The 57671-nt window shown below is 30.8% G+C and carries 46 protein-coding genes, 1 pseudogene and 1 riboswitch (1 of these 48 running past the window's edge); of the genes and pseudogenes, 10 read left to right on the top strand and 37 right to left on the bottom strand.

What is annotated here, in order from left to right; translation table 11 throughout:
* From nifJ to B3B03_RS11215, 3 genes are all read right to left on the bottom strand, one after another.
* Positions 1-1239, bottom strand: the beginning of a protein-coding gene (gene nifJ, locus B3B03_RS11225) for a pyruvate:ferredoxin (flavodoxin) oxidoreductase (protein ID WP_346877346.1). The gene continues 2274 nt to the left of window position 1, outside the view; only the first 1239 of its 3513 coding nucleotides appear in the window; it begins with the start codon at positions 1237-1239; the stop codon falls past the left edge of the window.
* 224 nt (positions 1240-1463) lie between these two features.
* Complete coding sequence (locus B3B03_RS11220) at positions 1464-2864, bottom strand: MBL fold metallo-hydrolase (RefSeq protein ID WP_346877345.1); 1401 nt, start codon at positions 2862-2864, stop codon at positions 1464-1466.
* Between the two features lie 215 nt (positions 2865-3079).
* The gene (locus B3B03_RS11215) at positions 3080-4153 is read right to left on the bottom strand and encodes an undecaprenyldiphospho-muramoylpentapeptide beta-N-acetylglucosaminyltransferase (protein WP_035129182.1); all 1074 of its coding nucleotides are present in this window, start codon (positions 4151-4153) and stop codon (positions 3080-3082) included.
* A gap of 373 nt (positions 4154-4526) precedes the next feature.
* On the opposite strand from B3B03_RS11215, the gene B3B03_RS11210 reads away from it, so the two are divergent.
* Both B3B03_RS11210 and B3B03_RS11205 read left to right on the top strand, forming a co-directional pair.
* Entirely contained in the window at positions 4527-4730 is a 204-nt protein-coding gene (locus tag B3B03_RS11210) for a small, acid-soluble spore protein, alpha/beta type (protein ID WP_150845036.1), read from the top strand.
* A 128-nt stretch (positions 4731-4858) separates the two neighbouring features.
* Complete coding sequence (locus B3B03_RS11205) at positions 4859-5050, top strand: alpha/beta-type small acid-soluble spore protein (protein ID WP_035129176.1); 192 nt, start codon at positions 4859-4861, stop codon at positions 5048-5050.
* 150 nt (positions 5051-5200) lie between these two features.
* Here the strand turns inward: B3B03_RS11205 and recJ are convergent, their stop codons facing one another.
* From recJ to B3B03_RS11150, 11 genes are all read right to left on the bottom strand, one after another.
* The gene (gene recJ / locus B3B03_RS11200; RefSeq protein ID WP_346877344.1) at positions 5201-6976 is read right to left on the bottom strand and encodes a single-stranded-DNA-specific exonuclease RecJ; all 1776 of its coding nucleotides are present in this window, start codon (positions 6974-6976) and stop codon (positions 5201-5203) included.
* A gap of 15 nt (positions 6977-6991) precedes the next feature.
* The gene (locus tag B3B03_RS11195; RefSeq protein WP_346877343.1) at positions 6992-8311 is read right to left on the bottom strand and encodes a pitrilysin family protein; all 1320 of its coding nucleotides are present in this window, start codon (positions 8309-8311) and stop codon (positions 6992-6994) included.
* Between the two features lie 21 nt (positions 8312-8332).
* Positions 8333-11248: a DNA topoisomerase IV subunit A gene (locus B3B03_RS11190; protein ID WP_346877342.1), complete on the bottom strand. Its 2916-nt coding sequence runs from the start codon at positions 11246-11248 to the stop codon at positions 8333-8335.
* An 11-nt stretch (positions 11249-11259) separates the two neighbouring features.
* Positions 11260-13215 carry a DNA topoisomerase IV subunit B gene (locus B3B03_RS11185; protein WP_346877341.1) on the bottom strand — a complete coding sequence of 652 codons (1956 nt, stop codon included), beginning with the start codon at positions 13213-13215 and terminating at the stop codon, positions 11260-11262.
* Between the two features lie 399 nt (positions 13216-13614).
* Complete coding sequence (gene mnmH, locus B3B03_RS11180) at positions 13615-14649, bottom strand: tRNA 2-selenouridine(34) synthase MnmH (RefSeq protein WP_035129166.1); 1035 nt, start codon at positions 14647-14649, stop codon at positions 13615-13617.
* A 181-nt stretch (positions 14650-14830) separates the two neighbouring features.
* Positions 14831-15772, bottom strand: coding sequence for an alpha/beta hydrolase (locus B3B03_RS11175; protein WP_346847840.1), 942 nt, complete (start codon positions 15770-15772; stop codon positions 14831-14833).
* A 148-nt stretch (positions 15773-15920) separates the two neighbouring features.
* Positions 15921-17321, bottom strand: coding sequence for an MATE family efflux transporter (locus B3B03_RS11170; protein ID WP_346877340.1), 1401 nt, complete (start codon positions 17319-17321; stop codon positions 15921-15923).
* 204 nt (positions 17322-17525) lie between these two features.
* Positions 17526-18800 (bottom strand): serine dehydratase subunit alpha family protein, encoded by a 1275-nt coding sequence (locus B3B03_RS11165; RefSeq protein ID WP_346847838.1) that lies wholly within the window; start codon positions 18798-18800, stop codon positions 17526-17528.
* A gap of 185 nt (positions 18801-18985) precedes the next feature.
* A complete protein-coding gene (locus B3B03_RS11160; RefSeq protein WP_346877339.1) occupies positions 18986-19855 on the bottom strand; it encodes a radical SAM protein in 870 nt (289 codons plus the stop codon).
* 200 nt (positions 19856-20055) lie between these two features.
* The gene (locus B3B03_RS11155) at positions 20056-20853 is read right to left on the bottom strand and encodes a rhomboid family intramembrane serine protease (RefSeq protein WP_414632835.1); all 798 of its coding nucleotides are present in this window, start codon (positions 20851-20853) and stop codon (positions 20056-20058) included.
* A gap of 209 nt (positions 20854-21062) precedes the next feature.
* Positions 21063-22238: an FprA family A-type flavoprotein gene (locus tag B3B03_RS11150; RefSeq protein WP_346877337.1), complete on the bottom strand. Its 1176-nt coding sequence runs from the start codon at positions 22236-22238 to the stop codon at positions 21063-21065.
* Positions 22239-22698: 460 nt separating this feature from the next.
* On the opposite strand from B3B03_RS11150, the gene B3B03_RS11145 reads away from it, so the two are divergent.
* On the top strand, positions 22699-23277 hold the full coding sequence (locus B3B03_RS11145) for a sigma-70 family RNA polymerase sigma factor (protein ID WP_346877336.1): 579 nt from the start codon (positions 22699-22701) through the stop codon (positions 23275-23277).
* A gap of 207 nt (positions 23278-23484) precedes the next feature.
* Here the strand turns inward: B3B03_RS11145 and B3B03_RS11140 are convergent, their stop codons facing one another.
* The gene (locus B3B03_RS11140) at positions 23485-24300 is read right to left on the bottom strand and encodes an SGNH/GDSL hydrolase family protein (RefSeq protein ID WP_346877335.1); all 816 of its coding nucleotides are present in this window, start codon (positions 24298-24300) and stop codon (positions 23485-23487) included.
* A 363-nt stretch (positions 24301-24663) separates the two neighbouring features.
* Between B3B03_RS11140 and B3B03_RS11135 the strand changes: the two genes are divergently transcribed.
* Positions 24664-26688 (top strand): methyl-accepting chemotaxis protein, encoded by a 2025-nt coding sequence (locus B3B03_RS11135; RefSeq protein ID WP_346877334.1) that lies wholly within the window; start codon positions 24664-24666, stop codon positions 26686-26688.
* Positions 26689-26861: 173 nt separating this feature from the next.
* Here the strand turns inward: B3B03_RS11135 and B3B03_RS11130 are convergent, their stop codons facing one another.
* Positions 26862-29672 (bottom strand): M4 family metallopeptidase, encoded by a 2811-nt coding sequence (locus B3B03_RS11130; protein ID WP_346877333.1) that lies wholly within the window; start codon positions 29670-29672, stop codon positions 26862-26864.
* A 289-nt stretch (positions 29673-29961) separates the two neighbouring features.
* Between B3B03_RS11130 and B3B03_RS11125 the strand changes: the two genes are divergently transcribed.
* Positions 29962-30390 carry a CBS domain-containing protein gene (locus B3B03_RS11125; protein WP_035129150.1) on the top strand — a complete coding sequence of 143 codons (429 nt, stop codon included), beginning with the start codon at positions 29962-29964 and terminating at the stop codon, positions 30388-30390.
* 65 nt (positions 30391-30455) lie between these two features.
* Here the strand turns inward: B3B03_RS11125 and B3B03_RS11120 are convergent, their stop codons facing one another.
* Positions 30456-30581, bottom strand: coding sequence for a hypothetical protein (locus tag B3B03_RS11120; RefSeq protein ID WP_346847830.1), 126 nt, complete (start codon positions 30579-30581; stop codon positions 30456-30458).
* Between the two features lie 419 nt (positions 30582-31000).
* On the opposite strand from B3B03_RS11120, the gene B3B03_RS11115 reads away from it, so the two are divergent.
* From B3B03_RS11115 to B3B03_RS11100, 4 genes are all read left to right on the top strand, one after another.
* Positions 31001-31348: a zinc ribbon domain-containing protein gene (locus tag B3B03_RS11115; protein WP_346877332.1), complete on the top strand. Its 348-nt coding sequence runs from the start codon at positions 31001-31003 to the stop codon at positions 31346-31348.
* 144 nt (positions 31349-31492) lie between these two features.
* Positions 31493-31879: a DUF2085 domain-containing protein gene (locus B3B03_RS11110; RefSeq protein WP_346877331.1), complete on the top strand. Its 387-nt coding sequence runs from the start codon at positions 31493-31495 to the stop codon at positions 31877-31879.
* A 29-nt stretch (positions 31880-31908) separates the two neighbouring features.
* Complete coding sequence (locus B3B03_RS11105) at positions 31909-32772, top strand: zinc ribbon domain-containing protein (protein WP_346877330.1); 864 nt, start codon at positions 31909-31911, stop codon at positions 32770-32772.
* Between the two features lie 20 nt (positions 32773-32792).
* A complete protein-coding gene (locus B3B03_RS11100) occupies positions 32793-33137 on the top strand; it encodes a zinc ribbon domain-containing protein (RefSeq protein ID WP_346847825.1) in 345 nt (114 codons plus the stop codon).
* A 157-nt stretch (positions 33138-33294) separates the two neighbouring features.
* Here the strand turns inward: B3B03_RS11100 and B3B03_RS11095 are convergent.
* The 20 genes and pseudogenes from B3B03_RS11095 to B3B03_RS11000 form a co-directional block, all read right to left on the bottom strand.
* Positions 33295-34401 (bottom strand): annotated as a pseudogene (locus B3B03_RS11095) (UDP-N-acetylglucosamine 4,6-dehydratase family protein); the annotation flags it as partial.
* A gap of 40 nt (positions 34402-34441) precedes the next feature.
* Positions 34442-35587 (bottom strand): non-hydrolyzing UDP-N-acetylglucosamine 2-epimerase, encoded by a 1146-nt coding sequence (gene wecB, locus B3B03_RS11090; protein ID WP_346877329.1) that lies wholly within the window; start codon positions 35585-35587, stop codon positions 34442-34444.
* Positions 35588-35669: 82 nt separating this feature from the next.
* Complete coding sequence (locus B3B03_RS11085; protein ID WP_346877328.1) at positions 35670-37952, bottom strand: polysaccharide pyruvyl transferase family protein; 2283 nt, start codon at positions 37950-37952, stop codon at positions 35670-35672.
* Between the two features lie 2 nt (positions 37953-37954).
* Complete coding sequence (locus B3B03_RS11080) at positions 37955-39475, bottom strand: polysaccharide biosynthesis C-terminal domain-containing protein (protein ID WP_346877327.1); 1521 nt, start codon at positions 39473-39475, stop codon at positions 37955-37957.
* A gap of 20 nt (positions 39476-39495) precedes the next feature.
* On the bottom strand, positions 39496-40770 hold the full coding sequence (locus tag B3B03_RS11075; protein WP_346877326.1) for a glycosyltransferase family 4 protein: 1275 nt from the start codon (positions 40768-40770) through the stop codon (positions 39496-39498).
* Positions 40771-40806: 36 nt separating this feature from the next.
* Complete coding sequence (locus tag B3B03_RS11070; protein WP_346877325.1) at positions 40807-42036, bottom strand: glycosyltransferase; 1230 nt, start codon at positions 42034-42036, stop codon at positions 40807-40809.
* The gene (locus B3B03_RS11065) at positions 42033-43391 is read right to left on the bottom strand and encodes a hypothetical protein (protein WP_346877324.1); all 1359 of its coding nucleotides are present in this window, start codon (positions 43389-43391) and stop codon (positions 42033-42035) included. Before B3B03_RS11065 ends, B3B03_RS11070 begins: the two co-directional genes overlap by 4 nt.
* Before the next feature lies 1 nt (position 43392).
* The gene (locus tag B3B03_RS11060) at positions 43393-44481 is read right to left on the bottom strand and encodes a hypothetical protein (RefSeq protein ID WP_346877323.1); all 1089 of its coding nucleotides are present in this window, start codon (positions 44479-44481) and stop codon (positions 43393-43395) included.
* A gap of 20 nt (positions 44482-44501) precedes the next feature.
* A complete protein-coding gene (locus tag B3B03_RS11055; protein WP_346877322.1) occupies positions 44502-45716 on the bottom strand; it encodes a glycosyltransferase in 1215 nt (404 codons plus the stop codon).
* Between the two features lies 1 nt (position 45717).
* Positions 45718-46842: a non-hydrolyzing UDP-N-acetylglucosamine 2-epimerase gene (wecB, locus tag B3B03_RS11050; RefSeq protein WP_346877321.1), complete on the bottom strand. Its 1125-nt coding sequence runs from the start codon at positions 46840-46842 to the stop codon at positions 45718-45720.
* A 2-nt stretch (positions 46843-46844) separates the two neighbouring features.
* Positions 46845-47954: a capsular polysaccharide biosynthesis protein CapF gene (locus tag B3B03_RS11045; RefSeq protein ID WP_346877320.1), complete on the bottom strand. Its 1110-nt coding sequence runs from the start codon at positions 47952-47954 to the stop codon at positions 46845-46847.
* Positions 47955-47982: 28 nt separating this feature from the next.
* The gene (locus B3B03_RS11040) at positions 47983-49026 is read right to left on the bottom strand and encodes a nucleoside-diphosphate sugar epimerase/dehydratase (RefSeq protein WP_346877319.1); all 1044 of its coding nucleotides are present in this window, start codon (positions 49024-49026) and stop codon (positions 47983-47985) included.
* Positions 49027-49040: 14 nt separating this feature from the next.
* On the bottom strand, positions 49041-50246 hold the full coding sequence (locus B3B03_RS11035; RefSeq protein ID WP_346877318.1) for a glycosyltransferase family 4 protein: 1206 nt from the start codon (positions 50244-50246) through the stop codon (positions 49041-49043).
* 58 nt (positions 50247-50304) lie between these two features.
* Entirely contained in the window at positions 50305-51153 is an 849-nt protein-coding gene (locus tag B3B03_RS11030) for a GNAT family N-acetyltransferase (protein ID WP_346877317.1), read from the bottom strand.
* The gene (locus B3B03_RS11025; RefSeq protein ID WP_346877316.1) at positions 51098-51733 is read right to left on the bottom strand and encodes a sugar transferase; all 636 of its coding nucleotides are present in this window, start codon (positions 51731-51733) and stop codon (positions 51098-51100) included. The genes B3B03_RS11030 and B3B03_RS11025 overlap by 56 nt, the downstream gene beginning before the upstream one ends.
* Positions 51734-51753: 20 nt before the next feature.
* The gene (locus tag B3B03_RS11020) at positions 51754-52959 is read right to left on the bottom strand and encodes a DegT/DnrJ/EryC1/StrS family aminotransferase (RefSeq protein WP_346877315.1); all 1206 of its coding nucleotides are present in this window, start codon (positions 52957-52959) and stop codon (positions 51754-51756) included.
* 175 nt (positions 52960-53134) lie between these two features.
* Positions 53135-53218: riboswitch (cyclic di-GMP riboswitch) on the bottom strand.
* A 120-nt stretch (positions 53219-53338) separates the two neighbouring features.
* Positions 53339-54109, bottom strand: coding sequence for a tyrosine-protein phosphatase (locus B3B03_RS11015; RefSeq protein ID WP_346877314.1), 771 nt, complete (start codon positions 54107-54109; stop codon positions 53339-53341).
* Positions 54110-54145: 36 nt separating this feature from the next.
* Complete coding sequence (locus B3B03_RS11010) at positions 54146-54799, bottom strand: CpsD/CapB family tyrosine-protein kinase (protein ID WP_346877313.1); 654 nt, start codon at positions 54797-54799, stop codon at positions 54146-54148.
* Positions 54800-54849: 50 nt separating this feature from the next.
* Positions 54850-55524, bottom strand: a complete 675-nt coding sequence (locus B3B03_RS11005) for a YveK family protein (protein ID WP_346877312.1) — start codon at positions 55522-55524, stop codon at positions 54850-54852.
* A gap of 50 nt (positions 55525-55574) precedes the next feature.
* Positions 55575-56249 carry a YveK family protein gene (locus B3B03_RS11000; RefSeq protein ID WP_346877311.1) on the bottom strand — a complete coding sequence of 225 codons (675 nt, stop codon included), beginning with the start codon at positions 56247-56249 and terminating at the stop codon, positions 55575-55577.
* 429 nt (positions 56250-56678) lie between these two features.
* Here B3B03_RS11000 and B3B03_RS10995 point away from each other — a divergent pair, with 429 nt between their 5' ends.
* A complete protein-coding gene (locus B3B03_RS10995; RefSeq protein WP_346877310.1) occupies positions 56679-57650 on the top strand; it encodes an LCP family protein in 972 nt (323 codons plus the stop codon).
* Positions 57651-57671: the final 21 nt, after the last annotated feature.

The raw sequence follows: 57671 nt of genomic DNA, 5'->3' as shown, positions 1-57671 counted from the left end.
TGCTGGTGTAGTAGCTATAGTTCTTGTAATGTCTAGTGATGTATTTGTAACATCATCAACTATTCCTATAGTGAATCCATTTTTAAGTTCTTTTTCTTTTAAGTGATCGAATACAGTAACTATTTGAGATGGAGTAGTATCTTTTGAACCTAATCCATATCTTCCACCAATAATAACTGGTCTTTCAGCTCTATCATAGAATGCATTTCTAACATCTTGATATAGTGGCTCTCCAGCAGATCCTGGCTCTTTTGTTCTATCTAATACAGCAATCTTTTTAACTGTTGCTGGCATATGTTTAAAGAAGTGTTCTAATGAGAATGGTCTATATAAGTGAACTTTAACTAGTCCAACTTTTTCTCCCTGAGCTGTTAAGTAATCAACTGTTTCCTCAGCAACATCACATACTGAACCCATTGCAACAATTACTCTCTCTGCATATGGTGCTCCATAGTAATTGAATAGGTGGTAATCAGTACCAATTTCTTTATTGATCATTTCCATATATTTTTCTACAACTCCTGGAATTGCATTGTAGAATGGGTTTGAAGCTTCTCTAGCTTGGAAGTATATATCAGGGTTTTGAGCTGTTCCTCTAGTTACAGGATTCTCTGGGTTTAAAGCACTTGCTCTATATGCATCTACTGCATCCCTATTTAAGAATTTTCCTAGAGTTTCATAGTCCCAAGTTTGAATTTTTTGTATTTCATGTGATGTTCTAAATCCATCGAAGAAATGTAAGAATGGAACTCTACCTTCAATAGATGCTAAGTGAGCTACTGGAGCAAGGTCCATAACTTCTTGAACGCTATTAGTAGCAAGTAAAGCAAAACCTGTTTGTCTTGTAGCCATAACGTCTTGATGATCTCCAAATATGGATAAAGCTTGTGCTGCTAATGCTCTAGCACTTACATGTAAAACACCTGGAAGTAATTCTCCAGCAATCTTGTACATGTTTGGAACCATAAGTAATAATCCTTGAGATGCTGTGAAAGTAGTTGTTAATGCACCTGCTTGTAGTGAACCGTGAACTGCTCCAGCTGCGCCTGCCTCTGATTGCATTTCCATTATCTTTAGCTTTTGTCCGAATACATTTTCTCTACCTTGTGCTGCCCACTCATCACAGTGTTCAGCCATTGGTGATGAAGGAGTAATTGGGTATATAGCTGCTACATCAGTATATGCATAGGCTACGTGAGCTGCGGCGGTGTTACCGTCCATAGTTTTCATTTTTCTCATTGTAAGCAACCCTCTTTCTTCTATAAATATTTTATTAGCAAACTCATAATCTTATTTTTTCTTTGTGAAAATGCTATCATGAATTCACTTATATTTAGCTATTTCTCTAAGACATATTAATGCCAAACTAAAGGTTTGGTAATGTTTAACATGACCTTACATTTAAATTATACCTTAATTTTATTAAAATTCAACCCTAAAAATTAACACACTTTGTTAAGTTTTTAATTAATTTCTAAGGGAAATTCATCCAAAAAATCCGGTATAACCACGGAATAATTTTCACTTTTTAATTTATTAGTGAAGGATTCAATATTTTTTCCTTCACCATGAACTAGAAATATTTTCTTAGGTTTTTCCTTCATACTACTTACCCAATTATATAGTCCTGCCTTATCTGCATGACCTGATAGTCCATCCATATAAAAAACTTTTCCTTTAACCTCAATGTTCTCACCTTGGAGTTTAATTCTTTTATTTCCTTTTAACAATTTATTTCCAATGCTCTGGTTCCCTTGATAGGAGGTAATTAATACGCCACACTCTGGTCTAGGAAGATTATTTCTTAGATGGTTAGCTATTCTCCCCCCATCATAAACTCCTCCAGCTACAATAATTATGGATTTTGACTTAACTTCATAAACCTTTTTTCCATCATCACTACTTTCAACAAAATGCAGTCCTTTAAAGTTCAATGGATCATCACCTTTTTCTATAAGAGCCTTAGCCTTCTTATCAAAGTATTCTTCATACTTTCTAAATATTTTGGTAATTCCTGCTGCCAAAGGACTATCTATATATACATTACAGCCCTGCACCTGTCCACTTTCTATAAAAGTATTTAGCATGTATATAATCTCCTGGGTTCTTCCTAAGGAAAAACAAGGAATTATTAAATTTCCGTCACCCTCCATGATATCCTTTACAATTTCTAGGAGTTTTGCATAATTATCTTTTTCTTCATGCATCTTATCTCCATAAGTACTTTCAAGGATTAAAAAATCTCCCTGGAGTTCTTTTTCTGGATTATTTAAAATATCTCTATTAATATTTCCTATATCTCCAGTATATATCAATTTAATCCAACTTTCACCACAATTTTTGATTAAAATTTCACATATTGCAGAACCTAATATATGACCTGCATCTCTAAAAATAACTTTTATATCCTCTTCCAATAGGATTTCCTCATTATATCCGTAGGTATAAAAATTTTTTAGAGCTAGTTCAACATCCTCTTCATCATATAGTGGACTTAAAGCTTTAACTCCCTTACCATGTCTAGAAAGATTTTCAAAATAAGTTTCCTCCTGTTGAATCCTAGCCGCATCCTTAAGTAAATACCCACATAATTCCTTAGTAGGCTCAGTACAAATTACCTTCCCTTGAAATCCTAACTTAAAGAAAAGAGGTATCCTACCACTATGATCCACATGACTATGAGATAACACAATATAATCAATTTCCTTAGGATCCACATTCAATATATCATTACTATAAGACTTCAAATCATTACTTTGAAATAAACCACAATCTAAAAGTATTTTTTTATTATTAACAGTAAGTAAATGACTAGAGCCTGTAACACACTTAGTAGCTCCTAAGAACTTTAACTTTATCTCCATTGAAACTTCTCCTATCTTTCCTATGTTTAATATATTTACTATTATTCACTAATGCTATAGGATTTTATGTATGGACTATTTATATATTTATCATTTTCACTATATAAAAATATCCCTATATAACTATTTATATAGGGAAAATTTTATATATTTAACTATAAAACTATTTAACTAGTTAACTAGTTGTTGTCATAGTGCGGGTTTCAGGGATTTTCTTATTTTCTTTTACAGCTTTCAATTAGATCTATTATTTTTCCAAGGCTGTCCCTTTGTTTGCTTTTGCTCATGTTTTTAATATAAGTTTCTTTATCTCTATTAACTTCATCAATAGCTTCTAAAAGAGTCAATGCATTTAAATTTTCTTCCTCTATAACTTTACTATATCCTGATTTATTAAAAGACTTGGCATTTAAAATTTGATCTCCTCTACTTGCCTTAGCTGATAGGGGTATTAAAATATTTGGTTTCTTTAAAGCTAAAAGCTCAAATATAGTATTAGACCCAGCTCTAGAAACTACGATATCTGCCAATTGCATTAAATCTGATAACTGTTCTTTAATATAATCAAACTGAGCGTATCCCTCAACTACATTTAAACTCTTATCTAAATTACCTTTTCCACATAGATGTATTACATTAAAAGTTTTAAGTAAGTCCTGTAACGCTTCTCTAACACATTCATTTATAATTCTTGAACCTAAGCTGCCACCAGTAACTAAAATTACAGGCTTATCATCTTTAAATTTACAAAATTCCTTAGCCTTTGTTTTGCTGCCCTTAAATAGTTCACTTCTAATTGGTGAACCTGTAAGTACAGCTTTCTTTTTATTAACATGATCCATAGCCTCTTCAAAGGTAACACAAATCTTTGTTGCATAGGGCATGGATATTTTATTTGCTAGACCAGGTGTAATATCTGACTCATGTATTATAATTGGAATTTTATTAAAATAAGCTCCTAACACCACTGGAACTGATACAAATCCTCCCTTTGAAAAAACTATGGCTGGTTTTTCTTTTTTTATAATTGACTTTGCTTCAAAAACCCCTTTAATAACCTTAAAAGGATCTGTAAAGTTCTTTACATCAAAATATCTTCTTAACTTACCACTAGAAATACTATGATATTTAATTTTTTCTGCTTCTATAAGTTTTCTTTCTATTCCATGTTCAGTACCTATATACTGTATTTCATATCCTAGCTCCTTTAGCTTGGGCACAAGTGCGATATTGGGAGTTACATGTCCAGCTGTTCCTCCACCTGTCATAATGATTTTTTTGTTACTCAATTTAAAAGTCCTCCTAAAATTACCTAGTAAAAGCTTTAATAGCTTTGAAATATTTAAAATAAAAATATCTAAGCCTTAGACGAGTATATGTAATCTCGCTAAAGCTAAAAATAATGTTATTACTATATAGATTTTATAGATTTTTATTATAATATGTTTTTTATTATATTAGATATATTATGCTCCTTATTAAGTTATGCCACATATGAAGACAAATGTAAATATAAAATATGAATTTTATATTAAAAACTATTGAATATATACATAAAAAGGTAATTGCTCATAATCTTTCATATGTTTCCACCCATTCTCTTAAATAATCTTCTTATATCCGGGTACAATACTATTATCAAAACAAAGGAGGTGAAAATACATGTCAAACAATAATAATAATTCTAATCAACCAGCAGTACCTCAAGCTAAAGCAGGTTTAAACAAATTTAAAATGGAGGCTGCTCAAGAAGTAGGAGTTAATCTTAAAGAAGGATATAACGGAGACCTAACTTCTAGAGAAGCTGGATCAGTTGGTGGTCAAATGGTTAAAAAAATGGTTGAAGCTTACGAAAAAAATCTTTAATCAAACATTTGTAAGTAGCGTGTGGTAAGTTTATTATTTAAGAAGTTAGCAAAATTTGTTTAAATAATAAGAGGTTCACATTAATATGTTTGTTGACTTCTACTAATTTATTGGAGGAGGAATATAAAATGACAAGCAAAAGTAGATTATTAGTACCAGAAGCTAAAGCAGGTTTAGACAGATTTAAGATGGAAGCAGCTCAAGAAGTTGGAGTTAACCTAAAAGAAGGATATAATGGTGATTTAACTTCTAGAGAAGCTGGATCAATCGGCGGACAAATGGTTAAAAAAATGGTTGAAGCTTACGAAAGAAATTTATAGGATATATTAATATCTGAATAAATTATTTAATAGTAAGTAAACCCTAAATAGGAGATGCACCTTATAGGTGCATCTCTTTATTAATGGGATTTTAACTTTTAATTGACTTTCTTATATAAAACTTTTAATTACCTTTTACATCTTATACTTTTAGTTGCATTTTATATCTTTAAGTTTTAATTGCACACTTCTTCTTCCCATATATTCATTTATATCTGGCTGAAATAATATATTTAGAAATAGACCCTTCGGTCTTATATACCCACTTCCAATATCTCCATATTCATCTCCATAGACATCTTTTAAAATCTTAATAACTTCATCTCTTTTATTGAAATATAAACCATCTATCAGATTATTGGTACTTTCCACATTAAATCTAAATTTAACATGCTGATATTCACTTCCTAAAAATCTTATATCTGCCACTAAAACTCTATTAGCCTTTAGAATTGGCGTTGGATTTCCCTTTCCAAAGGGCTCTAATAACTTGAATTCTTCTACAACCTGTTCTGTTATATAATTTAACTTTATGGGAGAATCTACTCTCATTTTAGAAGCAAGATCTTCCTCACTTAAATAGCAGTTTTCATTTAATAATTGTCTAAACTTTGAAATATTTTTTTCTTCTATGGAAAGTCCTGCTGCCATTGGATGTCCACCAAACTTGCTTAGTAAATCCTTACATTTTAGCATTTCTTCAAACATATTATATTCTTCAATGGACCTACCTGAACCCTTTGGCATATCTTTTCCCTGGGTTAAAATAAAGGTTGGCTTACCATACCTTTCCTTAACTCTGCCTGCTACAATTCCTGCAATACTCTCATGGATATGCTGGTTATATACTACAAGTACTCTATCATTTATCAAAGAAGACCCTTCTATGTCAGCACAAACTTGTTCCACACTTTCTGTGGTAAGGTCTTGCCTTTCCTTATTAAGATTAAAAACCTTTGTAGCTATATCCATAGCCTGACCCATATCTTCACAAAGTAGTAGATCTAAGGATAGCTCAGCAGTTTCTAGCCTTCCTGTAGCATTGATACAAGGACCAATGTTAAAGCCAACATTATAACAAGTTACCTCATCCTTTATATCAATTATATGTTTTAAAGCTTTTATTCCTAAATTTCTTGTATTAGAAAGTATCTTTAGCCCTTCCTTTGCAATGATTCTATTTTCATCCATTAAATCTACCACATCGCATATAGTGCCAATGGCAGCTAATTCTAGAAGATCATCAGTATTTTTATCCTTCATATTCATAGCTCCATATAAAGCTAAAGAAAACTTATAAGCCACACCGGCTCCACATAAAAGTTTAAAGGGATAATTACAATCCTCCTGCTTAGGGTTTATTAAGGCATCACTACTTGGAATTACCATCTTTCTTTCTCCATCTATCTCCTCAAAGGGAAGTTCATGATGATCTGTGATAATAACCTTTAATCCAAGTTCCTTAGCTCTTTTTACCTCTTCTATAGCAGAAATCCCATTATCGCAACTTATTATAAGATTAAAGCCTTCCTCTGCTATGGTCTCTATTCTAGAAATACTCATACCATAGCCTTCATTTTCCCTATGTGGTATGTGATAAGCTACTATTCCACCACAGCTTTTTATAGCCTTATAAAGAATGGCAGTACTAGTAACTCCGTCTGCATCATAATCTCCGTAGACCATAATTTTTTCCTTATTATTTATAGCATCCACCATAATTTCTATGGCCTTATCCATATCCTTCATAAGATAAGGGTTATATAGCTTATTCAAAGAAGAATTTAAAAATTCATCTGCCTTTTCCTTAGTATCTATTCCTCTATTCATAAGCACCCTAAGAGTAATAGGAGTAACCTTTATATCCTTAAGTAGCTCCTTTAAAACCTCCATCGAGCACTGACTATCTTTCCAAACAGTATTCACCAAATCACCTTACCTTTAATTCCTTATGATTCCTATTGTTTCCTTAATAAATACCTTATCTATTACACTAAGGATTTCTTCTTCTGTGCAATTACTTAGGTTATAAAACTCATTTAAAAGTAATTCTCCACCACTGTGCATTATTTCATAGACAGCTAGGTGCATAGATAAAACTATGGATTTCTCTAGAGCTAACATTCTCTTTAAATTTTGACTCTTTATATATTTTTTAAAGAAATCTTCAGTAAATATGCCCTTTAAAGCTTTTACTTTATCAATGTTTTCTTTAATTATCTCTCTAACCAAATCAATATTTTCCTTAGATGTAGATAAAGTTATGGTATATAGTTTTATGCCCTTTTCTCCTTTAACCTTTCCTTGAATATCATATACTAAACCTCTCTTAGTTCTGATTTCATCATAGAGCAATGAGCTAGTGCCCCCTGCAAAATATTCATTAAATAATTGAAGTAAGGTAACTTCCCTTTCACTTAGGTTATGAATGGGAAATATATATTGAACCTTGCATCCATTAATTGAGAGATTCTCTTCAATATACACTCCAGCCTTGGGATTCTCGTAAAGGGAAAAAGTCTTTTCTTCTTGACTTTCCCTTGATGAAACTCTTTCAGAGCTCCTTTGGGTGAAGGATGATTTTACCCCTTCCAGGACTTCTATTTCACAGGTGTTATGCGTTAATAAAGGTTTTGTCTTATTCAAGGATGCTATTTCACCTTCAATAATTTCAATAACCTCACTTAGGTCTAAAGAAGTTACTACAGAAACTACACAGTTATCTAGGATGTAAAACTTCTCATGGTACTCCCTTATCTCTTCTAAGGTTAGAGCCTTTATAGTTTCTTCTCTACCTATGATTAACTCCTTTATTCTTCTTTTTTCAAAGGTTTCATAGAATAAAAAATCTTCACAGTGCTGAACTACATCATCACTCCACTCCTTAAGTTCCTCTATGATAACTGCCATTTCTTCCTTAAAACCTTCTTCTCTAAAGGCCGGATTAAATACTATATCAAAATATATATTAAAGGCATTTTTAAAATCTTCCTTTAAGGAGCTTCCATAATAAACTACATAGGGATAATTAGTCATAGCATTATGAAATCCTAGGTACTCATTGCATATCTCATTGATTTCCTTCTCGCTTTTACTATGGGTACCCTTAAATACCATGTGTTCTACAACATGGGCAATGCCCAGATTATTAGAATGTTCACTATTAGCTCCTGCTTCTAACCCTATGGTAAAAGAAGTTATATTTCCTGGAACTCTTTCATAAAGCAACCTAACTCCATGTTTTAAAAATATCTTATCCATGCTACCCCCACTTTACTTCTATTACTTAATTAGCTCTACCTTTTCTATAAAGTCATCATCCATAAATACAATGACATTTTTACCTCTACCAGCTCTATTTTGAATTGGTAAGGCTCCTAAATCCACTATGTTCTCTTGACCATTTTGGGTAGTTATTTTCAGGTTTTCTTCAAATAAATCTACGCATAATTCATTATTTTTATTTGAAATAGCACCGCTTCTTGCTTTTGCAAAGATAACTTTATCATCATCCTTTAAGCTAATTCCCATAACTCCAGTAGCATTTTTCCCCATGACATTTATAGCTTCTAAATCAAATTTAAGGCACATACCCTTTCTTGTGAAGAGTAACCCTTCTCCTTTGTCAGCTTCAACTTCTACTTTAATTAGCTTATCCTCCGGAGTCTTAAATTTATATGCTGAGATATTAGTAAACTCACCAGCGAATTCTTCTATACTAGTTTTCTTTACTACACCTTTTTCAGTAAAGAAGTAGAAATTTTCTTTAGAGCTTCCTTCATTATCCACAGATATTATTGCGATCACTGGATCCTTAGAATTATAACCTTCAAATAGCTTTTCCAGTTCAATACCTTTTTTATCTATGTTTTGTATCATTAAGGCTGACATTTTAAATAACTCTCCACCAGCTGTAAATAGGAATAACTCACCGTTAGAGTTTGATGTAGTTATAACCGGTTCTCCGCTTCTTCTACTGGAAGTTCTTAAGATCCCCTTTTTATTAACAGTTATATAGAACTCTTTATAATTAAATTCATCTACATAACTACACTGAGTTATACTATCTCCATGGGTTAAATTAACTATAGGTTTTCCAACTATACCTCTATCCACTGGCTCAACCTTAGGCTCCTGTGCAATGAAGTTTAATCCCTTAGCAGTAGTTATTTCAATAAATCTTTCTTCTCTATCTTTATCCACTAATTCAGCACTTATCAATTCTTCATCCTTTTTAAGCTTAATACCTTGAAGTCTTGAATTATTAGTAATAAACTTGCTAAGTTCAGTTTTCTTGATAAGACCTCTAGAGGTCATAAGAAGCACATCCCTAGTAATAGAGAAATCCTGTACTACAAAGGCATTTACTATGAGTTCCTTATCTAAATCTAGAGTTCTAATAAATCCTTGAATTCTCTCACCCTTATCTCTCCACTTAAACTCAATTAAATTTGCAACCTTACATTGATACATATTTCCCTGATTTGTAAAGATACATAGGGTATCTCTGGTATTACATTCAAAGAAGAATCTATTAAAGTCTCCTTCTCTATATTCTATATCCTCAGTATTTTGTGTTGTTCTAATAAAGGATTTTAAAGCAGTTCTCTTAACATATCCATCCTTAGACATGGTTACTACCACATCTTCCTCTACTATAAGTTCTTCTAATTGAATATTAGCATCACTATCATCTTCTAAAATAGTAGTTCTCCTTGGGTCATCATATTTTTCCTTAACCTCTAGAAGCTCCTTTTTAATAACTTTAATAAGCTCCTTTTCACTACTTAATACCTTCTTAAGTCCCCTAATCTTAGTCTCTAATTCCTTATGTTCCTTTTGGAATATCTTAATTTCAAGACCTGTAAGTCTATAAAGCATCAACTCTAAAATAGCTTCTGCTTGAGGGTTAGTAAATCCAAATTTGCTTATTAAATTTTCTCCTGCATCCTTTTTAGATTTAGATGCCCTAATAGTTTTAATTATTTCATCCATGATTCCAATAGCTTTAATAAAGCCTTCTACAATATGGAATCTCTTTTCTGCTATTTCTAGCTCTCTTTTTGTTCTTCTTGTAATAACTTCCTTTTGATGTTCTATATAGTATTTAATTATAGTCCTAAGTCCCATGGTCCTAGGCTTTCCACCAGCTAAAGCCACCATGTTAAAGGATATATTACATTGAAGCTCCGTTCTCTTAAATAGATATTTAAGGACTCTATCCGCCGTTTCCTCTGTAGTGTTTTTCTTAAATTCTACAACGGCTCTAATACCATTTCTATCAGATTCATCTCTAATATCCGCAATGGCTTCCACTGCTTTGCTGTGCTTTTTATCCCCTGTTAAATCAGATATGGCTTGAAGAAGCTTAGCCTTATTTTTTCTATAAGGAAACTCTGAAATAACAAGACCAAGTCTACCACTTTCCAAGGTTTCAAAATGAGTTTTAGCTCTTAAAACCACTTTTCCTTCCCCAGTTTCATAGGCAGCCACTAAAGAATCCTTTCCCATTAATATTCCACCAGTAGGTAAATCCGGTCCCTTTATGTATTCCATAAGTTCTCTAGTGGTTATTTCCTCATTATCTGCATAGGCAATGGCTCCATCAATAACCTCTCCTAAGTTATGGGGTGGAATATTGGTAGCCAATCCTACAGCAATACCAAAGGCTCCATTAACTAAGAGGTTTGGATATTTTGCAGGTAAAACTGTAGGTTCCTTTTCTGTATCAGAGTAGTTATCCATCATATCAACTACATCTTTATCAATATCTTTAAGCATTTCTAAAGCAATGCCAGATAGTCTAGCTTCTGTATAACGCATGGCAGCTGCACTATCTCCATCTATAGATCCCCAGTTTCCATGACCATCTATAAGGGGCTTTCTTGTAGTAAAATCCTGAGATAAAATTACCATGGCATCATAAACTGATGTATCTCCATGGGGATGGTACTTACCTAGAATATCTCCTACTATTCTGGCAGACTTATAATATGGCTTATCTGGGAATGCCTTAAGCATATAAGCTCCATATAAAATTCTTCTATGAACAGGCTTTAGTCCATCCCTTACGTCTGGAAGAGCTCTATCCTTTGATACTTCTACAGCATAGGGAAGATAGTTCTCTGGCATAGCCTCATCTATAGAAACATCTATAATATTATTATCTATTGGAATTGGTTCTTTTTTCTTTGCCATTGTAACACCTCCTAAAATTCACCGTGATTGTACATATAGTTTCTTCTTGGCTCTACCACATCTCCCATGAACAAGGAAATCATCTTTTCAGCCTTAGCAGCATCCTCAATGGTAACCCTTTGAAGAGTTCTAGTAGCCGGATTTAATGTAGTATCCCAAAGTTGGTCTGCATTCATCTCTCCTAACCCTTTGTACCTTTGAATCAATGCACCCTTACCAATTTCCTTCTTAGCCTTATCTAGCTCTTCATCATTATAAACGTACTTACTAACCTCACCATTTTTAGTGATTTTATAAACCTTATAAAGAGGTGGTAATGCAATAAATAAATTTCCATTTTGAATAAGTTGTCTCATATATCTATAAACATAAGTCATCCAAAGGGTTCTGATATGATATCCATCCACATCGGCATCACTTAGTATAATTATCTTTCCATACTTTAATTCCTCTGGTTTAAAGTTTTCTAAAACTCCAGTTCCTATAGCAGTATTAAAGATTCTAAGCTCTTCACTAGCAAGAACATTTTCTAATTTTTGTTTTTCCGTATTCATAATCTTACCCTTAGAAGGCATTATGGTTTGGAATCTTCTATCCCTTGCTTGTTTTGCAGAACCTCCCGCAGAATCTCCCTCCACCACTATAAACTCAGTAAATTCTCTGTCTTTTAAAGTACAGACAGCTATTTTTCCTGCCAGTGGTGCAGTACCATTTCCTATCTTTTTCTTCTCTGCCTCATTTATTTTCTTAATTTTCTCTCTTCTAGCTGCAGCTGAAATGGCATTATTAATAATTACAGTAGCTAGTTCTTTGTTATCCTCTATCCATTCACCTAGCTTAGTATAAGCAAGGTCATTCATTGCAGAATAAGCTTCAACATTTCCTAGCTTAGTTTTAGTTTGACCCTCAAAGACTGGATTGGTAATTCTTACCTTTACAATAGCAGTCATACCTTCTCTAATATCGTCCCCTTCAAAGTCCTTATCCTTTTCCTTTAAAAGATTTAACTTCTTACTACCTTCTTTAAAGGCTCTAGTCATACCAGTCTTAAATCCTGTTTCATGAGTACCAGCTTCCTTTGTGGGAATATTATTTACATAGCTAGCAATATGCTCTGCCGTAGAATCTGTAAACTGTATGCATATTTCTCCCGATACCATAAGTCCATTAATTTCTCTTTCTCCTTGGAAAATTATTGGCTCTTTGTGAAGGACGGTTTTACTTTCATTTAAATAATCTATAAAGTCTAAAAGGCCTCTCTCTGAATGATATACTTTTTCTACAACATCATCTTTCCTTGCATCTCTTAGAATTAAGGTAATCCCTTTATTTTGAAAGGATAGCTCCTTTAATCTTTCATCAATTATTTCAAACTTATAATCTACATTTCCGAAAACTTCACCATCTGCTAAAAAAGTTACTTTAGTACCAGTTTCATTAGACTTTCCTACAATCTTCAAAGGTGTAGCTGGGGTTCCCGGCATGTCCCTTTTAAGTTCTTTGTCATATCCATAGTGAAATTTTTGCAGATAAATATTTCCTTTTTGTTTAACTTCTACCTCTAACCACTTAGACAGAGCATTTACAACAGCAGCTCCAACTCCATGAAGTCCTCCTGAGGTCTTATAGTTATTATTATTGAATTTACCTCCTGTGTGAAGTTCTGTATAAACCATCTCCACCCCAGATTTATTTTTAACAGGATGTATTCCTGTAGGTATTCCTCTTCCATTATCTTCTATAGTAACGGTTTTATCCTTACTTAAAGTAACTATTATCCTGTCTCCAAATCCATTGGCAACTTCATCAATAGAGTTATCTAGTATTTCCCATATACAATGGTGCAGACCCTTAGTACCCGTTGAGCCAATGTACATTCCAGGCCTAACCCTTACTGGCTCTAATTTTTCAAGAGATGTGAGATCTGTAACTTCATAAGTACCTCTATTATTCTCCTTTTGCGCCATATTATCCCTCCTTAAAAGTTGAGTTACATTTGTTATTGTATAACTTTATTCCAAAGGAGTAAAGTTTTTTCTTGAAATTCCAAAACAAACGTTCTTATTTTTGCGGTATTTTTTTATTATTTTTCTAATTACTTGAATAAAATTCTATCCCTTTAATGAACCGCAAAGTTCCTTATTTAAAATATAGTAAATATTAAAATTTTACATGAAAAAGCCTATAATTACTGTTCTGCTATGTTTTCGTAAAATATATTACTAATCTTATATGGAATATATAGCATGTGCTTTAATATTATTGTTAGGGAATAATATTAGTACGTGCTTAAGGTTTATTTAGATTAGTTTATTTTACAAAAGTCTCATAAACATTAATTATAAGCTTTACTTAATATACATATTTTATTCTTCACATTTTAAATTATCTATAAAGCTTTTTAATTCTTCTACTCCTTCATCTATGGAGTTTATCATAAGCTTTTTGTCATATTCATACTTATCAGAGCTGTGAGTATATAGTGGGTCATAGTACCTTACCATAAGTTCCTTAACCACTTCTTCATACTGATCATTATTAACCATATCACAATATATTTCTATGTTTTTTTCACTGATGTGTTTCTTTAATCTTCTTAGTGCATCACAAATTTCTTCATTACAGCTATTATTTTTAGTGTATTCATCAATTATTATCTTACTTCTAAAATCTATTGGAGCATCTACAAATATGTGAAGTCCCCTTTTCATATCAGAATGTATATATTCCGGAATTAAAACCCTTCCTATCCTTCTACTTTCTGCTTCAATGAATACATATTTACCCTTAACAGCCTTTAATTCCTCATAGATATTAGATTCAAACTGCTTTTGGCTAGTACCATCTCCAAGGCCTACAGCACCTAATATGGAGCCTCTATGATTAGCACATCCTTCTAAATCCAATACATCATATCCATCAGCTCTAAGTTTTTTTAAAATCTCAGTTTTTCCAACTCCCGTATTACCATGAAGTACTATATAGGTAACTTTTTCATTAACCTTAGGCAACTCCTCATTTATGAAGGCTCTATAGCCTTTATAACCATCCTTTATTCTGCTAACTCTCATGCCAAGGGCACCTAAAAGATCTGTAATAGATGCACTTCTCATGCCACCTCTAGCACAAAATAATACTACATTTTTATGTTGTTTTTCAAGCTCATGAATTTTATCATATATATAAGGTAGTTTTTTAGATACTGTCTCTACCCCTAATCTCTTTGCTTCCTCAGTACTTTTTCTAGTATATATGGTTCCAATAATTGCTCTTTCTTCATCATTAAAAAGAGGAATACTTACTGCACCGTTAATAGTAGCCTCATTAAATTCTCCTGTACTTCTCACATCAACAAGGACATAGTCTCCAGTTAGATCTTTATATTCTATGGTTTTTGACATAATCATTCCTCCAAATTAAGTAACATCTTTCCATAAGAAGTCATTTGTTTTACAATGGCAAAACTTCCTATAATTTTCTCATAAACAACACTTGCAAACCATAGTAAATTCAAATAACTACAACTCTATCTATTCTATATTGTAATGATTAATATGTCAAACTAGAGATAATCCTACTAATCTAATTATCCCCTTTAACCCAGCTATTTAAACACGCCTTAATATCTTCTGTAACCATATCCCTATTTATTTCATTTAATATTTCATGTCTTCCACCTTCATATAGTTTATAACTTAAATTTTTAATACCTAAACTTTTAAAAGTATCAACTAGAGATAATATTCCCTTGCCATAGTTTCCTACTGGGTCCTTATCACCACTAAACATGGTTATAGATAAGTTCTTTGGTATGCTAGCAAGATTGTCCTTTTTATGTATTGCCTTCATTCCCTTTAAAAAATCATAGAAAAAGGATACCGGAAACACTCCTCCACAATAGGGGTCTAGAATATATTTTTCTACTTCCTCCTCGTCCCTACTTAACCAATCATATTTAGTTTTTTGATTTTCTACTAGCTTATTGTAATTTCCAAAGCCTAAATCATCCATTAACTTTCCACTAGATCTTCTACCCCTAAGATTCATTATAACCTTTGACAAAAATATTCCCATATTCATTGAAGTATTAGGTTTACCACCAGTTCCAGATAAAATTACACCCTTAACAGTGTCTCCATATATCTCCATATACCTTTGTGCTATGAAAGACCCCATACTGTGACTAAAAATATAAATATCTAGTGATGGGTTTTCTTCTTTTATAAAATTATTTATTTCACGTTGATCATGAACCATGTCATGGAATCCATCATTATCGCTAATATATCCTAAAGCACTTAGGCTTTCTGCAGATTTCCCATGGCCTCTATGGTCATCAGCATAAACTATAAAACCATCCTTAACCAATTCCTTTGCAAATCTATCATATCTGCTACCATATTCAGCCATACCATGAATAAGTTGTATAACTCCCTTAGGTTTAACACCTTCATCTAGCTCCCATTTGTATAAATAAATCTCTTTTCCATCTCGCATTTTTAAATTCATTTCTTTATATGTCATAATATACCCCACCCAAAATATTTTATTTAAATAATTTTCAAATAATTCCCTTATAATAAATTATATATAAATTTTTTTCGGCTGACAACAGTTCACTAAAAAAATCGGTATGATAATTGCTAAGCAACACATACCGATACACAAAGAATTATATAACTATTTCTACACTTTCCTTAGAAACTTGATTTACTATATTATTTATCCACTTGTTACTTCTATATCTTCTAACTACAATAATACATTTTACAATTTCCTCTGCTGCAGTAACTGAAACCACCAAATATATTGGTAGATGTAATATAAAAGCTGCCACAAAAGATAATGGGATTCCGATGCCCCATAGAGTTATACCCTGTACAATAGCACCATATTTAGCATCACCGCCTCCTCTTAAGATTCCAACTACCAAAATTACTGTAAATACTCTAAGAGGCATTAGAGCAGAGTATACATATAGAATCCTTAAAGAATTTCTTAGCACTTCCTCAGAAACTTTAAACACAGTTAAAACTATTGGTGAAGTTATAGCTAAAACTACAGCTAATATAACTCCTGTAATCAAAGAAATTACACATAGTCTTCTAGCATAAAGTAATCCTCGCTTTTCTCTTCCAGCTCCAATTTCCTTACCTATAACTACCACCGCCACATTGGCAAGTCCAAAGGTTATAATCATAAATAGATTAAAGATGGTTGTACATATTTGTATAGATGCCGTAGCTTGAGTTCCTATTCTTCCATAAATTACTGCATAGGTTAGGTTCCCCAACCCCCAACAAGCTTCATTTAAAAGCACTGGTATCATAGTTACAAATACACTTTTAGTCAGCTCTCTTGTAATATTAAATAAATCTTTAGCTTTGGCAGCTAAAATATTCTTAGAAGTATAGGTATATAAAACTAAAAGTGCACATTCTGAACCTCTAGCTATTATGGTGGCAATAGCTGCCCCCCTAACTCCCATTGCTGGAAAACCTAATAAACCAAATATAAGGACAGTATTAAGAACTCCATTTACAACTAACCCTAAAAAACTAGCTAGCATTGGAAGTACAGTATTTTCTACACTCCTTAAAGCAGCTGCATAGTTAAAAGATATAGCTGTAAAGATATAACTAAAACAAACTATTTTTAAATAGCTAGCCCCTATCTTAATAACTTGAGGATCTATGTTGAAAATTGAAATTATTTTCTCTGGAAATAATACTCCTACTAAATTAAAAACACTGGTTATAAGAACACTACTTATAATTCCTATACCTAAAACCTTCTGTATATTATTTTTATCTCTCTTCCCCCAAAGTTGAGCTATAAAAACTGCACATCCTGAACTTATTCCCATTATAAATAAGCTAAATATAAAATAAAATTGATTAGCAATACCTACTGCTGCTAACTCAACTTCTCCAACTTTTCCTATCATCAAAGTATCTAGCATATTTACTGAGGATGCTATTAGATTCTGCAATATAATTGGTAAAGCTAGAAATAATACCATCTTATAAAATTTCTTATCATAAAATAATTCTTTTAAAGTTTTCTTAGTCATAGATATTCTCCTTTCCGGCAAAAAAAAATACCACTTTGAAGGTTATCAAAGTGGTTTGCTTCAGCACTTGTATAATTTTAAAAATTACACTTCTATTTAGTTTTACAAAACTTAATTTCCTATAAAATTATAGATAATTTAAACCATACTGTCAACTATTACGAGTTAAAAATTTATCCCTTACAAGTTAAAAATTCATCCTTTTTACTTACACATCATCAAATTAAGGATAACTCTGTCTGCATCAGCCATTCCAACTACCCCTAAATCTGCCATATTCTTTATAGTTCTCTCCACATCCTCATGAACAATTCCATCATGAGATGATACTTCTACCCCTTCCAATGCAAGGGCTGCACATAGCACTGATGTACCTACTGCTGTAGAAATTTTTAGAGCACATCCTGGCTTTGCTCCATCACATACCATACCAGAAACGTCTGCCACCATATTTTTTATAGCTTTATTTATAGCACATAGTTCTCCTCCTAGCATATAAACAATGGCACAACTAGCTCCAATTGAAGCTGCAACTCCACATCCACATAGAGCTGAAAGTCTTCCTATAAAGCTTTTTACATGAATAGTTATAAGATCACTAAGGGCTACGGCTCTAACTAAAGTATCATCACTAACTCCTAGTTTTTCTGCCGCTGCAATTACAGGTAAAGTAGCTGTTAATCCTTGGTTTCCACTACCTGCTGTACTCATTACTGGCAGTGTACATCCATCCATTCTAGCATCAACGCCTGCAGCAGTTAATCCCATGGCATAGGTTTGAAGTGAATCTGCAAACATTTTACTGTTCTTTCCATCTAATAAAATTTTTCCTGCTTTAAGTCCATATTCTTCTTTTCTTCCAGCCTCTGAAACTCTACGATTCATTTCTATACCTTCCATTAAGAACTCTATATCCTCATAGGGTACAGTTTTTATGAATTCATATATATCTTTAACAGATAACTGTTCCTCGTCTCCATTATCCTCTGTAGCTACAGTTTTAACCTCTTCGATTTCAAACAATATCTCTTCATTTCTAGTAATTAAAACTATATTGTTATGTTTATTTTTAATTATTACAGAAGAGCTATCATGGCCCTTATGTCCAATAACCTCTACATAAAGTTTTTCCGGCGCTTTAGTAAGGTCTATTGTAACCTTGCCCTCTGCTAAATATTCCTTTGATTTATCAATATCTGACTTAGTAACATCCTTTAAAACCTCTAATCCTGCCTCTGCATTGCCACCAATAGCTCCAAGGGCTGCTGCAATATTTAAACCAACCATTCCTGTACCAGGTATTCCTACTCCCATACCATTTTTTAGAATATTACAGCTAACAAGAACCGTAACCCTATCTGGAACTCCTCCTAAAGCTTGACTACATTTCGCCGTTGCAAGGGCTAGAGCTATGGGCTCTGTACATCCTAAGGCTGGTATAACTTCTCTCTTAAGAATATTTATGTATGTATTTTTCATTATTAACATCCTTCCTTAATAGACTGTTTTTAATTTAAACAGCTCTTTAATTTAAATAGTACATTAATATTTAGGCTCTGTTGAAATTAGGTAATGGTTTACATTATGTGCTAACCTTCTCCATTAGGTTTTAAAGTTTTTTAACATCCTAATTATATCAAAGGGAGGGCTTTATTTCAATATTATTAAAGCCCTCTAAAATATTCTGGTTTAAAGTTATTTTGTCCTGCTAAAAAACCTTCTATATCTGAAAGTAATCTTTCCTTTTCTTTACCTAATACTGCAGCTAGTGGTGCATAGTTTGATGCATGATTGCTTCTAAATATGCAGTTTGTAAGATCTAGTTCTTTAACAAGGTGATAAACCTCCTCCATTACTTCCCTAGGATTTAAAAGCATAAGAGCTCCTCTTTTTATTTCTTCATATATAGGTGCATCTTCAGGAGTCATAAGAGTTAAAAGGCCTAGATAATCTGGATTTATGGCATTAATAACCTTTGCTGAGTTTAAAGCATGATTTTTCCAGTTTTCTAACCCACCTAAGCCACTTATTAGAGTGCAAGATAGTTTTATTCCACTATCCTTAATTTTTCTTCCAGCCTCAATAAGTTCCTTTGAGGTTGCTCCCTTATTCACTTTAAGCAGAACCTCATCATCTCCGCTTTCTATACCTAGATATACCATTTCCAAACCCTTACTTTTTAAAAGCTTTAGTTCTTCTGGAGTTTTAAGTAAAATAGACTTGGGACTAGCATATACAGTAATGCTTTTACATTCTGAAAATAATTCTTTAATTTTATCCAAAATTGTAATAAGTCTTTCTGTAGGCATAATAAGAGCATCACCATCAGCTATAAATATTTTTTCTATATATCCATACCTCTCCCTAGCCCAAACTAAATCCTCAATTACTTCTTCTAAATCCCTCATTCTAAACTGCTTTGCCTTATACATATTACAAAAACTACATTTGTTGTGAGAACAACCAATGGTAGCTTGAACTATTAAACTTCTTCCTTCACTAGGTGGTCTATAAACTGCACCTTCATATCTCATAAATTTTCCTCCTTCATATATAGAAATCCTTATCCTAGGATATAGAAGCTCTTTCCTCCACCTTTAAATAAGATGGGAATACTAGAGCTGGTAGTCATGGAATAAAAAAGGAATACATCAAAATTTAACTAACCTTAATAGTTAGCATTTAATTCTGATGGATCCCTTAATTTTTTAACAAATAGTCATGGTATACACTACTAATCATTAATATGTTCATGATTTTTCAAGTGATTCATGCAATATTCCTTATGTCCACTACATTTTGAACAATATCTAAACTCCATATTAGGGTCATCTCTTTCAGTTATTCCACATACAGTACATCTATGACGTACATAATCTTTCATCTCTATGACTTTAAATTTTTCCTTATTCCTCTTAACTTTCTTCTTAGTTTTAAATAACTCTATAAAGTCTTTTCCAAAGAAAATAAAGTAGTTAGCTAAGGATGCAAGGATCATGAGTTTTATTCCAACTCCACCCATTATAAACTGTTGTGCCAAAAGCACTGCATTTAAAATTCCTAAATACTTAACTTTAACTGGTAAAATGAAAAATAGTAAAACTTCATGGTTAGGATATATGGATGCAAAGGCTAAAAATAAAGTTAGATTTATAAATACCCCTGTAGCAGGACTACCTCCAATTAAAGATACAATTATGGTAGCAATCATCCCTACTAAATAATATATATTAAATTTAAAGCTTCCCCAAGCCTGTTCTAACCCCATACCTATAATATAATAGAAATAAAGGGTAAAGAGTATCCAAAAGGCACTAGTTGCTGGTGGAATTAAAATAAAGGTAACTAACCTCCACACTTGACCTGCCATTACTGCCTGAGGTATTAACATTAGGTTTGCCTCTAACCCTGGATTTATAACCTCTAATAAAAATACAGCCAAATTAGCTGCTACAATGTATTTCATCAATCCACTAATGGCATCCCTGCCATATTTTCTCTCTAATTTATTTAACCACTTCAATATAATCACTCCTATAAAAATGCAATGAAATTTATCAGCTTTCTTACATTTTACCATATTTTCTCTCTATAGCCTATTCCCTAATAAAATCTTTCATGTAAACATATTATTAAGTTTGTAATTAGTATTGGCTATGAAAAAAGGTATGGAATATAACATTTTTTATATTATATCTCATACCTTAATAATATACCATAATCTATTATTATATACTAAATTTATTTTAACATTCCAAGGAAGTTATCAGCAAATTCATCTGCTAGCTTAAGTTCTTCTTCACTTGGTACAAAGTTAAATTTAAAACCTGGATCAATTACATTAAATTTAAGGCTCTTTAATCTCTCTGAAAGCATAGGCACACTTTCTCCACTCCAACCATAAGATCCAAAAGCTCCAGCAATTTTACCTCTATTTACAATAGCACTAACATGAGCAAGTAAATTCCAAGCTGGCTCCACTGCATCTTGATTTATAGTAGGAGAACCTACTAATATACCACTTGACTTTTCTACAAGAGATACAAGTTCCTCTAAAGGTGTAGTTGTAATTTCATGAACTCCAGCCTTAATTCCTCTTTTTTCAATGGCATCCTTTAAATGATTTGCAACCTTTTCTGTATTTCCATAGGCAGAAACATAGAATATTTGGATGTTTTTTTCTTCAATAGCAGCTTCCTTAGCCCAAGTTTTATATAAATTTTTATAATACTCTCTATCATCAATATGAATTGGACCATGGCTAGGAGCAATAATTTCAGTTTCTATATTTTCAATCTTATCAAGGGCCGTATTAATAAATTTTTTGAAAGGTCCCATGATAACATCAAAATAATACTTCATTTCAGTTTCATAGTTTCCAGAACAACTATCAGTAATGCACCCACTTGGTGAATAGTGACATCCCATAAAATCACATGTAAATAATATCTTTTCATCTGCTAAGTAAGTAAATATACTGTCAGGCCAATGAAGATTTGGTGCATTTACGAATCTTAATGTCTTCTTTCCTATAGATAGCTCTCCTGAAGCATCTATAGACTTAAATTCCATGTTTATAATTCCTCTAAGATATCTTACTGCAGCCTTTGATCCAACAACCTGAGCTTCTGGATATTCCTTTAATAGTTCCTTTAATGAACCACTATGATCAAGTTCTGTATGCTGAACTACAATATAATCTATTTTTTTATCACCAATAATAGATTTAATATTCTTTAAATATTGTTCAAAGTATCCATCCTTAACTGTGTCAACAATAGTGATTTTTTCATCTTCAATTAAATAGGAATTATATGTAGTTCCCATTTTTGTTTCCATTATTATGTCAAATACTCTAAGTTCAGGATTATTAACCCCAACCCAATGAACTGAATTAGTTAATTTTAAAGGTTCCATTTCATTACCTCCGCATTCATATTATCTTCCATACTTACATATTAACAAACAATTATTATCTATTGCAAGATATTCTGCATTATTTTAAAATTTTTTTATAATACAGAAAGAATATATTCAAACCATTTAAATCTCTTATCTTTTGATAATATATATTATTCTGTTTTAATTATCAACTAATACAGTATATCAATATCCTGTATATTTCTCCCTTGTATATTTCCCTTATATATATTGTTCCTCTTTCACTATATATTATAAGAAAACATATAAATATAAAATTAAAATTTTAATCCAGATATTTTTATTCAAATATTTTGTTCAGATATTTTTTATCCAAATATCTCAATTGTATATTTACACAAACTAATGTTTGTGTTAAAATTTTTTTATCAGTTATATTTCCACTTTTTCAAAAAAATGCATATATATTATTAAAGTATTTTAGGGGGTTATATCTATGGATTATTCCAATTTAAAGAATCTTATATTAAAAGCAAAAAATAAAGACCAAAGTGCAATGGAAGAATTGATTAATGAATACAAATACCTAATAATTAAAGAAGCTTCAAAGGTTCATGTCCGAGGCTATGAAATGGAAGACTTAATTCAAATGGGAAACATAACCTTAATGCGTTGCCTTGAAAAATACACTCCGGAAAAAGGCAATTTTACAGCTTATATATCCTATGCAATAAAAAATAACTTTAATTACCTAATAAGGCAAAGAGCAAAAGATAATGAAGTACAAACCATCGAAGCTCCAATTGAAACTAACCTTAGAATAGAGGATACTTTAATAGCTGATGCATCAACTGAAGATAGTTTTATAGAAAAAGAAATGTATAAACTTATAAAAAGAGAAGTGGACAACCTCCAAGATAACTTAAGAGATCTAATAACCTTCATATACATAAATTGTGAAGGCAACCTAAAAGATTATTCAAAATCCAGAAACCTTAACTATTCAACAGCAGCAAAAAGAAGAACCGTAGCTCTTAACAAGCTAAGGTCCTCACTTAATTCTTTATGTGTATAAATACTTTCAAAATAATAAGCAATTTAAATAATTCCTATTGAAAATTCTTATTCATGACAAGTTAATCATTTGAAACCAAAATTTAATGGTTTCTGCATTGATTAACTTTTGTCATTTCTAAGAATTTTCATCTATATCACAAAACTACAATATTATTATGCATATCTACTTTAGCATATCTACTATGTGTATCCACTTTAGTATATCCTACTTAAATATCTCCTTTAAACCTTCGCTGATAGTCTTGGCTACTTTTTCATTTCCAGCTTCATTTAGATTCATATTATCTACAGTATAATCAGCTATGTTTTCTGCTTCTATGCCACTTTCATTAAATAAGTCTATTACTGGTATAGAATTTTTATTACATACTTCTTTAATTGCCATGGAGTAATCCTCTAGACCAAGATCAATATTGTTTTTATCAGGATAGCTTGGCTGTCCTTCAATATATCCATGCTTTAATGGAGTTAAAAATACAAGTTTTGCCTCAGGCTTAGCCTTTTGTGTTGTATTTATAACCGCTTGCACATCTCCGTAAAAAGATTCAACTTCTCCCCCATCATCTTTAGTTCCTAGAGCTCTTCCTTTAGTGTAGTCATTAGTACCTACCATAATAATTATAATATCTATATCCTTGAGGGCTTCTCCATTAATTAAGTTAAGCATACTACTCATAACTAAGCCATTATTAGAGTTATTTGTTACACTTTTTAAATTCAAAAGAGTTTTTACCTTTTCTTGATATGTACTTCCTTTTGAAACTCCATCTCCAAGAGAAAGTAGAGTTTTTCCTTCCAAAATGAACTTTTCTTCACTTCCTTTGGTTTCTCTCTTAACATTACCTTCTTTTTTCTCTTCTTCCAGTTTAGATGTTAGATTTATTGAGCTTTCATATAGTTTCTTACTTTCTAAAATCTTTTCTTTTTCCTTCTTAGATCTATTTATACCTAAAGCTAAAGTAGCAATTAACGCAACGGATAATACTATGCATAATATGGTTTGTATCCTATCTTTTCTCATATATTCCCCTCCTTACCAGTATATTATATCCTATATTTGTATGTTTTCAAAGTAATATTGAAATTTAGAACTCCTATCTTCAATTTCTATAGGTTTAAGCTTCATTAGTTAACAACTTAAGCCTAATTTTTTTGATTGTTTAAGTTAAAAAATTAGTATTATTTGTATAAAATATTTTAATTCTGTTGTTTTATAGGATAATTTGTTATAATATGAATTGGAATACAAACTACATATTTTGCAATATTTATTTTTAAAGTAACCTATTTACACTATGTTGCATCTAGCATGTTATAAATATCTACTCTTAAGTAGTAGTTATTAAAACCAAAATCTATAGATTAATTAAATGGAGGGATGAAAATGAAAAATCTAAAAAACTTTAAAAGGAAGTTTAAAATAAAAAGTATTAAAACAAAATTAGTTATCTACTTCTCTGTGCTAATTTTATTATCATCAATTTCATTAGAGATGATTTCTACGCAAAATATTAATATTGCTCTTACAAAAGAAGCAGAAAAATCTCTAGTTTCACTAGCAGCCGAAGGAGCACGAGTAACAGAGAGTAGAAGTGAGACTCAAGAACAGTGCTTAAAAACAATAGCTCTATTAGACAAAATTAAGAGCATGGATTGGACATTACAACAACCTATACTACAAAGACAAGTAGAAGGACTAAATTTTCTTGATATTGCTGTGGTTGATCCTGATGGTACTGCCCGTTATTCAAATGGATCAACTAACCAATTAGGTGATAGAGAATATGTAAAAAAGGCTTTAAATGGCGAAGTGAATGTATCCGACTTATTAATTAGTCGTGTAACCAATGAAATTGTTTTAATGTATGCAGCCCCTATTGAGAGAGAGGGTAAAGTTATAGGTGCTTTAATAGGGCGTAGAGACGGAAATGCTTTAAGTGAAATTATAGATGATATTGGATATGGTGATGAAGGATATAGCTATATTATTAATAGTAATGGAACAATAATTGCTCATCCAGACAGGGAAAAAGTATTAAATCAGTTTAATCCGTCTGAAGAAATGAAAAAAGATAAAAGTCTAACCTCAATGTCTACGCTACTTCAGAAAGCATTGAAAGATAAGAAAGGAGTTAGCACCTATTCCCTTGAAGGTAATGATTTATATGCTGGATTTGCTCCTATTGAAGGTACTGATTGGATATTTATTACTACTGCCAACAAGAGTGAGGTTTTATCTGCAATTCCTAGGCTACAAAGAACAATTATAATAGTTACTTCTATAATTTTATTTATTAGTATTGCTATTACATATTTAATTGGTAAGTCCATTACTAAACCTATTATAAAAACAATAAAACATTCAGAAAAAATAGCTAATTTAGATATTACAGAAGATATTTCTGAAGACTATCTTAAAAAAAATGATGAAATTGGAGCCTTAGCCCAAGCTCTACAAGGCATAATTAAAAATCTTAGGGATATTATTGACAAAGTCAGTGATTCTTCTGAACAAGTTACTGCTGCTTCAGAGGAGTTGATGGCTACTTCACAACAATCAGCCATAGCTGTAGACGAAGTATCAAAAACAGTAGAAGAAATAGCAATGGAAGCCTCTGAACAATCACTAATTACAGAAGAAGGTTCTTCAAAAGCTACTATATTAGGAGAAATTATTGAAAAAGATCAGAAAAATGTGAGAAATTTAAATACTGCTTCAATGAAGGTAACAGAAGTGGTTAATGAGGGTTTAAATGACATTGATACCCTATCAAAAATAACAGAAGAAAGCAATGATGCAACAAAAGAGATATATGAAGTTATATTAAAAACTAATGATAGTTCTAATAAAATTGGACAAGCAAGTAATGTCATTGCCTCTATAGCAGAACAGACTAATTTATTAGCATTAAACGCAGCAATAGAAGCAGCAAGAGCCGGGGAAGCAGGTAGAGGTTTTACAGTGGTAGCAGATGAAATCAGAAAATTAGCCGAACAATCTTCAACTTCTACAAAAGAGATTGATGGAATGGTTAATGAATTGCAAAAAAATGCTAAAAATGCTGTAAATACAATGGAAAGGCTATCTAATATATCTAAAGAACAAGCTAGTAGTGTAATTAATACTAGAGATAAGTATATGTTAATTGCTGAATCAATGAAAGAATCTGGAAAAGTAGTTAAACAGTTAAATGTTTCAGGAGAAAATATGGAAAAAACAAAATATGAAATACTAGATATTTTAGAAAAGCTTTCATCCCTTGCTGAAGAAAGTGCTGCTGCAACTGAAGAAGCAACAGCATCCATGGAAGAACAAGTTGCCTCTATAGAAGAAATTGCAAATTCTAGTGAAAACCTATCAAATTTAGCACAAAACTTACAAACAATTATTATGAAATTTAAAGTTTAAAAAACAAAATTTATAAAATTTTTAAACATGAACTTCTGGTTTCTTTTGCCTCACAGCTCAGCATACATACTAATGATTTACACATAACAAAAGCTGGTGTGAAATACCACACCAGCTTTATATTCGAGTCTAAGAAATAGTAGTATCCTCCATACTTGGACTCTATTACTTAATTACTGTTGAATGCAACTTTTTAAAGAATTTACTGCTTTATCTGCAATTCCGCCACCAGTTCTTATGATTATATTTCCAAATCTCTTATCTAGTACAGTTTTTTGTTCTGTTGTTAAGTCATCATCTGATAAAACCACTGGTGATCCATTAAGGGCTGCAACTGGACCTGCTGCTAGAGCATCTATTAATTCATATCCTTTTGCTATATAAGTTTTATTTACAACACTTCCATAGAATTTATCTATAACCATGGCATTAGTTGCATATCTATCTTTGCCACCTAATCTATTCTTTGTTATATTTCCTGAAGTGATTCCATTAACCTTACTTAGTACATTATCAGAAACTACCCCAGTACCACCTATGATATAGGCATTTTGTAGAGATTCTGATTGTAACCAACTATAAACTTTCGTTGGAATTGTATCCTTTTCTACTAAAACTATTGCCATCTTATCTCTACCTGCTACGGAAGCTATGGATAGAGCGTCTGCTTCACCATGTCCATTACTTATAACTACTTTACTTACTTCATAGCAATTTTTATCAATATACTTAGCAATCTCTAAAGATGTCTCATATCTATCTTTTCCACCAATTCTCTCCACGTTAGTTACACCTAGTGCTTTTAAATCCTTTATTACACTGTCATTAACTACTCCACTTCCACCTACAATAATAGCATTTTTTGCACCTAATCTCTTTATTTCACCTTTAGTTCCTTCTGGGAGACTACTTGCTTCTGTTAAAAGTAAAGGTGCTTTTTTAAAGGTTGCTAGTGGTGTAGCAGCTAATCCATCTGCTAAAGCTCCACCATTTGCTATCATTACAGTGTTTGCAGTTGTAAATTGACCCTTACTTAGTCTAACTGCTGTATCGTATCTATCAGTACCTATTAATGCATTAATTTGTACATTTCTAGCAACAACATTAATAACTCTAGGTATACTTACCTTGTTTCCATCGCTATCTGTTACTGTATAAGTTAAAGTGTATTTACCTACTTTATTTGTATTTATGGTTCCACTAACAGCTATTTTTGAAGTTAAGCTTCCGTCTTCAAGATCTGCAGCTGTAACTCCAGCTTTTGTATCAAACACATTTCCAACTGTTACATTCTTAGCTGTAACTCCTGAAATAACTGGTTTCTGTCCTTTATATGCCACTCCAGTTGAAGCAAAACTATTCTTTATTACAGTGATCTCATTAGATCCTTTTCCATATAAGTCAGCTGCTGCTTGTACAAGGCAGTATGCTGCTTGTTGAAAATTAGTATCCGCATGCATGTACTGAGTTAATGCTCTGTAATATATCCTTGCAGTCTTATCCATTCCTATATTACTAGCTATATTATATGCTGCTTTATTTGGAATCCCTGAGTTAATATGAACTCCTCCCCAATCTTCATCTTTTGTATCAGCAAGCTCATAGTACTCAGTCATATGTGCTGGTTGACCATATAGGGTAGGGTCTTTTAAACTTCTTAAAGCATCACCTTGAATGTTAGGAGTATAAATATCATCTCCTACAACCCAATCAGCTGAGTCAAACTTCCAAGTTCCTCTATTAGCAACATTATACTTATCATAAGTTGAAATAAGTACTCCAAACACATCAGCCATAGATTCATTTAATGCACCCGATTGATTATGATATGCAAGGTCAGCTGTATACTCTATTACTCCATGAGTCATTTCATGGCCAACCACATCTAAATCTCCGCTAAGATATGTAAATTCTTCTCCATCTCCATCTCCATAAATCATTACACCACCACTCCAAAAGGCATTATTATAATTCAAGTCAAAGTGTGTAAAAGAGTGAACATCCATTCCATTGTTATCTAGACTATCTCTTTGAAATACATTTTTATAGAAGCTAATTACCTTACCCGCATTATGATGTGCGCTAACTGGCGACTTATCAGCTTCAGTTGTAAACTTTCCAGTAGTATTTGAAACTAAATCTCCATCACTAATGCCATTCTTTGCATCATAGGTATATATGCTACCCTTATTTGTTAAATCAATCATTTGATATTGATCTCCAGATTGATTCAAATTTAACTCTCTAGTTTTTCCAAGAACATCAATGCCTGTTCCAGTTACTGGATTATTATATCTAATCTTATCTTCTATTTTAATTACCTTACCAGAATTTACTTCAACAAAAACATCATAATTTCCTATGGTAGGCTCCATAAAGAAAATATTTATCTTGTAAACTTCATAGTTCACACCATCTTCAGTTATTACTAACTTTTCAGCCTTTGGCGTCTTTTTTAATTTTTTAATTTCAAATTGACTTTTTGCTATTTCAATAGCTTCCTCAGGAGAAATAACCTTACTACCAAGAGTAGTGATTTCTTTATTTTCTTCAAGGTTACCGTTAACACTAACTATAACTCCGTTTTTATCATAGTGCACATTTATTATGCTGTTATCAACTTCTGTTCCCTCAATAACTTGTGCAAACTTTACAAAAGTATCTCCTATGTCATCTTTATTTACTTCAACAACCTTTAGTTCCTCTTTTGTATTGTCAATTCCAAAGAGCTCTTTGTTTTCCTCTAAAAATTTAGTTGCTGAACCCTCGCCTGGAACTTCTTTATCAGAAAGCTCTCCTGATAAAAAGACTTGTCCATCATTTTCCTTTAGTTCCACTGTTTCATCACTTAGCTTTTCAAGTTTCTCTATAGCTTGTACTTTTTTTGTTTCTTTATCTACCTCTAATTCTGCAGCAAAGGCAGGTGCCGAAACAGTACAAGTTAATGATAAGCCTAAAATAAGTGAAATTAGTTTTTTTCCCATAATTATCCCCTCATTTCTCTAGCGAATGGTCTGACTTTAATAATTCAGTCAACCCCTATTTATCATATTACCATAAATATTAAAAAATTGTAACTATTTTGCTATAATTTATAGGTTGTTTTTAGGATATTTTGCATTTTTTAGGCTAATTTAAAAATCTTTTAGACTTTATTGACCTTTATAGCCTGATATATAGATCTATATCTAGTATGAATTTCACAAAAATTTCAGCATATCAAGCTAATAAATAATAATTTAATTGGTTACTCTATATATGGAGGTGAAATTTATGAAAGTAAAAGAAATCATGTCAAAAGATGTTGCTTGTTTAACCCCAGAGGATTCTATTGAAAAAGCTGCTCAACTTATGAAACAATATAATGTTGGCTCCATACCAGTATGTAGTAACAAAATGATAAATGGTATTGTTACTGATCGTGATATTGCTTTAAGGTCTGTAGCCTCAGGTCAGGATTCAGCTCAAACAAAAGTGAGAAATATCATGACTTCAAACCCTACTGTAGGGAACCCAGAAATGGATGTTCATGATGCTGCTGAAATAATGAGTAGAGAACAGATACGTAGACTTCCAATCGTAGAAAATAATAGTCTTGTAGGTATTGTTTCACTAGGAGATATTTCCCTTGAACCTATTCTTTCTGACAATGCCCAAGATGCTCTTAAGAGTATATCTGAACCAACAGGTAACCAAATGTAATTAAAAATCGGGGTCAGACTTTCTCCCATTTTATGGAATAAATCTGACCCCATAGTAAACTAACGCTATTCTACCCCTGATTTATTAGGTATATAATTTTCTGTTGCTAATAAATAACTTCCAAAAGCACATAAGGCTATAACATCATAGAGCATATCAATATCTATTCCACTATCTTTAATTAATTTCATAATATCATCCATTATTATTGTCATCTCATTATAATCTTCTATGTTTATTTTATCATGATTATAAGCTTTATCTATATATTTTAATGTTTCTCCTTTAATTTCCTTTAATCTCCTCTAATTTCCTTTAATTTGATAAATTCAAACCCTGGTGAGGAAGCAAAATTCTTTCTACCTACCGGCTCACCATAAATGCTCGTTGTAGAGAAAAAAGAGTTCCTGGAATTAAATGGGCTCCGTTATGCTGCATCCACTTACTATAAGTACAACAATAATTATGAACAAGCCGTGAATATGTCTTATTTTGCCTCAGCAGGCTTAGGGAGTTACTTTTGTACCTAAATTGTTTACTATTTCTACAATAAATGATACAATTGTTAATGGAATTTATACAATATTTTAATTTTAAGGGGGATATATACATGTTTTGTTCAAAATGCGGGAAATCAATTCCTGACAATGCCATCTACTGTCCTGAATGTGGCAATAATACAAATCCAACTAGCCAACAACAATCAATGGGAAATATTCAAAATACATATAACAATGGGCAACCAATTGTTAACGATGAGCCAAACACCCTTGCAAACATAGCAAGTTGTTGTTTTCCAATAGTTGGACTAGTACTTTATTTAGTTTGGAAGGATACAAAACCAAAGAGTTCAAGTGCAGTTTGCAAATGGGCCATCGGTGGGGTTATTGCCGTAGCTATTATATACATACTCTGTATTATATTAGGCTTAGCTGGAAGTTCATTTTCTTCTTACTAGAATAACTGTAAACTTTTAATTATTTTTTATATTATAATGTTTTGATTAAAGTAGTAGCTTAATATATTAGCTACTACTTTAATCAAAATCCGCATAAAATCATAATTGTATACATATTATTCATTGTGTTTAGGCTAGCAACTAATGGGTTTTAATGAGAAAGGAAAAAATCAAAATATGAAAATACTTGACTATCTTTTTATATGTCACAAGCTACCTGAGCGTTCATTCTTTTATAAAGGAAAGCAGTTTCCTATTTGTGCTCGTTGCACTGGTATATTAATTGGATACTTAATAGCATTACTAATGGCATTTTTCATAGAAATACCCTTGATGTTTAGTTTTGTTCTATTGATACCTATCGGAATTGATGGTATAGGACAATACTTAGGAAAGTGGACAAGTACAAATACAAGAAGGCTAATCACAGGTATTTTAGCTGGCATTGCTACAATATATATTATTATTTTTATTGGAAAACTTGGTTATAGTCATGGAGTTAAATTACAAAAAATTTTGAGAGGCCTATAATATATGCCTCATTGGAGGAATTAAATAGAATGATTAATTATGATAAAAAATCCATTAATACTAAAAAAATAATTTGTCTTGCCATTGCCACTTCTATAGCTATAATTACATCTCTAATTATAGCTTTTGTACCTTTTAATGATGTACTTTATGAAGTTATATTATGCTTTCTCTTAGCAATTCTAGTGTTTATAGGGTATGCTTCCTCTAACATCTTAGACGTGGGATTAAGTGCTTGCATTTTTTTATTTCTAGGTCCAATTTTAGCTATACCCATAAATATGTTCAAAAATGATATTAGCATAGATAATGTGCCATTCTTATTATTAGAATTATGTTATTACGGAATATATATTATTACGATTCTAATATCATACTTGATAAGTTCATATTTCAAAAATAAATCTAGAACTATTGACTTAGTTATACAAATATTATTAATAAACCTTGGAATTATAACATCATTTTCATTATACTCTTTTATCAGATGTTTTGTATTGAGTATGACTTTTAATGATAATTATTTTACTGGCTTGGGTGATTTCATTTTTGGAAACCTTAAGTATTCTCCAATACTTATATTGTTCGTTTCATTAACTTTATTTATTAGTAAATTGATATTTAAAAAGAGAGTTATCACAACTTCTATAAACTTTAATGAAAAACTTGTACTAGATAATCTCGATAATATTTGTAGAAACTGTAAAACCCCACTTAACCCTGACAGTAAATTCTGCACAACTTGTGGTACTCCTATAGTGAGTGATACAAATACCATTTCAAATATGGATGAAAATGAAACTCTTTGTAATAATTGCAAAAAAGTAATAAGTGTTGATGCTAAATTCTGTATACACTGTGGTAACCCAAAAGCAAATAAAAAACTAACTTAAATTTTAAGGAGGATTCGCATATGTATTGTTCTAAATGTGGAAAAGAAATTCTAGATAACGTCACCTTCTGTCCTGAATGTGGCAATGCTACAAATCCAAATAACCAGCAATCAATGAATAATAATTCATATAATTATGGCCATCCAATAGTAAAAGATGAGCCTGACACCATTGCAAATATAATAGCTTGTTGCTTTCCTATAGTTGGAATAATAGTTTATTTTATGTGGAAGGATAATAAACCAAGAAGTTCAGATGCTATAGGTAAATGGTCATTGTTTGGATTCATAGCTTCAATCATTTTTACCGTTGCTATATATATATTCTTCTTTATAATTGCACTAGCATGTAGTACGCCTTACTAATAATATAATAAAATGTAATGGGGTCAGACCTCATTACATTTTATTATATTTAACTATTTAAAATTTTCCTTAGGAAACTATATAAATATAAAGCTATAAACCTAGTTAACTTTATCCATATTTAACTATAAAACTATATAACTAGTTAACTAGTTGTTTACGTAGCAAGGGTTTGCGAGATTTCAGCTATTGGGGATACCCCGTAATCTAATCCCATAGGGTAGTAAGTAGGAACCTTTTCTTGCATTAATTTTATAATTTCTTCTTTAGACATATTGTCCACATTTTTAAATTCTTTTATAGATATTTCTATAAAGGTTATATTTGCTTCTTTAGGTTTTTCTACAAAGATTTTATCGTGTTCTGTAGAAGTTAAGGCAACTTCATCCATGAGTAGTTCTTCATAAAGTTTTTCTCCTGGTCTTAGTCCTATATACTCTATCTTTATATCAACCTCTGGTTTATAACCTGAAAGAGCTATTAATTCCTTAGCTAGGTCCACCATCTTCACTGGTTTACCCATATCAAGGACAAAGATTTCTCCACCCTCTGCAAAGCCTCCTGCTTGAATTACAAGCTGAGCTGCTTCTGGTATAGTCATGAAGAACCTAGTTATCTCTGGATGTGTAACTGTGACAGGTCCACCTTTTTCAATCTGCCTTTTAAATAGTGGTATCACAGAACCATTACTTCCTAAAACATTTCCAAATCTCACAGCTACAAAATCAGTTTTACTAACTTCATTAAAAGCTTGTACTATAAGTTCACAAAACCTCTTAGTAGCTCCCATTATATTAGTAGGATTCACAGCTTTATCTGTACTTATTAATACAAACTTATCTACTACATACTTATGGGCGCACTTAACAACATTATATGTGCCTATTATGTTGTTTTTAATTGCATCAGCCATATTCTCTTCCATCAGAGGAACATGCTTATGAGCAGCAGCATGAAATACCACATCAGGTCTATACTGACAAAACACCTGATCCATTCTCACTAAATCCCTCACTGAAGTAATTATCACACTTTTACACAGCTGGGGACAGTCTCTATTAAGCTCCATTTGTAAATCATAAGCATTGTTTTCATATATATCTAAAATAAGAATTTTCTTTGGTGAAAATTTAGTTATTTGCCTAATTATCTCTGAACCAATACTTCCTCCACCGCCGGTTACAAGAATAACCTTATCCTTGATATATCTATCAATATGGTCTGATTTAAGTTGTATTGCATCCCTACCTAATAAATTTCTAATATCTATATCCTTCATATTTCAATCTCCTAGTATTTAAAGACTATTTTGAAGCAGCAACTTCCTCTAATGTTTCAGCTTCTTGGACAGAAGTGCCTAGACCCTCCAAAATATCTGCTATTCTCTTACTTGCAAAACCATCACCATATGGATTACTTGCATGGCTCATTTTTTCATATTCTAATTTATCCTCAAGTAATAACTTAAATGTATTATAAATAATCTCTTCATCAGTTCCCACTAATTTTAACGTACCAGCGGCTATTCCTTCAGGTCTCTCTGTGGTATCACGCATAACAAGCACAGGCTTACCTAAACTTGGAGCTTCTTCTTGAATTCCACCACTATCAGTTAAAATCAAATGAGACCTAGAAAGGAAATTATGAAAATCTAATACATCAAGCGGCTCAATTATTCTAATCCTATCACAATCTCCAAGAATTTCATTTGCAGCTTGTCTTACTACAGGATTCATATGAATAGGATAAATAGCTTTAATATCTGGTGTTTCATCTACTATCCTTTTAATAGCCCTAAACATATTTCTCATAGGCTCACCTAGATTCTCTCTTCTATGAGCAGTTATCATAATAAGTCTACCACCTTCTGCCCATTTAAGTTGGTCATGAGTATAATCTTCCCTAACAGTAGTTTTTAAGGCATCTATGGCAGTATTTCCAGTAACATAGATATATTGGTATTTTTTACCTTCTTTAAGTAAATTTTCTTTTGATAACTCAGTGGGAGAAAAATTATACTTTGCTATAATACCAACAGCCTGTCTGTTAAATTCTTCTGGATATGGTGAATATATATTATAGGTTCTGAGTCCAGCTTCAACATGTCCAATTGGAATCTGTAAGTAAAAACAAGCTAAAGCTGTAACAAAAGTTGTAGATGTATCTCCATGAACTAACACCACATCTGGTTTTACTGCTTCTAATACTTCTTTAATTCTGTTTAAAATATTAGTTGTTACATCAAAAAGAGTTTGTTTATCTTTCATTATAGATAAATCATAATCAGGAGCAACATCAAAAGCTTCAAGTACCTGATCAAGCATTTGGCGATGCTGCCCAGTAACACAAACAATTGTCTTAATGTTTTTTCGTGTCTTCAGTTCATTTACCAAAGGACACATCTTTATTGCCTCTGGTCGTGTACCAAAGACGAGCATTACTTTTTTCATTACAACTTTCACTTCTTTTCTTCACTTTATATTTTTTCTCGTAACACCTATATAACTTTTAGTTAAATGTAAAATTTTATTATTAATTCTCTCCTTTAAAAATACTATAAAATTCTTCTAAAAAACTAGCTTCAATTTCTATAATTTTATCAGAAACATTATAGTTACAATTTAATCTACAATATTTTTCATTTGCGTTTTCTGGAGTTATTTGGGGTAGAAAAAGAACATTTTCTTCAACTCCTACTAGATTTGAAAATCCAAATACTTTACCTTTTTTATCATCATAATCAATTGCTAAAGTCGGTTTATCTAAAGAATTACTGAATACTACTGAATGAAACCTCATGCCTATTACTTTATACGCTAATTTAAAAATTTTATAAGTTTCATCAAAACTATAGTCTTCATTATAAAATTTAATATTAGAATTCATTTTATAACGCTTTGATAAATCATAAAAAAATAATCTATCATCATTACCTATAAAATATGTGTGCATAGGGAAAAACCTTACTTCCTTATTCTCATCAGTTGAAATTCTTATCAATTCATCAACTGCATTAACAAGCCTTTCCTTGTAGCTAGATACTTCTCTAGAATCAGAGCAATATACCTCCGGCAATTCCCTAATACAGAATAGGTTATACTTTTTTTGTTCTTCATCGAAACTAGCTTCATAATTTGCTACATACATTGCAGCTGGATCAATAAAAATAGAATACTGTATATCTTTTAACAATTCTCCATAATTTCTTACGGATTGCTCATCTCTTAAAAAAACATAATCAGCAAGTTCAAGTATTTGTCTTGTTGTTTTCTTATGTCTTTCTGTATGAATTGGCCCCAAACCACATCCATATATAACGTTTGTTTTACTATTTATCTTACCTATTATAAATGCATGCAAAACATTGTACATTTCATCAATGTCCATTAAAGGACCGCCTCCCATGACAACAACATCTGAACATTTTATATGGCACTTAGTAGTAAGAATTGTCCTATCTACAACAGTTATATTCTCATCATATTTGTTGTAGTTTCTTACAGTTTGCTCTGAAAAATATGGAACTATTGATGATAAAATAAACTTTGTATCTTTTCTTAAAGCCTTGAAAGTATCAAAAATATGGTACAAAATAGCCTTGTCGCCTGTAGTTTCAGTTCCATACCAGCCTGTTATAAAAACAGTAGAAGGATTCTTTTTTATGTTTTTTTTATTTCTTAATAATGGCACTACTACTCTTGCCAGCATTCTAATATAAAGATACTTTATAGGATAAATTAAAATATATTTCAAACTCTCAAAATAATAGCCAAATACTAATGTTGGAGATGGCACACCCTCATAATCATGAACACAATTATCACAATTCTTCAACATGTTATTAAACTGTTCCTTTGAATTGTAATATGCTTTTACTATATCTTGCTTCAAGCAGTTGCATAGTTTTTCACTTTTAGTAAAACAATAATACAAGTTACCACCTGGATCAAGTGAAACACCTTGATTTTTCCACACACATCCAGAAGTTCTCTTTTTACCATTTACCAACTGGTCTATAAGAGATTTATAGAACAATCGCTTTACAAGGCTTTTTTCATAGTACCTGTAAAGTGACTCTAAAAATTTAGCAGTTTTGCATCGCTGATCAGCATCAAGACAAAACTCTTCAACAATGCTGTCATTATACAGTCTTTTAATTTGTGCAGCCACTCTAAATGAAATATGTACATCCCTATTCTTTGCATAATTTAACAAGTCCATCAAACCATCAACATTATCCTTTACAACAGTAGCACATAGATTATATTTTATGTTATTCACTTTTAGTTCATTAAGAAGTTCTTCCAGTTGAGCAAAAGTTCCTTTTCTCCTTCTCACCTTGTCATGTAATTCACCAACTCCATCTATTGAAAAAGATATGGAGACATTAACGCCTCTGCTTCTACACAGTTCCACAATCTTAGGATAACTCTTCAATATTCGGTCTTTCAAAGTTCCATTTGAAATTATTGATACACTCTCAACTGTTTTACACCCATCCAATATAGCTTTTACAACCTCTACTATATCCGTTCTTGTAAATGGCTCTCCACCACTGAGCCCCACATGCTTCAGATTTGAAAATAACTTATTTGAAAAAATGCTTTGTATTTCTTCAGTAGTAAGAAGTTCTTTCTCTTTATGTTCATCTTTCCAAACATTACACATCTTACATCGGCAGTTACAAACATTTGTAATAGGGAAATTGATTACTGTTGGCTTTCTTTGTATTTTAAACGCTAGAATTAACTGATTATATAAACTTTTAGCAAGTAATAGCAAAGGTAAAAGAAGCTTTTTTAAAATTCTCTTCATTATTAACTCTCCTTGGTTTGTATTTTTAAAAAAATTTTTTTAATAATATTTGCATTTTCTTTCATCATACTACTGAACAATAATGTATTTATTATTATGAAAATAATTAAAACCACCATACCGATTATGCATCCTAATCCAAAAATTTTCATATAAGAACCATGGTTAAAATTAATATTAACCCCTACTACAGTCAATATAGAAAATAATGCAAAATTAATTGACATAACCTTGATGGAATCAATTATCTTAGTTTCAGTTACCTTTGTGCAATTATAGTATATATTTGCTGGCACAAGAACCAAATATGATATTAAAGTCGCAATCAAAACTCCCTTTATATTATAAATCGGAGCTAAAATCAATGAAAGTACTAAATTAATTATTGTCGATATAGTTGTAGTAATCTTTTGTAGCTTGAAATTGCCGCTCAAGTTGATCATTGCACCACTCGGCTTATTAATGCAATTCAGCATGATTACAACTGCAAACAGTAATGCAACTTTAGAATCTACATAATTTGCATCCTTAACATTTCTTGTATAAATACTTATGAACGGTATTGCAATTATTGCAACAGATGTTATTATCACTGAAGAAATAAATATTATGTCAAATTCGTATAACTTATAAGCTTTTTTTATTTCATCTTTAGAACCCTTAGAATATATCTGCCCTAATCCATTAAATGGCGCTAAACTAACAGAATCTATTACCATTCTTCCAAAATTGAAAAGCATATTATATATAGCATATATACTTGAATATACTGCTAATGTCATACCTGTCAATACAACCATATCCAAACTTTGGTTTACTGTAGCTGCTATCTTTTGTATAAAAATGTCTCCCGAACCCTTAACTACACCTTTATCAATAATATCATTTTTTTTGATTTTAGGAAAAGCATTTCTTCGCTTTAAGGAAATTAAAAAAACGTTTATCATAGTTCCAAGCAAAATAATGCTTTTTATAACAATAATATTAGTATTAAAAAAAGTTGATGTTATATAAATTGATATCATAACTCCTATACTACAAACTGAATTCAAGGTTTTTAACTTATATTCTGTTTGAGTAGATTCAAAAATAACAGAGTTTCTTAGTTGAACTGCAATTATGCACAAACTGTTTGATATTGACAAAAGAAATACTAAAAAAATAGTAAGCTTATCAACATTACTTTTTATGTTTAAGGTATAAATTAAGCTTGCTATAGTTGATAACGCAGCAAAAACTATAGCCACTCTTTTTAAGTAACTGGATACTGTTGAATAAATAACATTAATTCTCTCTTGATTTTTCAGCCTCATTGGTTCATAAAGAGAAACAACAGCTGACAACACAAATCCTCCTTCTATCAAAGAGAACATATTTACAAACTGATTTGCTGTCTGATGTATTCCATTAATTTCGGAACCTAATTTTGTCATAATTATGTTAGTTGTTATTATTGCTGAAATTGCACTTATAAAAGTTAGGAAAATTCCAGTCACTGCATTTATTATTGTCTTTTTTAACAATAATGTTCACCACTTTCGTTTTACTTTTTTAATAAAGCTAATTCTTCATAAATTTTTAGTAAGTCCGCAAGATTTTTAGTTTTATCATGTGTTTTTAATGCCCTTTTTTTAGCATTGGAAGATAGTTTTAATGCTATATCATCATTTGTAAATACATCATAAATCGCTTTAGCAAGCATTGCTGCATCATTAAATGGATATAATATACATTCATCATCTTTAACTATAGATGGAACACCTCCAACGTATGATGCAATAGATGGTACCCCTATAATCATGGCTTCCCCTAACGAGTTAGGACTATTTTCAATTGATGATGGAACTACAAAAACATGGGATTTCTGTAGTTGTGTGGCCACTTGTTGTGCATTTAAAGTTCCTAAGAATTCAATTTTATCCTCCAATCCATATCTCTCAATGAGTTTTTTTACATATTTACTATATCCCGTATCTTTTATCTTGGACGTTAATGATTTTATATTATTCCCAAATATATTCGAACCAGCAACTTTTACATTACATTCTATATTTTTCTGTTTAAGAATAGCCACAGCTTCTATTAATTTGTGGAATCCTTTAATAGGATAAGTTGCTTGAGATATAAATATGGCATTATTTTCCTTTTTGTCTATGGACCATTTTTCGCATTCATAAAATTCTTTTCTAAGACTTTCATTATTAGTACGGTATTGTGCATTATGGTTCATCTCAAAAGCATGTGCCTTATCCCACTGAGTTCGTCCAACAATCATGTCGCAATTTGCAAATATATCCCTTTCTAACTTACCACGTTTCTCCATTTCATTTTTACATGCAAAAATACCTGTTTTTCTAATTAAATCTTTTAATGTGTAATTTGCAATTATGTCTTTTACACTTATACCAGCATAATATTCCTCTGCATATGGTCCTATTAATCCTTGAATTGAAACCATTGCAGGGATGAGCCCTTTATTTTTTAAAATAGTCAAAGTATGCGCGTATTCACTTCCATGACAATGTATTATATCTGGCTTGAAATCATCAATTACATTTTTCCATTCTTTATTAAAACATTCCCTTACTTTATGCTTGGATTTTTCTCCACCAGGTACAAGATAATATCTTACATTATTATGTTCTTCTATAAGAACATTTTCACACTGGAATGGTGTAGCAACAGCCATATCAATATTAGTTTCATCTAAAATAGCTTCAAGCAAAGACTGCATCCATCCTCCACCATAAATTCCTTTAATAGAACGTGACTTGCATACATCAGGTAAAGGTACATTTACAATCCATAAAACTCTCACTTAAATAATCATTCCTTTCATAAAGCATTAATATAACTAAATCAAGAATTCAATAACCTTCTTTGTGTATTCTGGAGTGTTTTTGTAAAAGTTTTGTTTAGTATTTTCAAACGCCATTCTTTTGTATGCATTGTTTTTACAAAACTCTTCCAATTGTTTTGTAGCTTCTATAATGTCAGTTTTCTCAAAAATGTTTACTCCATTTTTATATCTATCTATATATTCCACAACCGGATCGTTTTCATTTTTTACAATATTTAGTATAGGTAATCCTGTAGCCATATATTCGAATAACTTGCAAGGTACTTGTTCACTTATTACATTGCAAATATTCACAAGTATGCCTGCATTATTAATTTTATTCCTAATCTCACGCTGTGTAACTTGTCCGTGATATATTACTTTCCCATTGCTTTTTTTTGAATATTTATCTATTATATCCAAACAATCTCCACTTCCATATATATTAAATTCAATTGGAATATTACTATTGCTAATTATCTTAAATAAAAACTCTGGGTTTCTTATGTCTTTATATAAAAAACCAGCATAGATAATATTGATATTCTTACTATCGCTAACTGTCTCATTATTAAATTCAGACTGAATTAAAGATGGTATTCCTATTGATTTCATTTTTTCTTTATAGTTAGAAAATATATTTACATATTTTTTATACAATTCTAAGTCATATAAAATAGCATCAGCATATTTAAAAACCAGTTCCTGTTTCTTTTTTATATTCATAATAGTTGACTTAGTTTTTAAATATATAAAGTTCTCACTTGGCATAGGATCATTAAAATATGCTATCCATTTAATTTGGGGATATTTTTGCTTGATACGTGTACCTACAGTTTGAACTAAAAAATCTCCAGACGACGTTATGATAGCGTCATACTTTCTTTCATAAATAAGTTCTATTGCTTTTTTTTGGTATGATCTTAAATTTATTATTGTAAAATCAGGCCATATAAACATCACTATCAATTTATTCATAACTCTTTTAAATAAAAAATTAACTGTATTCATTTTGAATTTATTTTTTGAATACATCTTATTATAATTACTTTTCATTTTACATTTAACTCTATAAATGTTAATACCATCAATATTTTCACTTAATGGCAAATTATCTTGCCCTGAAAAAGTTAATACATCAACAATATTACCTTTTTTTAATTCATTAACCACATTTACAACACAGCTCGAATTTGCAGAAAACTCAGGTAAATATTCACTTATTAAAAGTAAAATTTTCTTCATGCTTTATTCCTCCTCTCGGCAATAAATACATCCATTACAGCACAAATCATGATTAAAATTGAACCATTAATAAATCCTGATATAGTTCCTTGACTTCCACCCCTAGGCATTAATAATAACTGAAATAATATATAAATGTTCCACAAACTTAATACTTGTGATTTTCTAAAGAAAGAACAGAACATTCCTGATATTAATCCAATAACTAAACCATGAAGGCATGCAAAATATGTTCCATATAGCATTATACCTTCTCCTAAAATTGATGGTAAAAACACACTAAAACCACTTTGTCCATATTGTATTCCAGTTATAAATGTAGTGAAATCGTAATTAATAAGCATTATATGATTAACTGCAATTAGTTTTTTAGGTATTATCAAAGTAAATAACCATATGAAATAATTTATGGGCGACACAGAATTTGAAAATAGCTCAGCCTCATCATATAGTTTGGGAAAAGCAAACTCGATTTTAAGCAATTCGCTTATTTTTTCACTGGCATTTACATTTGATGCCGATACTCCAAGCCTCATGTTCTGATAGTCAAAAAGCAATGGTAGAAAAAAAATTGTAATCATAATTATAATTGCGAAAACTTTAATAAATTTTTTATACATTATAATATCTTCTTTTTTTTTGTTTGAATTTTCATGTAATGATACTTTTTTATTTTTCAAAACCATATTAAAGTTGTACTTTTTATTATACTTTTTAAAAACAAATATAAAAAGTATCATCAATACATTAACTATCAGACCTGATCTGCCTATATATCCACTTATTACTACCCCAATATAAATCTCTAATACTATTAATAGAATCGCTTTATATTTTGATTTCATTTTGTATAAGAATATATAATAAAATGGACGAATAACTAGCAAAACTAACCCCATTATATATACTACTGTATTAGAACGATTGGCTATCTGATTTGCAAAAACATCATTAACACTAATGCTAATATTGAATAAATATGATAACCTATTATTGGGATAAACTAATCTGACAAGTATGATTACCCAATATAATAGAGTTGATAAATTTATAATCCAGCGATTGCTTGTAGTTAACGAATTTATAAATCTATACTCTTTATTAGCATTAAACAATTTAAATCCTATAATCATTCCTAGTAACAATAAAATGATAAATGAAATATACGAAAAAATATATTTTTTTGCTACTTCTTCAAAGGCAATTCCTGCACCTGAATATATAAATGTAAAAATAGATATAAAAATAATATAAAATTTTTCTATAGTACTATTTACATATTTCAAACTCACTTTTATAACTAAAAAAGTGACTAGTGCAAGTACTGCTGCAATCAAATAATTAAACTGATCCATACTATACCTCACCATCTATACGAGAATTATTATTTAATAACTCCAAAAGTTTTACTTCTTCATTACTCCAATTATTATCATTTAAAAATAATTTTAGGTTTTTTTGATAATAATTATAATTTAACAAAATATTTGAAATAGCATAATTGATGTTATTATTACAACAACCAATCTTATACTTAGATATCATTGCAGATAATCCATAATTATTTGGTGCTAAGACTACTAAGCCATTATGGGCATAATCAAAAACTTTATTTGGACAACAAAAAATATTGTTAAAATCAGTATTAGGATATGACACATATCCTATATGATAATTGCTCAATATTAAATCTAATTGTGAATTTAAATAGGAACCCATTATTTTCATAAAACTATACTCTTCTTTTGCAGCCATAATTGTTAACTCATTTAACAATGGTCCATATCCATAAATATCTAAAATTATTTTTTTTTCATATTTATTTTCCTTAATTGAACATACTAACTCCAAAATTGACCTATCATAGGCTAGATATCCTGCATAAACAATTTTAACAATATGGCTATTACAAATTTGCTTTTTAGGCACATCTTCGTATAAATCATCTTTTGCCATATTCCCAATAACAGTGGGTATCTTTCTTAAGTTATAATGTCCTGCCATAATAAGTGCTCTCTCATTATTAGCACATACTACTTCATCTGCACTTTTAATAGCCTTTTTCTCGAAGAAGTAAAAAAAACTATCACGCATTGAAAAAGGATTTTTGCCAGCTGGATAATATAACTCATAAGCATCATAGATTAATTTTTTCCTTCCGAGTTTACTTATTATGATTGCTGGCAGACACGTAAAATAATTATGCGCATATATGGTATCAAACTTTAATTTTTTCGAAGCTTTTATTACTTTATATGTAAATTCAAAATAACGAAAAATGGGATTTCTATTTTTTAATTTCAAGCAAATTCGTTTATTATCAAAATACTCCCTATCATCAACATCAATAATAAAAACTTCATGCTTTTTACTTACAGAATTATAACAACGATTAAACCGACCTTCTTTTTCTTTTGCTAAGAACGAAATCATTAGAATATTCAATACACCAACTCCTATACAATCTATAGACTTTTATTACATAATGACTCAAATAAACTTAAATATTCCATATATTTAACTTTCTTATCAAAGCATTGTTTTACATGATTTATGCAACTAATTTGGTATTTAATTTTACCCTTTGATTTTACTTCACAAATATAATTATACATATCCATTATATCATTTTTTTTCGACACGAAGCCACACGAATCTGTTAAAAGTTCAGGATTAGCTGTTGAATTTATAGATACTGCTGGTGTTCCGCATGCCATTGCTTCTGCAGTGACAAGCCCGAATGTTTCCTCACTTGACATATTTACAAATACATCTGCAACTGAATATATTTCTGCAAGTTCTTCTACACTATTAGTCCTTTTGATTCCAATAATGTTTTGAGGTAGTTTATTTAACTGCTTATTATTTAATCCAACCAAAACTACTTTATAGGTACTATCAATACATTTTGATAATTCAAGAAAATATTTTAATCCTTTTCTTTCATCCCACATACTTGCTACACCTAATATTATAAATTTATTTTCTAAGTTATATTTCTTTCTAAAATCACTTTTTGTTGGTTTAAATACATCCAAATCTATTCCATTATTTATTACCTCAACATCATACTTACTTAAAAATGATTGTTTTACTAAACCTGCAAGCCACTTAGATGGTGTAACTATAGTCATATTTTTTATACCAGTAAACAATCCTTCTTTTCTTTCATAATTATATTTTGAGTTATCTATAAATAAACTTCTTGGATACGCATTTCTTTCTGAACACCTATCACAACCCACTTTCCATTTATCACAACCAATATAGTCAAAATATGCACAGTGTCCTGTAAAAGTCCAACAATCATGAAGTGTCCAAACTACCGGCTTGTTAGCTTCTTTTAAATAATTAAATAACAATTCTATATTAATGTAATAACCATGAATATTATGCAAATGAACAACATCTGGATCGTACTCTTTAGCCTTTTTTATAAATTCTTTTGTGACTTTCGTTGACCCAAACCCATGCTTATCTAATAATCTTGTTTTTGTTACATGCATATAGTTATCAAAATTCGTACCTATCTTAATAGAATTTATTCCTTTTGGAGCAGTACCTCGACCATAGGCTATTAAACACTCATGCCCTTTTTCTTCTAAAATCTTATAAATATCTGTAGCTATTCTACCCGTACTTCCATAGCCACAAACAGAATTTATCTGTAAGATTTTCATATTACTTCCCCCAAACCACTCTATTCACATAATCTGTATAAGACAATATTATCCTAAGCACCTTATCAGATACATTAGGCATACTATAATCTGCTACACGCCTTAGAGTACTTATTTCTTGTGTTTCAAGTACCTCTAACCCTTGCAATATTCTCTCTTTCATAAGTCCAACCATCATAACTGAAGCCTCTTCCATCGCCTCTGGTCTTTCATGAGCTTGTCTTATATTAAGAGCTCTAAATCCTAAGATTGAAGATTCTTCACTTATTGTTCCACTATCACTTAATACTACTTTAGCCTTAGTTTGAAGCTTTACATAATCATTAAATCCAAGTGGTTTCATAAGTGATATTAAAGGATTAAATTCTATACCTTTTGTATCTATCATTTTTCGAGTTCTAGGATGAGTACTTACTATTACAGGCATATTATACTTTTTTGCCACTGCATTTAAACTCTCTACTAAATTTAAGAAGTTTGTTTCTGAACTTATATTTTCTTCCCTATGGGCTGATACTACAAAATAATGTCCTTCTTTTAAGTTTAATCTCTCTATAACATCTGATTTTTCTATATCATCTTTTCTTGAATTAATTACTTCAAACATTGGACTTCCAGTCTTAATTATTCTATCTGCTGGTAATCCTTCTCTTAATAAATACTCTCTTGCAATATCACTATAAGTTAAATTTATATCTGATGTATGATCTACAATCTTTCTATTAGTTTCTTCTGGAACCCTTGCATCAAAGCATCTATTTCCTGCTTCCATATGAAATATTGGAATGTGTCTTCTCTTAGCTGCTATTGCTGTAAGACAACTGTTTGTATCTCCAAGTACTAAGAAAGCATCTGGTTTTACTTCTTCCATAATTGGATCTATTTTAACAAGTATATTTCCTATAGTTTCTACTGCTGTTCCAGTAGCTGCATTTAGAAAATAATCTGGTTTTTTCAATTTAAAATCATTAAAAAACACTTCATTTAATTCATAGTCATAATTTTGACCAGTATGAACTAAAATGTGTTCAATGGCTTCTGATTCTTCTAATTTATTAATAACAGCAGATAATCTAATTATTTCTGGTCTTGTACCAACTACTGTCATTACCTTAAGTTTCTTCATTATTATACCTCCAAGAAATACGTATCTGGTTTTACAGGATTAAATGCTTCATTTGCCCACATTACAGTAACCATATCAGTATCTCCAATATTTACAATAGAATGAGTATAGCCTGTTGGTATATCTACCACTTGAAGCTTTTCTCCACTTACTTTATATTCTATAATTTCATCTGAATCTATTTTTCTAAAACGGATAAGTCCAGTGCCACTTACTACTAAAAACTTTTCATTCTTTGTATGGTGCCAGTGATTTCCCTTTGTTATTCCTGACTTTGCAACATTTACCGAAACTTGTCCTCTCTCTGGGGTTCTAATAAATTCAGTAAATGAACCTCTATTATCACAGTTCATTTTTAAATCATAAGAAAATTCATCTTCTGGTAGAAAGCTTAAATATGTACTATAAAGTTTTTTAGTTAGTTCATCTTCCATATTAGCAATACTTAAATCTTTTCTACTTTCTTTAAAACTTCTTATTCTATCTGCTAAATCCCCTAATTTAATCTTATGGATTACTGGAACACAACAGTACTTACCATTTACAGTTTCATTACCTTCAAGTGCTCTTATAAATTCTTCTAAAACATCATCTATATAGCATAATGTAAGCTCTGCATCTTCATTATTTACTTGTATGTCTAAGCCCCTAGCTATGTTATGACAATAAGTTGCTACTACAGTATTATAATTTGGCCTACTCCACTTACCAAAAAGATTTGGTAATCTATATACTAAAGCTTTGGCTCCCGATTCCTTACTATAGTTAAATAGCAATTCTTCACCAGCTCTTTTACTATTCCCATAAAGGTTATCCTTTTCCGCTTGAATTGAAGAAGTAATTAAAATTGAAGATTTATTATTATGTTTTTTCAAAAGTTCTAAAAGCTCTGAAGTAAATCCAAAATTACCTTCCATAAATTCTTTTTCATTTTTAGGTCTATTTACACCTGCTAAATGAAATACAAATTCACACTTCTCAGCATATTCATTTAATAAAGTCTTGTCTGTGTCTATATCAAATTTATATATGTCATTAAAACCCCTATTATTAAGCTCTGCTATAAGGTTTCTACCTACAAACCCATTTGCTCCGGTAACAAGTATTTTCATAATCGTTCCTACCTTTCTTTAGAGTAAATTATTTAGTAACATCAGCTTCATTTAAAGTTTGCCAGAATTCCAACTCTTCTTTAATATAATCTAGTGTTAAAAGTTTTGCTTTTACTTCTTCTACATTTAAAAGTTCCGTATTATTAGAGTTATATTCTTCAAGTTGTGTTCTTCCTTCATTTCCATCAGTAAAGTACTTATCATAATTTAAATCTCTTTTATCTGCTGGTACTCTATAGAAATCTCCCATATCCATAGCATTTGCACATTCCTCATTGGTTAAAAGCGTTTCATACATCTTTTCTCCATGACGAATACCTATTATTTTCGTTTCAGATTCTACTTCAAATAACTCCTTTACCGCTTGAGCTAAAACTTCAATTGTGCAAGCTGGTGCCTTTTGAACCATGATGTCTCCACTTTCTGCATTTTCAAAAGCAAAGGCAACTAACTCCACAGCCTCTTCTAAACTCATTATATATCTTGTCATCTTTGGTTCTGTTATTGTAAGTGGCTTTCCACTCTTTATTTGCTCTATAAATAGAGGAACAACTGAACCTCTTGAACATAGAACATTTCCATATCTAGTTCCACAAACTAAAGTTTTCTTTGGTGAAACTGTTCTTGATTTAGCTACAAAAACTTTTTCCATCATAGCTTTAGAAGTTCCCATAGCATTTACAGGATAAGCTGCTTTATCTGTAGATAGACATATTACCTTTTTTACTCCTGCTTCTATGGCTGCTGTAAGTACATTATCAGTTCCTATAACATTTGTTTTTACTGCTTCTAAAGGGAAGAATTCACAACTAGGAACTTGTTTTAATGCAGCTGCATGAAATACATAATCTACATCATACATGGCAGCTTTAATACTTTGTAAATCTCTCACATCTCCTATGTAAAATTTTATTTTATCATTTTTATAAACTTTCCTCATATCATCTTGTTTTTTTTCATCACGAGAAAAAATACGAATTTCTTTAATATCTGTATTTAGAAATCTTTTTAGTACTGCATTTCCAAAAGAACCAGTACCTCCAGTTATTAGTAAACTTTTATCTTTGAACATATTAATTCCTCCACTTATATCAATAATTTCAAATAATCTTCTAGAATTTTTATTGAATGTTCAACTCTAAAATTATCTTCAATATACCTTCTTCCATTATCACCCATCCGAGACAATTCTACATTGCCAGCCATTGCCTTAATCTTATTTACAAATTTACAAGCATCACCAGACCATACCCATTCACCACATTGAGCATCTTCAATTAATTCTTTAATATCAGTTACTCTATCAGTAGCCGCCAATATAGGCTTTGCATACTCCATATATGATAAAATACGTGATGGATAGTTAGGTATTGTAAATCTAGGATCTAATACAATTAATCCTACATTACATTCTTTTGTTATCTGTTCATAGTCATTTCTAGGTAAGTTTTCAATTACAAGAGCATTATTAATGTTATTGTTTTTAATTGTTTTCTCAAGCTTATATCTATCTGTTCCTCTACCAACAAAAATGAAATATATATTTTCTTCATTTTTACATTCTTCAATAGCCCTACATAGAAGTTCTATATACTGTGGTCTTCCCATGTTACCTCCAAAAAGAAAGACACAAGCTTCTTTAGGAATATTATAAAAGTCACGCATAGGATATTGATCATATCTAAAAGCATTAGTTATACTCTTAGTATTTGGAAAAATGTTCAACTTTCTAGTATTTAACCATTGATTATGATTAATTATATAGTTTTTATTGGCAACAGACATACATCCTATAATATCTGCTGTTTTATAGAGCCTTTTTTCTTTTAATTGAAAATATTTAAATAATAATCCATTATATTTAATTATTCCCAAGTCTACAGCATTTTGAGGAAATATATCCTTAAGCATTAAATATGCTGGGCAATTAAATTTTTTTTTAGCCCATGCTACTAAACCTGCATTTGTAACTGGAGGTGCTTCAAATAAAATCATATCAAATATCTTATCACTTAAGTATTTATTTATGCCCCTTCGCATTAAAACAGGAATTTTCAATGTAGTGATTCCTTTTTCAATAAATCCTACATCATAGTAATTTCCAGTAGCAATACGTAATACATCAAAACCACGTTCTTTTTTTATTTCAGTACACTTTTTATTTTTAGTTTGTTCAGATACTGCTACTGTAATATCATGGCCCGCTACAAATAGTCCTTCAGCTAAATCTGTATATATTGTTGAGCCTATATTCGGCTCTGGAAATGATGTTGAAATATACAATATTTTCACCTTATTTTGTTCTCCTTAAATTAAAATTGGAATTAAGTATTATAATAATTATTCAAAACTATTTCCTAGTTGCAGCTACCTCTTCATTAACTGCTCCATCCATATTATTCAGCATGAAATTAGGCCAATAATGGTAAACAGATCTCAATTCTTTAACTCTAAATCCATTTTTAATATAAAAATTAATAGCCTTAGTATTGTTGCTTTGAGTTCCAACTTGAAGTACTTCTAAGTCGCTGAAATTATGCATCAAAAAACTTTCTAAGCGATACATCATACTACTTCCAATTTTTTTATTTTTCACATTTTCTTCAACAGATATCAATTCTATAATAGCCTTTTTATTTTCATTATCTATACTAAATAAAATATAGCCTAAAATATTTGAACCTTCATTATAATAAAGAAAATACTTACTTTCATTTAAAAATGCAGATTCAACCCAATGTGAATATATATTTTCTGATTTTTCCTTATCTAAGAATGGATCATTAAAAAATCTTGAATATTTATAAGATTTTTTACTTATATCAACAATTTTTTCACTATACTCCATACTATTCTTAATTACAATATTACCACTTTCTTCAATTTTCGCATTTTCATCATTTTTAATTTTTTTAATAAACTGAAAGTTAATATCTGTTAAAAATACCCCTAAAAGATTTGATATAAAAAAGTTGTTTGTTGAATCATTATTTATATTATCAATTACTACAAAATCATTCTCTACAATTAAATTTCTAATTTTCACCCATTCATTTCTATTTATCTTATCTTTTAAAGCTACTCTTGCACTCTTTACGCCAAAATAATTTGTATCCCATTCTAGTTTTCTATATTCATATATGTTATGTTGCTCTATAGATGTTGTCTTGTGAAACTGATTTTGCAGCTGTCTTTCCATTATATACCCCTCTTCTTAAAGTAATAATAAATATTGTTCTAAATAGTATTTTAAAGTCCACCATAAAACTTATATGATCTACGTAATATACATCATTTTTTAGTCTTTCTTTCCATATAACAGCATTTCTATGATATGCTTGATTATATCCACTTACACCAGGTAATACTTCTAATTTTCTTACCTCATCTTTCTCATAACAATATAAATGTTCAGGTAAGTCCGGCCTTGGTCCTATAAAACTCATATACCCTTTTAAAATATTTATTATTTGTGGCAATTCATCAATACTTGTCTTTCTAATGAACTTACCAATCTTAGTTAATCTCGGGTCATCTGCAGCATTGTATGTTGAACCATCTTTATTTCTTATATCAGGAGCGTTTACCTTCATAGATCTTAATTTAAACATTTTGAATATTTTCTCATTTCTTCCCAGTCTTTCTCCAAAATAAAATATTGGTCCACCATCTTCAATTTTGATTAGTATTCCAAATACTAATATTATAGGTAGTATTAAAGCCATTAATAATAGCGAAAATATAATATCAAATAACCTTTTTATATAATTCTTATACAAACTAACCCCTTCCCCTCATGTTATATTATTTCTTTAATTTTTTTAGAAACATATTCTACATCTTCATTACTCAATAAAGTATGTAGTGGTAATGTAACCTCATTTTTATATGTGTTAAATGCATTAGGGTAGTCTTTTATATCAAACCCTAACTTTTTATATGCTGTATGCATTGGTAGTGGTTTATAATGTACATTAGTTGCAATCCCGTATTTGGCCATTTTTTCTATAAACTCATTTCGAAACTTTTCATCTTTACCAATTAGTCTAACTAAATATAAATGACCACTTGAAGAATAATTGCTATCATAATGTTTAAATGGTTGTACATTTGTATTTTCTAAAAATTTATCATACATATTAATAATTTCTTTTCTTCTTCTTAAAATTTTGTCATAGCGTTTAAGTTGTCCCAGCCCTAAAGATGCCATAATATCTGTCATATTACATTTAAATGCAGGAGAAATAATGTCATATTCCCATGCACTTAATTTTGTTTTTGCAAGGGCATCTTTCGATTGCCCATGCAGTGTTAATATCATAAACTGTCTATATATTTCTTCATTATCTATACCATCAATATCATTCCAAGTAACCGCTCCACCTTCTGCAGTAGTTAAGTTCTTAACTGCATGAAATGAAAAACTTGTAAAATCTGCTACTGAACCAGATATTCTTCCTTTATAAGAAGCTCCAAATGAATGTGCCGCATCAGCTAAAACAATTACCCTTCCAATTGCTTCTTGAACTCTATTAGAAGGTGTAAACAAATTCTTTTTACTATTTATAACTTGGTATATCTTTTCATAATCACACATTACACCTGCTATATCTACTGAAATAATTGCTTTTGTCCTCTCTGTTATAGCTTCTCTTATAGCATCATAATCTATGTGAAATGAATCTTTACCTGAATCTACAAGTACTATTTTAGCTCCAACATGTTCTATTACACTAGCTGAAGCTGTATATGTATATGCTGAAGTTATTACTTCATCTCCCTCACCTACGCCAAGTAATCTCAAGGTCATTTCCATACATGCTGTAGCTGAGTTTAAGCAAGCCACTTTTGATGTATTACAATAACTTGCTATTTCTTTTTCAAATAACTTAGTTTTTGGTCCTGTAGTAATCCAACCAGACTTTAAGGTATCTACTACTTCATTAATTTCAATATCAGTTATGTCTGGTGGTGAAAACGATATGTTTCTTAGTTCACTATTCATTATTTACTTCACCTCACTTTGGTACGATAAGCTCTAACTCTCTTTATTTTTTCTTTAATTAAGACTGCCCACCAATTCTTAATTTATAAAACCAGATAAAAATAACCCACCGCTATCTTTCACTAACTCATATACCATAAATTTCCCCTTCAAACTTATAGTTACCCCGAATTAATAAGATAAAGGTGGGTTGCGCTACTAACTCCCTGTAGTCCAAGCGCCCAAGTACAGACTACAGTTCATAATTCCCTTTAAATTTAAGTTATTTATGTCAAATTTTATTTAACCCCTATCGATTCTAAAAAGTTCCCCCAATTTCCCGACTTTTATATAACCGATACACCCAGTTTAAATTTACGTATATTGAACAATGTTCAACTTATCTTCTAAATATATTAAAAATCCCACCTTGTTTTCTAATTCTTTCTCCTCTAAATTCAACCTTATTATTCATTAAGATTTCCTGAGAAATGTTCTCCATCTCCCTTGCATATCCAGGGTTTATTTTTTCTATAGCTTTTATCCCCTCTGTCATATCTGTGGTTCTAACTTGGGATCTATGACCATCGGAACCTATAGTGCTATATATTTTATGTTTTACAAATAATTTAGCAGTTTTTTTAACTCCACCACCAAAATCTCCTGTTATGCTCCCTGTGTTTAGTTGAAATAAAAACCCCTCTTCAATAAACTTATTTATAAGTTGAGGGGCTTCTATAAATGTTTTATACCGCTCAGGATGAGCGATGATAGGTACAACTCCATTTAATTGAAGTTCATAGATGTCATTTATAACTTCATCCACAGAAAACTCTCTTAAAGGAAATTCTATTAACATATATCTACTGTTTTCTATGGTACCTATATCACCACATTGAAAGCTTTCTAGAATTCTACTAGTATAGTAAACCTCTTGCCCACAATATATTTCTATATCTATATCCTTATTTTTAGCTAAAATTTTCAATTTAGCTACTTCTCTTTTAATTTCTTCATAAGGTACTTGAAACCTACCCCTAAAAAAATGGGGAGTGGCAACAATTCCTGTGGTTCCTGACTTTTTTGCTAATTTAAGCATGTCTACAGTCATATCTTCATCTTTAGATCCATCATCCACTCCATGAAGTATATGGCTATGAAAATCTATCATAAGCACTCCTCCAACCTTTAAGTGAAATTTTATATATTATTTATCACCATAATAGTAATAATAGCTGTTTCTTTTAGTGTCTACTCCATTTAATATAGTACCGATGATATTTGCATTAACCTTTTTTAAAAGATTAATAGAATTTACAACAGAATCTTTTTTTGTTTTTTCTGCTCTAATGACAAGCAATGTTCCATCGGCTCTAGTAGATAGTATTTGCGCATCAGTAACGGCTTGTACTGGTGGCGTATCTAATATTACATAATCAAAAACCTTTTTTAAGGCATCTATGAGAGCCTTCATGGATTTTGAACCTAACATCTCAGATGGATTAGGTGGAATCTTACCTGAGGTCAATACGGTAAGATTATTATTATATCTATGTCCTACTACAGAAATACTCTCCTTCCCAACTATTACATCAGAAAGTCCTGCAGTATTAGATATTTCAAATTTTTTATGTAGTGATGGTTTTCTTAAGTCACAATCTATAAGTACCACCTTTTTATCTCCTTCAGCTATGGATAATGCTAAGTTTCCTGCTGTAGTACTCTTTCCTTCTCCTGGTTCTGCACTAGTTACTACTATTACTTTATATTCCTCATCAAAGGATGAATATTGCAAATTTGTTCTTAGAGTCCTATAACTTTCTGAAGCTATAGACCTGGGATCTTTTTCTACTATAAACATTAATTTCTCTCCTTAAGTAAAAATCTATTAAGATTATCTGCTGTAACTTTCTACTGCTCAGTGTGAGGTATAGTTCCTATTACAGGAATATCTAATTCCTTTTCTAATTGTTCCCTATTTTTATATGTATTATCTAAAAACTCAAGTAAAAAGCTTACTCCTACACTTACCATTAATCCTAATAAAAAGGCTATAGCTATATTCATTTTTTTATTAGGGCTCACTGGCATTTCTGGAACTTTTACTGATTCTATAACTTTTATATTACCATTTGGCACCAAAACCTTAGATGTAGTTACAAACTCATTGGTTATAGCTTGTACCATAGTTGCTGCCATATTAGGATTTTTATCATCAATTTTAATTTGAAGGATTTGTGTATCAGCTACAGTTACCACTGTAAGCTTCTTAAGAACTTCATCTTCTGTTAGATTACTGTTTGCAACCTTTATAGCTCTACCAACTAAATCTCTAGTTTTTATGGCTTCAGAATAGGTCTTCATTAACTTTTGATACATAGCTATCTCACTTTGATCATAACCTGCCTCTGCTCCTGCTTCTTTACCTATAAATAACTTAGTACTTGCTTCATACTTAGGACTTATTAAGAAAAAGCTTACCAACCCTGATACTAAAGTCGCTAATAAAGTTACTATTAGTATCAACTTCCACCTTTTCTTTAACACTTCTAGAATTTCTCCAAGGCTAATTACTTGTTCTTCCAAAATTATTATTCCTCCGTTTCCATCTTGTGTTAATCATCCTACTTAAGATTTTATAGGTCTATCTTTGGTATTATTCCTAAAACTGGTATGTTTAATTCTTCTTCTAGCCTATCTTTATTTTTATAGGTGTTATCCATAAACTCTATAAGGAAGATAACTCCTATTCCTATAAACACTCCCAATACTATAGCTATTATAAGCCCCATACTCTTGTTAGGACTTACTGCTCTTAATGGAAATCTAGGTTCTTCTAGGACTTGTACATTTCCATTAGGAACTAATTCTGTTGATAATTTAACAAATTCATCTTTTATAGCAGATACTAACTTTACAGCTTCTTCTGGTGAGCTGCTTTTATACTTTATTTCAATAATTTGTGTATCAGCTAGGGATACCACTGTTAAATTTTCAACTGCTTCTTTAGGGTTTATTTCGAATCCTGTTTTATCTATAGCTTTTTTTACCAAATCTTCAGTTTTAATAATTTCAGCATAGGTCTTTAATAATTTTTGATACATTTGTATATCTAAAATATTATATCCTTCCTGCTGACTTTCTTCTTTACCTATAAATACCTTAGTGGTTGATTCATATTGTGGAGTTATTAGTAAAAATAATGCTATTGATGCTACTAAAGTAGAGGTCAAAGCAAATACTAATATAATTTTCCACTTTCTTTTTAAAATTTCGAAGATGTCATTTAAACTAATAATATTCTCTTCCAAATTAATTCTCCTTACAAAATCAATTTATACATATTACAACATCTTATGTATATTTTTACCATATAAAAATATAATTTGAATACCTAGTTGTAACATCCGTATAATAGTACATATTTCTTTATATTTCAATTGCATACATAACTGTCACATTTGTATAATATCATATTTCCAGTAACATTACTAGTAAAAAACTAATGTTACTAGTAATATTATGTATAATTATGAATAATAACCTAATGTATTCTACAATATCCTTGATTTTGCGCCTATATATACTATTATTTTTATTATTAGTTCATAATTATATCATCGTATCATGTTCATAAAAATTTATAATAAACTTCATGGAATAATCAACCATTATGCATTTCTTTATATTTACACCTTTAACATATGGTGATAGAATTAGGTACAGAGAGGAGTGTAACTATGTCACAAAACACAATTGATCCTGAAAAAAAGAAAAATAAAAGAAGAAAAAAGAAGAAAAAGTCCCTGGGATTTAAAATTTCAATGGGAATTCTAGGAGTGTTGATATTTATAATAGCTATTGGAGGAGGATATTTTTATTCATTATATAATAAGATGGATAAAGTAAAGATTGACAAATCTAAGTTAGGTATTGCTTCTAAGGATGCCTTTAAAGAATACGACAACCATGAATCCATAAAAAATATAGCTTTATATGGTATTGATGCAGAAGAAGGACAAGCTGGTCGTTCTGACTCCATAATGATAGCTACCATTGATTCCGCTCATAATAAGGTTAAAGTAACATCTATTATGAGGGACTCTTATGTTAATATCCCAGACCATGGTATGGATAAAATAAATCATGCCTATGCCTTTGGAGGGCCAACCTTAGCTTTAAGAACCTTAAATGAAAACTTTGGACTTAATGTAGAGGATTTTGTATCAGTAAACTTTTCTTCATTGCCAGAAATCATTGATATCCTTGGTGGAATTACAATAGATATTACTGAAGAAGAAATATCTCATATTCCTGGAGTAAGTTCTACAGGCCCTACCTTATTAACAGGTAAGCAAGCTCTAGCCTATTCTAGAATAAGATATGCTAGTGGTGGAGATTATGAAAGAACCCACAGACATAGAAATGTAATGTCTGCAGTGTTTAATAAAGCTCTTGCTGCATCTCCTACATCTTATCCTAGTATTCTAAATAACATCCTTCCTTTAGTTCAAACTAACCTAAGTTCTGGTGATTTTATATCTCTAGCAACTAAGGTAGCCGGTTTAGGAAATGGGAATTTAGAGCAAGAAAGATTCCCAAGGGATGGAGATGGAGCTGGTGATATGAGCACTGGAATATACTACCTAAAGTTTGATATTGAAACTGTTAAAAAACAAATGAGAGATTATATATTTGCCGATAAAAAATAAATCGAGTAGGAGGAAAATAAT

Source organism: Clostridium sp. UBA5712, assembly GCF_002419845.1.
Lineage (GTDB): Bacteria > Bacillota > Clostridia > Clostridiales > Clostridiaceae > Clostridium_J > Clostridium_J sulfidigenes.
The sequence above is the reverse complement of the archived record's forward strand: the minus strand, read 5'-3'. Positions and strand labels throughout refer to the sequence as shown.

Coding starts and splice junctions, on each gene's coding strand:
- B3B03_RS11010 (WP_346877313.1), bottom strand. CDS start 54,799: ATGTTTATAGTAGAAAAAGATCCCAGGTCTATAGCTTCAGAAAGTTAT.
- B3B03_RS11140 (WP_346877335.1), bottom strand. CDS start 24,300: ATGAGAAAAGATAGGATACAAACCATATTATGCATAGTATTATCCGTT.
- mnmH (WP_035129166.1), bottom strand. CDS start 14,649: ATGTCAAAAACCATAGAATATAAAGATCTAACTGGAGACTATGTCCTT.
- B3B03_RS11100 (WP_346847825.1), top strand. CDS start 32,793: ATGTATTGTTCTAAATGTGGAAAAGAAATTCTAGATAACGTCACCTTC.
- B3B03_RS11110 (WP_346877331.1), top strand. CDS start 31,493: ATGGGTTTTAATGAGAAAGGAAAAAATCAAAATATGAAAATACTTGAC.
- B3B03_RS11205 (WP_035129176.1), top strand. CDS start 4,859: ATGACAAGCAAAAGTAGATTATTAGTACCAGAAGCTAAAGCAGGTTTA.
- B3B03_RS11040 (WP_346877319.1), bottom strand. CDS start 49,026: ATGTTCAAAGATAAAAGTTTACTAATAACTGGAGGTACTGGTTCTTTT.
- B3B03_RS11160 (WP_346877339.1), bottom strand. CDS start 19,855: ATGAGATATGAAGGTGCAGTTTATAGACCACCTAGTGAAGGAAGAAGT.
- B3B03_RS11070 (WP_346877325.1), bottom strand. CDS start 42,036: ATGAAGAAAATTTTACTTTTAATAAGTGAATATTTACCTGAGTTTTCT.
- B3B03_RS11135 (WP_346877334.1), top strand. CDS start 24,664: ATGAAAAATCTAAAAAACTTTAAAAGGAAGTTTAAAATAAAAAGTATT.
- B3B03_RS11020 (WP_346877315.1), bottom strand. CDS start 52,959: ATGAATAGTGAACTAAGAAACATATCGTTTTCACCACCAGACATAACT.
- B3B03_RS11120 (WP_346847830.1), bottom strand. CDS start 30,581: ATGAAATTAATTAAAGATAGTGGAATAGATATTGATATGCTCTATGAT.
- B3B03_RS11175 (WP_346847840.1), bottom strand. CDS start 15,772: ATGACATATAAAGAAATGAATTTAAAAATGCGAGATGGAAAAGAGATT.
- B3B03_RS11115 (WP_346877332.1), top strand. CDS start 31,001: ATGTTTTGTTCAAAATGCGGGAAATCAATTCCTGACAATGCCATCTAC.
- B3B03_RS11085 (WP_346877328.1), bottom strand. CDS start 37,952: ATGAAGAGAATTTTAAAAAAGCTTCTTTTACCTTTGCTATTACTTGCT.
- B3B03_RS11045 (WP_346877320.1), bottom strand. CDS start 47,954: ATGAAAATACTTGTTACCGGAGCAAATGGGTTTGTAGGTAGAAACCTT.
- B3B03_RS11170 (WP_346877340.1), bottom strand. CDS start 17,321: ATGACTAAGAAAACTTTAAAAGAATTATTTTATGATAAGAAATTTTAT.
- wecB (WP_346877329.1), bottom strand. CDS start 35,587: ATGAAAAAAGTAATGCTCGTCTTTGGTACACGACCAGAGGCAATAAAG.
- B3B03_RS11125 (WP_035129150.1), top strand. CDS start 29,962: ATGAAAGTAAAAGAAATCATGTCAAAAGATGTTGCTTGTTTAACCCCA.
- B3B03_RS11185 (WP_346877341.1), bottom strand. CDS start 13,215: ATGGCGCAAAAGGAGAATAATAGAGGTACTTATGAAGTTACAGATCTC.
- B3B03_RS11055 (WP_346877322.1), bottom strand. CDS start 45,716: ATGAAAATCTTACAGATAAATTCTGTTTGTGGCTATGGAAGTACGGGT.
- B3B03_RS11210 (WP_150845036.1), top strand. CDS start 4,527: ATGTCAAACAATAATAATAATTCTAATCAACCAGCAGTACCTCAAGCT.
- B3B03_RS11105 (WP_346877330.1), top strand. CDS start 31,909: ATGATTAATTATGATAAAAAATCCATTAATACTAAAAAAATAATTTGT.
- B3B03_RS11190 (WP_346877342.1), bottom strand. CDS start 11,248: ATGGCAAAGAAAAAAGAACCAATTCCAATAGATAATAATATTATAGAT.
- B3B03_RS11195 (WP_346877343.1), bottom strand. CDS start 8,311: ATGGATAAGATATTTTTAAAACATGGAGTTAGGTTGCTTTATGAAAGA.
- B3B03_RS11130 (WP_346877333.1), bottom strand. CDS start 29,672: ATGGGAAAAAAACTAATTTCACTTATTTTAGGCTTATCATTAACTTGT.
- B3B03_RS11065 (WP_346877324.1), bottom strand. CDS start 43,391: ATGGATCAGTTTAATTATTTGATTGCAGCAGTACTTGCACTAGTCACT.
- B3B03_RS11150 (WP_346877337.1), bottom strand. CDS start 22,238: ATGGAACCTTTAAAATTAACTAATTCAGTTCATTGGGTTGGGGTTAAT.
- B3B03_RS11145 (WP_346877336.1), top strand. CDS start 22,699: ATGGATTATTCCAATTTAAAGAATCTTATATTAAAAGCAAAAAATAAA.
- B3B03_RS11030 (WP_346877317.1), bottom strand. CDS start 51,153: ATGGAAAGACAGCTGCAAAATCAGTTTCACAAGACAACATCTATAGAG.
- B3B03_RS10995 (WP_346877310.1), top strand. CDS start 56,679: ATGTCACAAAACACAATTGATCCTGAAAAAAAGAAAAATAAAAGAAGA.
- B3B03_RS11015 (WP_346877314.1), bottom strand. CDS start 54,109: ATGATAGATTTTCATAGCCATATACTTCATGGAGTGGATGATGGATCT.
- B3B03_RS11165 (WP_346847838.1), bottom strand. CDS start 18,800: ATGAAAAATACATACATAAATATTCTTAAGAGAGAAGTTATACCAGCC.
- wecB (WP_346877321.1), bottom strand. CDS start 46,842: ATGAAGAAACTTAAGGTAATGACAGTAGTTGGTACAAGACCAGAAATA.
- B3B03_RS11220 (WP_346877345.1), bottom strand. CDS start 2,864: ATGGAGATAAAGTTAAAGTTCTTAGGAGCTACTAAGTGTGTTACAGGC.